Source organism: Actinacidiphila glaucinigra (genome assembly GCF_035918135.1).
Taxonomy (GTDB): domain Bacteria; phylum Actinomycetota; class Actinomycetes; order Streptomycetales; family Streptomycetaceae; genus Actinacidiphila; species Actinacidiphila glaucinigra.
The window spans coordinates 2,393,215-2,449,605 of the sequence record NZ_CP109144.1 but is presented as its reverse complement, the minus strand read 5'-3'; the positions used below and the strand labels follow the sequence as shown (position 1 = coordinate 2,449,605).

The window sequence follows — 56,391 nt, the reverse complement described above, 5'->3', positions numbered from 1 at the left end:
TGGTCGCGCTCCATGGACGAGCTGATCGCCTTCCGCGCCATCCAGGGCGTCGGCGGCGGCGGGCTGATGATCGGCGTCCAGGCGATCATCGCCGACATCGTCCCGCCCCGGGAACGCGGCCGCTACATGGGCCTGATCGGCGCCTCGTTCGGCCTGGCCTCCGTGGCCGGCCCGCTGCTCGGCGGCTTCTTCACCGACCACGCCTCGTGGCGCTGGTGCTTCTACATCAACGTGCCCTTCGGTCTGCTGACCCTGGCCGTCATCGCCGTCGTGTTGAAACTGCCGCGGCCGGCCGTACGCCCCCGGCTGGACGTGCTGGGCGCGCTGCTGCTGACGGCCGGCTCCACCTGCGTGGTGCTGCTGACCAGTTGGGGCGGGACGACCTACGCCTGGCGCTCGGACGTGATCATCGGGCTGGGCGCGGCAACGCTCGTCTGCGCCGTGCTGTTCGTCGTGGTGGAACGGTTCGCCGTCGAACCGCTCATCCCGCTGCGGCTCTTCCGCGACGGCGTCTTCACCGTCTCCGCCCTCATCGGTGCCGTCGTCGGCGTCGGCCTGTTCGGCGCCGCCAGCTACCTCCCCACCTTCTTGCAGATGGTGAACGGCGTCAGCGCGACCGAGTCCGGGCTGCTGATGCTGCCCATGATGCTCGGCGTCGTCCTGGCCTCCGTGGTCTCCGGCCACATGATCAGCCGTACCGGACGCTACCGGGTGTTCCCGCTGGCCGGCGGGGCGCTCTCGGTGGCCGGCATGTGGCTGCTGTCGCTGCTGGAGAGGGACACCCCGCGCGTCGAGTACAGCGTCTACATGGGCGTGCTGGGGCTGGGCATCGGCCTCGTGCTGCCGGTGCTGATCCTCGCCGTGCAGAACTCCGTGCGGCCCGCCGACCTCGGCACCGCCACCAGCGCCAACAACTACTTCCGGCAGATCGGCGGCTCGGTCGGGGCGGCCGTCTTCGGCACCCTGTTCGCCAACCGGCTCGCGGACGGGCTCGCCGACCGGCTGCCGGGCGGCGTCGACCTGCCGGACCCGCAGTCGATCACCCCGCACATGGTGCACGCGATGCCGGCGCCGCTGCGCGACGCCTATGTGCAGGCGTACGCCGAGGCCATGCCGCGCATCTTCCTCTACCTGGTGCCGGTGCTCGCCCTCGGCTTCCTGCTCGCCTTCCTGCTCAAGGAGAAACCCCTGGTGACCCAGCACGTCCCCACCGCCCGCAAGGCCGAGACCGTCGGCGTCCCGGTGTGCGGCACCGTCCAGCACGCCGACGGCAGCACCGTGGGCCGGGCGGCGCTCACCCTCATCGATGTGACCGGCCGTCAGATCGGGCGCGGCGCCACGGGCGAGGACGGACGCTACGCGCTGAGCACCCCGGGCAGCGGCAGCTATGTCCTGATCGCCGCCGCCGGAGGGCACCAGCCGCAGGCCGTCAGCGTGACCGTCGGGGAACGCCCGGTCGAGCTCGACGTGGTGCTCGGCGGCGCCGGGCGGCTCGCGGGCACGGTGCGCACCGCCGACGGCACGCCCGTACGGGAGGCCACCGTCACCCTCACCGACTCCCGTGGCGACGTGGTCGCCACCACCCGCACGGGGAGGGACGGCGACTACGTCCTGAGCGACCTCGTCGCGGGGGAGTACACGCTCGCCGCCAACGCCCCCGCCTACCGGCCCGCGGCGCTGCCCGTGTCGGTGCACGCGGCCAGGGAGACCCGGCAGGACGTCGAACTCGCCGGTGGCGCGCTGCTGCGCGGCACCGTGCGCGGCCCGGGCGGCAGTGCGGTGGAGGACGCCCGGGTCACCCTGCTGGACGCCGCGGGCAACGTCCTGGACACGGTGACGACCGGCCCGGACGGCGTCTTCCGCTTCGTCGACCTGGCCGCGGGCGAGTACACCGTCGTGGCCTCGGGGTATCCGCCGGTGGCCACCGTGCTGCGGCTCAGCGGCGGCGAGCGCACCGAGCGCGACGTCCACCTCGGTCACGAGGACTGACCGGCCCCTGACCGTCCCTGACGGCCACTCGGAGTGAGGGTGTGCGCCCGCGCATGCCCTGGCGCGTTCACGTCCCTGCGCGGTCGCACACCGGATTCGTCCAATGCGCTACGCGGCACCCGGTGTCGGTCGTACCGTGGTTGCGGAGCCGCAGATCTTGCGCCGGGGGCCGACCACCTCCGGTCTCGGTCGGGATCCGGGCGCCGCAGGGGAAGGAGCCGGACGCGTCATGCAACGTCGCACTCCGCCGGGGGAGGGGAGCCGCGCCGCGCTGCCGGAGCAGCGGACCGCACTCTCCGGACGCATCCCGCTCGCCGTGATCGTGGTCGACGGCGACGGGCTCGTCTCGCACTGGAGCACGGGCGCCCGCAAGCTCTTGGGGCGCGCCCGGGAGGAGGCCGTGGGCCGTCCTGCCGTCGACCTGCTGCCGGTCTCCGGCGCGCTCGGCGAGGATCCCGGGCAGGACGGCACCGAGGCACCGGCCGGAGCCGACCTCGACGTCACGCTCAGCGGCGCGATCTCCTACCCGACCGCCGGACGCGCCCGGCTCAACCAGGGGCCCGACCCCGACCCCGGAGGCCTCCCGGCCGACGTCCTGTGGTGGGCCTACCCGCTGGTCGGCCCGGGCCCCGAGCGCCTGCTCGTACTGGCCGCCGACGCGGCCCTGGTGCACGGCGAGGACGAGGCCCCGCCCGGGGAGTCCGAGCGGATCGCACCCGGCTTCGCCCTGCACACCGAGTTCCCCGGCGCCGACGGGCTCGCCAAGCGGCTCCCCGAGATCCTGCCCAGCATGAGCGTCGCCGAGAGCGGGCGCATCGTCTCCCAGGTGCTGGAACTCGGCTACCCGGTCCTGGAGATCAGCCGTCACGACCGGGTCCCCGTCACCCCCGACTGGGGCGTGCCGCGGCGGGAGGAGCGCAGGGCCCTCAGGCGGCGCGCCGCCCGTGATGCCGCCGACGAGCCGCGCGGTACCGCGCCGGAGGAACTCGAACCCGACCTGGAGTACGCCGCCGTCCGCGAGCGTCTGGAGTTCCTCAACGAGGTCAGCGGGCGCATCGGCACCTCCCTGGACCTGACCCGCACGATCCGGGAGGTGTGCTCCGCCGTCGTCCCTCGCTTCACCGACGTCGCGGGCACCTACCTGCGCGAGCAGGTGCTCGCGGGCGAGGGCTTCCCCGACGGCCCGCCCGACGTCACCACCATGTGGTACCGGGCCGCCCTGGAGCACACCGACGAGCCCGGCCGCTGGGACGACGTCGTACCGGTCGGCGAGTCCATGCCGTTTCCCGAGCACACGCCGTTCTTCCAGTGCATGACGAGCGGTCAGCCGGTGCTGGTGCCCAGGATCACCGAACCCATGGGTGAGGCGATCGCCTCGCAGTTCGAGAAGCGCGACATCCGTCCGCTGATCACCGGGCGGTCGATGCTGGTCGTGCCGCTGAAGGCGCGCAACGTCGTCCTCGGCTTCATGATCCTGCTGCGGCACGGGGAGCGCCCGCCGTTCAACGACATGGACCGCGTGACGGGCGCGGAACTGGCCGCCCGCGCCGGGCTCGTCCTGGACAACGCCCGCATGTACACGTACCAGGAGAACGTCGCCGACACGCTGCAGGACAGCATGCTGCCGCAGATCACCCCGCGGATGCCGGGGTGCGACGTGGCGACCCGCTACCTGCCCGGCACCCGGCTGGGCCGCGTCGGCGGCGACTGGTTCGACACCATCAAGCTGCCCGGCTCCCGGCTCGCCCTGGTCGTGGGCGACGTCATGGGCCACGGTCTCAACGCGGCGGCCATGATGGGCCAGCTGCGCACCGCCGTGCAGACCATGGCGGCGCTGGACATGCCGCCGGCGCAACTGCTGCGCAATCTGGACGACCTGGCGCAGCGCCTCGGCGAGCACTACCTCGCCACCTGCCTGTACGCCGTGTACGACCCGATCCGGTCCGAGCTGCACATCGCCAACGCGGGCCACATCCCGCCCGTGGTGGTGCGGGCCGAGGACGGCCGCAGCGAGCTGCTCGACGTGCCGACGGGCGCGCCGATCGGCATCGGCGGGGTGCCCTTCGAGACGGTCAGGGTCGCCGTCGGCCCCGGCGACCGGCTCGTGCTGTGCACGGACGGGCTGGTCGAGGTGCGCGGGCAGGACATCGGAGCCGGTCTCGCCGCGCTGTGCGAGAGCGCCGCGCACCCCGCGGCCTCCATGGACGACGCCTGCGACACGATCATTCGCGCGCTCAACCCGCCGGGCGGCCGCAAGGACGACGTGGCCCTGCTGATGGCCCGGCTCAACGGCATCCCCCGCGAGGACGTCGTCAGCTGGCAGCTCGCCCTCGACCCCCGCGAGGTGGGCAGGGCCCGCATCCTGACCCGGGGTGCCCTGGAGCGCTGGGGGCTGGACGAGGCAGCGGAGGCGGCCGAGCTGATGGTCGGAGAGGTGGTCACCAACGCCGTCCGGCACGCGCACTCCCGGCACGTCGAGCTGCGCCTGGTCCGCACCGACGCGCTGCTGTGCGAGGTCTCGGACGACGACCACGCCGTGCCCGTCCTGGTGGGGGCCGGGCCCGAGGACGAGTCCGGGCGGGGACTGCGGATCGTGAGCCGGCTGGCCCGCGAGTGGGGCGCCAGCCGTACGGCGCAGGGCAAGACGGTCTGGTTCGAGCAGGCGCTGCCGTGGCGGCGGACCGCGGGGCGCGGCGGCGGGTCCCCGGTGGGTGCTCGAACGTAGCGAACACGGGGTCACGGCTTTCCCCTGACGCTTGCCCGCGCCGGTCGCCGCCTGTAGCACAGAGCTGACGGGGCTTCGGCCGCGCGGCCGGTCCCGGTCCGCGGCGACGGACACGTGGACCTGGGGAGATCGCATGGACGTCACCGGCACGAACCTGCAGGCGTGGGAGGGCTTCTGGCGCGGCGCCCCCGGAGGGCCGGGGGCGGTGCTCTGGGACGCGGGGGCGGAGGTCACCGCGGCGGCGCACCTCCCCTTCTTCGAGGCCCACTTCGACCCGTCGCTGCCGGTCGTGGACCTCGGCTGCGGCAACGGCACCCAGACCCGCTTCCTGGCCAAGCGGTACGGCCGGGCCGTCGGGGTGGACCTCTCGGCGGCCGCGATCGGCCACGCGCGGCACCAGGACCCGGGAGGCGTCGCCGAGTACCGGCAGCTCGACGCGGCCGATCCCGAGGCGGTCCGGCGGCTGGGCGAGGAGCTGGGCGAGGTGAACGTGTACATGCGTGGAGTGCTCCACCAGTGCCGGCCCGAGGAACGCGCACCGCTGGTCGAGGGCATCGCCGTACTGACCGGCGGGCGCGGCCGGGTGTTCGCGGACGAACTCGCGGCGTCCGCGAAGGACGCGCTGATGGGGCTGGCGCAGGGGCCGGACGGGCCGCCCGCCAAGCTCGCGGCGATCTTCGCGCACGGGATCGCGCCGGCCGAGATGCCCGACGCGGCCGTCCCGGAGCTCTTCCGCGCGGCGGGGATGGAGGTGCTCGCACGCGGTGAGGTCGCGCTCGTGACGACGGAGCGGCGGGCGGACGGTTCGTGGTTCGAGGTGCCGACGAACTGGCTGGTGGCAGGGGGCGCCGGCTGACCGCCACCGGTCTGGGCCACTGAAGTTTTCCACAGGCGGGGCGGGGGCCTGGTGCGGGGCGGTGACTTTGCGTAACGTTCCGTGCCATGAAGATCCTGATCAGCGCGGACATGGAGGGCGCCACCGGGGTGACCTGGCCCGGTGACGTCCTGCCCGGCACGGAGGGCTGGCAGCGGTTCCGGCATCTGTTCACCTCCGACGTGAACGCCGCGATCGCCGGCTTCTTCGACGGCGGCGCCGACGAGGTCCTGGTCAACGAGGCCCACTGGTCGATGCGGAACCTGCTGCTGGAGCAGCTGGACGAGCGGGCCGAGATGGTCACCGGGCGGCACAAGGACCTTTCCATGGTCGAGGGCGTGCAGCACGGCGACGTGGACGGCATCGCCTTCGTCGGCTTCCACACGGGCGCGGGGACGGAGGGGGTGCTCGCCCATACCTACCTCCCCAACTCGATCACCGGTGTGTGGGTCGACGGCAGCCCGCCGGCGAGCGAGGGCCGGCTGAACGCGCTGGTGGCCGCCGAGTACGGGGTGCCCGTCGTGCTGGTCACGGGCGACGACCGGACCGGAATCGACGCCCGGGACTACGCGCCGGCGGCGCGCACGGTCGCGGTCAAGGACTACGTCTCGCGGTACGCGGCCGTGTGCCGGCCGCCGGCCCGCACGGCGGCGGACATCCGCGCCGCCGCCAAGGACGCGACGTCACTCGCGGTGCGGCACGAGCCGGTGCGGGGCGGGCCGTTCACGATCGAGGTCGAGTTCGACGCGGCCCACCTGGCGGGAGCGGCCGCGATCGTGCCCGGTGTGGAGCGCACGGGCGAGCGCCGCGTCACCTACACCTCACCGACCATGTACGAGGGGATCCGCTGCTACAAGGCCGTGACCACCCTCGTCTCGGCAGCTGTGGAGGAGCAGTATGGCTGACACCCTGGCACTGGACGAGGCGGTCCGCTTCACCTCGGAGCTGATCCGGATCGACACCACCAACCGCGGCGGCGGGGACGGAAACGAGCGTCCCGCGGCGGAGTACGCCGCGCGGCTGCTGGACGAGGCCGGGATCGAGGCGCGCGTCCTGGAGTCCGCGCCGGGGCGGGCCAACGTCGTGGCGCGGATCGAGGGCGCCCCGCGCGCCGGGAACGGACCGGGCGCTCTGCTCGTCCACGGCCACCTGGACGTCGTGCCCGCCCAGGCCGAGGACTGGAGCGTGCACCCCTTCTCGGGCGAGGTGCGGGACGGGGTGGTCTGGGGGCGCGGCGCGGTCGACATGAAGGGCACGGTGGCGATGGTGCTCGCCACCGTGCGCTCCTGGGCCCGCAGGGGCCTGCGCCCCGAGCGGGACATCGTGCTCGCGCTGACCGCCGACGAGGAGGACAGCGCCACCTACGGGGCGACCTACCTCGTCGAGCAGCACGCGGAGCTGTTCCGCGACTGCACCGAGGGCATCAGCGAGTCCGGGGGCTTCACCTTCCACGCCGGCCCCGGGCTCAGGCTGTACCCGGTGGCGGCCGGGGAGCGCGGGACCGCCTGGCTGAAGCTCACGGCGCACGGCAGGGCGGGTCACGGCTCCAAGGTCAACCGCACCAACGCCGTGACCCGGCTCGCCGCGGCCGTCTCCCGCATCGGCGAGCACCGCTGGCCGGTGCGGATCATCCCCACGGTCCGGGCGGCGCTGACCGAACTGGCCGCGCTGCACGAGGTCGAGCCCGATTTCGACGACGTCGACACCCTGCTCACCAAGCTGGGCACGGCAGCCGCTCTGGTGGAGCCGGTGATCCGCAACAGCGCCAACCCGACGGTGCTCGAGGCCGGCTACAAGGTCAACGTCATCCCCGGTACCGCGGTCGCCTACGTCGACGGCCGGGTCCTGCCCGGCGGCGACGGGGAGTTCGCGGCCACCATGGACGAACTCACCGGCCCCGACGTGGAGTGGGAGTTCCACCACCGCGAGATCCCGCTGGAAGCACCTGTCGACGCGCCGGTCTACGCCGCGATGCGGGAGGCCCTGATCCACTTCGACCCGGACGCCCACGTCGTGCCCTATGTGATGGGCGGCGGCACCGACGCCAAGCAGTTCTCGCGGCTCGGCATCCAGGGGTACGGCTTCTCCCCGCTGAAGCTGCCCGAGGGCTACGACTACGCGGGGATGTACCACGGCGTCGACGAGCGGGTCCCGGTGGAGGGGCTGCACTTCGGCGTCCGCGTACTCGACCGGTTCATGCTGGGCCGGCAGGACACGACCGACGGAGTTGCCCGATGACGCGCGCCCCGATCATCGCCCCCTACGGTGCCTGGGAGTCGCCCGTCGACGCCCGCACCGCCGCCTCCCACGACGGACGCCCCGAGTTCCCCGCGTTCGTCGGTGACGAGGTGTGGTGGACCGAACCCCGGCCGGCGGAGGGCGGCCGCCGCGCCCTCGTGCGCCGCCGCGCGGACGGCACGGCCGGCAGCCCGCTGCCCACGCCGTGGAACGTCCGCACCCGTGTCATCGAGTACGGGGGCCGGGCCTGGACGGGCGCGGCACGCCCCGGGGCAGGACCGCTGATCGTCTTCTCCCATTTCCCGGACCAGCGGCTCTACGCGTACGAACCCGACGTGGCGGGCGCCGTGCCGCGGCCGCTGACCCCGCTCTCGCCGGTCGGCGACGGGCTGCGCTGGGCCGATCCGCAGATCCACCCGGACCGCGGTGAGGTGTGGTGCGTGCTGGAGGAGTTCACCGGGGAGGGCCCGAGCGACGTACGGCGGGTGGTCGCCGCCGTCCCGCTCGACGGCTCGGCCGCCGAGGACCGTGCCGCGGTGCGTGAACTCTCCGACGACTCGCACGACTTCGTGACCTCGCCACGTCTCTCGCCGGACGGCCGGCAGGCCGTGTGGATCGCCTGGGACCACCCCCGGATGCCTTGGGACGGCACGGAGCTCAAGCTCGCCGCCGTCGGACCGGACGGCACCTTCGGCGCCGCCCGGACGATCCTCGGCGGCCCCGCCGAGTCCGTCGCCCAGGCGGAGTGGACACCGGACGGCACCCTGATCGCCGCCACCGACCGCGACGGCTGGTGGAACCTGCACCGTGTCGACCCCGCCGCCGGCGAGGCGGTCAACCTGCTACCGGCACAGGAGGAGTTCGCCGGGCCGGGCTGGCAGATGGGGGCGCGCTGGTTCGCCCCGCTCGCCTCCGGGACACTGGCGGTGCTGCACGGCAAGGGCGCCCAGCGGCTGGGGATACTCGACCCGGCGACCGGCGAGCTGGTCGACGCGCCGGGGCCGTGGAGCGAGTGGACGGCCGCGCTGTCCACGCAGGGCACCCGGGTGGTCGCCGTGGCCGCCTCGGCCCGCAGTTCGTTCGAGGTTCTCGAACTCGACACCTGCACCGGCCGTACCCGAGTCATCGGCGCCGCCCACCACGACATCGTGCCCCCGGAGTTCCTGCCCGCTCCCGTGGAGCGGATCTTCACCGGGCCCGGCGGACGGGAGATCCACGCCCAGCTCTACCCGCCGGAGAACCCCTACTTCGCCGCGCCCGAGGGAGAGGTGCCGCCTTATGTCGTGTGGGTGCACGGCGGCCCCACCAGCCGGGCACCGCTCGTGCTCGACCTGGAGATCGCCTACTTCACCTCGCGGGGGATCGGGGTCGTCGAGGTCAACCACGGCGGCTCCACCGGCTACGGGCGCGCCTACCGCGAACGGCTGCGCGAGCAGTGGGGCGTCGTCGACGTCGAGGACTGCGCCGCCGTCGCACGGGCGCTGGCCGAGGAGGGAACCGCCGACGGGCGGCGCCTCGCGATCCGCGGCGGCAGCGCCGGCGGCTGGACGAGCGCGGCCTCCCTCACCGGCACCGACGTCTACGCCTGCGGCGTGATCAAGTACCCGCTGCTCGACCTCACCGGCTGGGCCGAGGGCGGTGAGACCCATGACTTCGAGTCCCGCTACCTCGACTCGCTCATCGGGCCCCATACCGAGGTCCCGGAGCGCTACCGGGACCGCTCGCCGGTGACCCGGGCCGACCGGCTCACCGTGCCCTTCCTGCTGCTGCAGGGCCTGGAGGACGTGATCTGCCGGCCCGTGCAGTGCGAGCGGTTCCTGGAGCGGATCAAGGGACGCGGCGTCACCCACGCCTACCTCACCTTCGAGGGCGAGGGCCACGGCTTCCGCCGCGAGGACACGATGATCACCTGTCTCGAGGCCGAACTCTCCCTCTACGGGCAGGTCTTCGGCTTCACCCCGCCCGCCGTACCAGCTCTGGAGCTCACCAAGTGACACCGCTCGTCCCGCTCACCCGTCCCCGCCGCCTCGTCCCCGGGGACCGGGTCGCCGTCGTCGCCCCCAGCGGACCCGTGCCCCGGGAACGGCTGGACGCGGGGCTCGACATCCTCCGCGGCTGGGACCTCGACCCGGTGGTGGCGCCACACGTCCTGGACCGGCACCCCACCTTCGGCTATCTGGCCGGAACGGACGCGGCGCGCGCCCGCGACTTCCAGGAGGCGTGGTGCGACCCGTCGGTCGCCGCCGTGCTCTGCGCCCGCGGCGGCTACGGCGTCCAGCGCATGACCGACCTCCTGGACTGGGAGGCGCTGCGGGCGGCCGGGCCCAAGACGCTCCTCGGCTTCAGCGACATCACCGCGCTGCACGAGGCGTTCGCGGTCCGGCTGGGCCTGTCCACCCTGCACGGCACCATGATCGCGGCGCACGGCTTCCTCAAGGACGAGCCGACCCGTGCCCAGCTGCGGGACACCCTGTTCGGGCCCGAGCGGACGCGCGTCCTCGGTGCCCCGACCGCCCGGGCCCTCGTCCCCGGCACGGCACGCGGTGTCACCGTGGGCGGCTGCCTGGCACTGCTCGCCTCCGGCCTCGGCACACCGGACGGGCGGCCCGGGGTGCCCGGCGGCATCCTCCTGCTGGAGGACATCGGCGAGGAGCCCTACCGGATCGACCGGATGCTGACCCACTTGCTGCGGGCCGGCTGGCTGGACGGCGTGGCGGGCATCGCACTCGGCTCCTGGCGGGAGTGCGGGCCCTACGAGGAGGTGCGGGCGGTGCTCCTGGACCGGCTGGGCGGACTGGGCGTCCCGGTCGTCGAGGAACTGGGCTTCGGTCACTGCGAGACGAGCCTGACCGTGCCGCTCGGCGTCCCCGCGGTGCTGGACGCGGACGCAGGCACCCTCACGGTGGAGGTGGCCGCGACGGGGGACTGACCGGGCGGCACGATCGTGCGATGGGCGTCTGTCATGGGCGAGCCCGGTGTACCGCCCGTCGCCGCGGGGCCGGCACGGGGCGGGAGCCCCGTGCCGAGTCCTCAGGACGGTTCGGCCGCCGAGAGCGCGGTGACGGCGACGACACCGTCGCACTCGGCGAACACCCCGTCGTCCAGGGCGACCTGGTGCCTGCCCGCACCGCCGGGCAGGCCCAGCACCATCGTCGGGTACTGGACCGGGGCTTCGCCCGAGGCGCAGGTGCCGTCGCCCTCGCCCTGCACCTGGTGGAACGTCAGCTTCACCCAGGCGCGGTCGCCCGGTGCCAGCGCGACCGGCGCGGCCGTACCGGTGTGCCGCACCGTCAACGGCACGTTCATCTCCGGCGAGCCGTTGGCCGCCCCGGCCACCGTCGGGAAGCCCTCGACAACGCAGGGCGCACCCGAGGTGTTGGTGAACCCGACCGCCGCCGCCCCGGTGCCGGTGCCCTGGAGGCGTACGGCGGCCTGGTGTGCCGCGGTCGCCTCCAGGTCCTCCGCGCCGCAGCGGCCCGCCGGCTCCCCCGAACTCCCGGACCCCGCCGAGGCGCCGGAACCGGCGGAGTCCCCCGAACCCCCGGGCGCCGGTGACGTGCTGGAGGCCGGGACCGTGTCCCCCGGCGTCCGCGACGGCGCGGCCGTCGGCGGAGCGGTCGGTGCGGGCGCGCCGCCGTCCGCGGCACCGTCGTCCCCCTGGCACCCCGTCAGCAGCACCGCCGCCGTCGCCGCCAGTGCCACCGCGATCGCGGCCCGCCTCGTGTTCCTGCGCTCCATGACGTCCCCCCGGGTCTTTCGGTTGCCTTGCTGCCGCGGAACACGAGGCCGTTCCGCTCCCGGGTTCCGTGCGTACACGCCTGGTACGGAACGGTGACGCCACGGAGTCGTCCGCACCGCGCAGTTGCGGCCGCCGGGATGTGGTGACCGCCGCGGGACCGGGCAGGAGCAGAGGTACGACTCGACAGGGGAGGAGAGCCGTCACATGACCAACGACCGGACCCGGAAGCGCAGGACGACCCTGCGCGCCGGCGCCGCGACGCTCGCCCTGGCCGTCGTCGCGACGCTGCCGGCGTGCAGCGGCTCCGGCGGCGGAGGGCCCCACGCCGCGGAGCCGCGGCCCGCGATCGCCGTCGCCCCGGCCTCCGGCGGGCGGGCCGTGCCCGTCGACCGCAAGGTGACCGTGCGGACCACCGCCGCGCGGATCGACTCCGTACGCGTCACCGCCCCGGGCCCCGGGCCGTTGCGCGGCACGCTCGCGTCCTCCAAGGAGAGCTGGACCTCGGCGGGCCGGCTGGCCCCCGGCGTGACCTACGACGTCCTCGTCCGCGCCACCGCATCCGGCGGCAAGCGGCTGACGGAGCACACCACCTTCACCACCGCCGAGCCGAAGCACACCTTCGTGGGGGAGTACCACCCCGACAAGGGCACCACGGTCGGCGTGGGGATGCCGGTGTCGATCGTCTTCAACAAGCCGATACGCGACCGGGCGTCCGTCGAGCGCAAGCTCGGCGTCACCGCGAGCCCGGCCGTCGAGGGCGCCTGGAGCTGGATGAAGGACTGGAGTGGCCGCGACCGCGTCGACTTCCGTCCGCGCTCCTACTGGAAGCCCGGCACCGACGTGACGCTCCGCATGGACCTGGACGGGGTCGACGGGGGCGGCGGCCTCTACGGCACACAGAACCGGGTCGTCCGCTTCCGGATAGGGGAGTCGGTCGTGACCACGGTCGACACCGCGCGCAAGACCCTCACCCTGCGCAGGGGCGGTGAGGTCCTGCGCACCGTCCCCGTCTCCACCGGCAAGCCCGGTTTCGAGACGTGGAACGGGACCATGGTCGTCCTGGAGAAGACGCCCAGCATCACCATGAACTCCCGCACCGTGCGCATCTTCGGCCCCGAGGCGTACAACCTGAAGGACGTGAAGTGGGACGTCCGGCTCACCACGTCGGGCACCTTCGCGCACGCCGCGCCCTGGAACGAGGGCAAGTTCGGCCGCGTCAACGGCAGTCACGGCTGCATAGGGCTGAGTACGGCCGACGCCAAGTGGTTCTACGACCACGTCTCACCGGGCGACCCGGTGACCGTCGTCCACTCCACCGACACCGTGCAGGTCAACAACGGCTACGGCGCCTGGAACGCCGGGTGGGCGGACTGGCGGGCGGGAAGCGCCCTGTGACCGCCGCCAGGTGAGGTCAGGGCGTCACCCACCCCGCCACGAGGACCGCGGGGAAGAGCCGGTGGACGGCGAGGAAGCCGAACGGGCGCAGGAACTCCACACGCACGCGCCTGGCTTGCCGGGCCTGCCCGGGAGCGCTGCCGGCGATCAGGGAGACGGCGGTGACGGCGGCGGCCCGGAAGCCCTTCGCGCTGAAGGTCGCCGTGGCCGCCTGCTTCGCCGCGCCGACGGCCAGTGGCTGCGCGCTGATGCCGGGGAAGTGGCCGGCGCCGGTGTCCCGGGCCCTGGCCAGCCCGAACAGCTCGGCGCGGTCGAGGAGGTCGTGCTCGGCGCCGACGGTGAACGGCACCGTGGTCAGGTCGAGTGCGGGCGCGGGGTCGAAGCTCGTGACGTCCTCGACCACGATCCCCGGCCCGGGCCGGCCGTACGGCAGCAGGTTGCCGGGCAGCACCTGGTACGTCCCGCCGAGGGCGGCCACCCCGGCGGCGAGCACCTCGCCGGGGGCGATGTGGTCGGGGCCGCGCAGCAGGTGGACCTCGATCCCGTTGGTGCCGTTCACCTTCGCCATGGTCAGCGGGCCGAAGGGGGTGGACGCGACCCCGGCCATGTCCAGATGGCGCGAACTGCGGAAGAGCGTCCCGGTGTGGTGGTCCTGGAAGGGCTCGGCCCAGTCGGTGCGCAGCGCCAGCGCGTTCGCGAGCAGCAGGAGGGTGTTCCGGTCGACGGCGACCGGCATCCTGGGGACCATGCCGTGGGTGCGGTCCGCGGCCCAGGCGTCCAGGGTCTTGCGGTCGGTCTCGATGTCGCCGGTGAAGTGCCCGTGGGCGCCGGCCGGGAGCAGCGAGAGCCAGCCGGGTGCGAGCGGCAGGGAGGCGCGGGTCCACAGGCCGACGGCGGTGTCGACGCCGTCCATGGCGTCCAGCCGGGCGAGCAGCCGTCCCGAGCCGCCGGCAGCCGTCGCGGCGTCCATGGCGACGGCCTGCTCCAGTTCACCGCGGGCGGGGCCGGCGGCGCCCGCGGCGAGCAGGGCCAGCAGCGGCCAGACTCCCGCGGCGGAGAAGACCGTCTCCCCCGCGCCGCCGCCGGCCAGGGTCTCGCGGGCCCATCGCGCCGTCAGTCCGTTGACCGCGCTCACCAGCGTGCGGTCGTCCATGTCCCCCACCGTCCCCCCGCCCCGTCGGCGTCGTCCGCGCCATCCGCGCCATCCGCGTCGGAGGATCATCCCAGCGTCCGGGCGGAGCGGCCAAGGGGGCCGCGGCGCAGCCGCGGCACCCACCGCAGCGCAACAGGACCCGCGCTCGCCGCGCGGGCCCTGTTGTACTGCGGTTCAAACGACCTACGAGGTGGGACTCCCTTCGCCGGCATGGTCCGGATCAGGTGCTAGGGGTCGCTCTCCGGTCTCAAAACCTCTTCCCGGACCTTCGAGCCTCTCAGCCCGGCCGTTGGACCCGGTTCCGGTGGAAGCCGCTGCTTCCCGCTCCGCAACCAGTGCTACCGAACTCCCTCGCTCGCCCCGTAGGCCACTTTCCAATCTACTCAGCACAGGATCGGACGACTAGGGGTAAATCATGTCAGACCATGATTTTCCGTACTTAATTCCGCCTCTTGCGCCTCCTGCGCCCCTGCTCTCCCGTCCGCGACACAACTGTCATCGACGAGCCGTTGTGCGATCCGTTGACGCCGCCGCGCGGCACCCCTACCGTCACTTGGCGCGCCACCCAATGAACGACAGTTCACTGTGCGAACGGAACTGATCAGATCAGGGAGTGCCCATGCGTCGCACCTTTCCCCTGCTCCTGACGGCGGCAGCGCTCCTCGCCGCCGGAGTCACCGCCTGCGGCGACTCCGGCGAGCCCGCCGGCAAGGGCGCCTCGTCCGGTTCCGGCGGAGGCACGCGGAGCGTCACGATCGGCGCCATCGCCATCGTCGACACCGCTCCCGTGTACCTCGCCCAGAGCCAGGGCTTCTTCAAGAAGCACGGCATCGACGCGAAGATCACCTCGGTGCAGGGCGGCGCCGCCAGCATCACCGGTGTGATGGGCGGTCAGTTCGCCTTCGGCTTCGCCAACACCACCTCCCTGCTCACGGCACAGCAGCAGGGACTGCCGCTCAAGGTCGTCGCCAACGGCGTCGCCTCCACCGGCGAGCGGGACACCGACTACAGCGCCGTACTCGTCCCGGAAGGCAGCCCGGTCAAGTCCGCGAAGGACCTCGCGGGCAGGACCGTCGCGGTCAACCAGCTGAAGAACATCGGCGACACGACCGTGCGCGCCGCCGTGCGCAAGGACGGCGGCGACGCCTCCAAGGTGGAGTTCGTCGAGATGCCCTTCCCCGACATGCCGGCCGCCCTGGCCAAGGGGCGGGTCGACGCGGTCTGGGAGGTCGAGCCCTTCGTCACCCAGGCCACCGGCCAGGGGGCCCGCGCCGTCGCCTGGCCCTACGCCGACGCCGCGCCGGACCTCACCGTGGCCATGTACTTCACCACGCAGCCCACGCTCCAGAAGGACCCGGAGCTGGTGAAGGACTTCACCGCCGCCATGAACGAGGCCCTCGCCTACGCCGACGCCCACCCCGACGCCGTGCGCGAGATCCTCAAGTCCTACACCTCGATCCCCGCCGAGGCGATCGCGAAGATCAAGCTCCCCAAGTGGCCGACGGAGGTCAACCGGGAGTCCGTGCAGACCGTCGCCGACGACGCCCGCCAGGACGGCACGCTCACCAAGGACGCCGACCTGGCGGCCCTCCTGCCATGACCGGACGCGACGCCGCGTACGGAGCGGCCGGCCTCGCGGTGCTGTTCGGCATCGCCGAGGCCGTTCCGCGGCTCGGCTGGGTCTCCCGGGACTTCCTGCCCCCGGCGAGCGAGATCCTGCGCACCCTCGGCCACGAACTGACCACCCGCCAACTCTGGTCGGCGCTCGGCGAGACCATGAGTGCCTGGGCCCTGGGCCTGGCCATCGCGTTCGTCCTCGCGGTCGCGCTCGGCACCCTCATCGACGCCGTCCCGGGCGCCCGCGCCGCCACCGCCTCCACCGTCGAGTTCCTCCGCCCGATCCCCTCCGTGGCGCTCATCCCGCTCGCCACCCTCCTCTTCGGCGCCGACCTCGGCTCAAGCCTCCTGCTGGTCGTCTACGCCGCCTTCTGGCAGGTCCTCATCCAGGTGCTGTACGGCGTCGCCGACGTCGACCCCGTCGCCCGCGAGACCGCCCGCTCCTACCGCCTCGGCCACTGGACGACGCTGCGCCGGCTCGTCTGGCCCACCGCGCTCCCGTACGTCATGACCGGACTCCGGCTCGCCGCCTCCGTCGCCTTCATCCTCGCCGTCACCGCCGAACTGGTCATCGGCAGCCCCGGACTCGGGCTGCGCATCCAGCTCGCCCAGTCCGGCGGCGCCGTGGCCACCGTCTACGCCCTGATCACCCTCGCCGGGATCATCGGGGTCGTCGTCAACCTCGCCGTACGCCGCCTGGAGCGCCGGCTGCTGGCCTGGCACCCCTCCGTCCGCGGGGAGGCCGCCGGATGAGCCGCGCCGTGCGTCTCCTGCTCGGCGCGCTGCGGGTGCTGGGGCTACCCGTCCTCCTCGTCCTCGGCTGGTGGGCGTGGAGTGCGTGGCGGCCCAGCTTCTACGTGCCCTCGCCGCAGCGGATCGCGGCCGTCTTCGGCGACGTGTGGCTCACCGCCCGCCTCGGCGACGACGTGCTGCCCAGCCTCGTCCGGCTCCTCGCCGGGTACGTGCTCGCCGCGCTGCTCGGTGTCGCCCTCGGCACCGCCATCGGCCTGTCGGGCAGGCTGCGCGCCGCCACCGAACCCGCCCTGGAGTTCTTCCGCGCGATCCCGCCGCCCGTGCTCGTGCCGCTGATCATGCTCGTCGCCGGGCTCGACACCGCCATGAAGGTCCTCGTCATCGTCTCGGGCGCGATCTGGCCCGTGCTGCTCAACACCATCGAGGGCGTGCGCGCCGTGGACGAGGTGCTCTCCGACACCGCGCGCGTCTACGGACTGCGCGGCCCCGCCCGGCTGCGGCGCCTCGTCCTGCCCGCCGCGAGCCCGCAGATCATGGCGGGACTGCGGCAGGCGCTGTCCATCGCCATCATCCTCATGGTCATCGCGGAGATGTTCGCCAGCACCTCGGGCATCGGCCACACCGTCGTGCTGTTCCAGCGGCAGTTCCAGATCCCGGAGATGTGGAGCGGCATCGTGCTGCTCGGCCTGGTCGGCTTCCTGCTCTCGCTCGCCTTCCGCGCCCTCGAGCGCCGGGTCCTGCACTGGCACCAACGGGAGACACATGCTTGAGATCACCGGACTGCGCAAGGTGTACGAGGGCCGCGGCCGCGTCGTCGAGGCGCTGCGCGGCATCGACCTCACCGTCGAACGCGGCGAACTCGTCTGCGTCGTCGGCCCGTCGGGCTGCGGCAAGACAACTCTGCTCAAGTGCGTCGCCGGGCTCCTCGCACCCACCGCGGGACAGGTCCGGCTCGCCGGACGCGTCGTCGACGGGCCGCCGCCCGGCATGGCGGTGGTGTTCCAGGAGTACGGCCGCAGCCTCTTCCCGTGGCTGACGGTCAGCCAGAACGTCGAACTCCCGCTCCGCGAGAAGCGGGTGCCGGGCCCGCGCCGCACCGCCCTCGTGCAGCAGGCGCTCGCCGCCGTCGGCCTGGCCGACGCGGGCTCCGCCCACCCCTGGCAGCTGTCCGGGGGCATGCAGCAGCGCGTCGCCATCGCCCGCGCCGTCGCCTACGAGCCCCAGGTCCTGCTCATGGACGAGCCGTTCGCCGCCGTGGACGCCCAGACCCGTGCCGACCTCGAGGACCTCCTCCTCGGGCTCTGGCACCGTCTCGGCATCACCACGATGCTCGTCACCCACGACATCGACGAGGCCGTCTACCTCGCCCGCCGGGTCGTCGTCCTGTCCGGCGCGCCCACCGTCGTCCAGGAGGACCTGCACGTCGACCTGCCGCACGACCGCGACCAGATCATCACCCGCTCCGACCCCCGCTTCGCGGAACTGCGGGCCCACGTCTACGGGCACATCCGCGCCGCCAAGACGGATCCGGGACGACCGCCGACGGGCACCCTGAAGGCATGAGACGGTCCACGGCCGCGTTCGGCAGCGCGGTCTTCCTCCTCGCGGCGCCCGGCGTCGTGGCGGGACTCGTGCCCTGGTGGCTCACCCGGTACGCCTCCGGCGACGGCCCCTGGCCGGTACGGGTGGCCGGCGGTCTGCTCGCCCTCGCCGGGGCGGCGGTGCTCCTGCACGGCTTCGCCCGCTTCGTACGCGAGGGGCGCGGCACGCCCGCGCCCGTCGCCCCCACCGAACGCCTCGTCACCGGTGGCGCGTACGCCCGGGTCCGCAACCCCATGTACCTGGCCGTCGTGGCGCTGGTCGCCGGGCAGGGACTGCTGCTCCTGCGGCCCGTCCTGCTCCTCTACGCGGCCGCCGTGTGGCTGACCGTCGCCGCGTTCGTGCGCTGGTACGAGGAGCCGACGCTGCGCGCCGCCCACGGCGAGGAGTACGAGGCGTACCGCCGGGCGGTGCCCGCGTGGCTGCCGCGGCGCGCTCAGACCCGGTCGAAGGGCTCCGCGTAGCGGAACGCCCCGCTCACCGACGGGGTGTAGCCGGACAGCGGGCGCACCTGGAAGTACGGCCCCCAGGCCGGGTCCGGCGGCGTGATCCGGTAGTCCGTGCTCGCCCGGAAGCCGTACCGGCCGTAGTAGTCCGGGCTGCCCAGCAGTGCCACGAGCGGTTCCCCGAGGGCGTCCGCGGCGCCCAGCGCGGTGTGCACCAGGGCCAGGCCGACGCCCTTGCGCTGGTGCTCCGGCGCGACGCTCAGCGGGCCGAGACCCACCACGGGCGTGCCTCCGGCGTGCGCCCGCGTGCAGACGACGTGCCCGATGACGCTCTCCCCGTCGGAGTCCACGGCGACCAGGGACAGCTCCGGCAGCCACGCGTCGCTCTTCCGCAGCTCGGCCAGCAGCGTGACCTCGACGGGAACGGGACGGTCCGCCGATGCGAAGGCCTCCCCGGTGAGTGCCTGCACGGCGGGGACGTCGTCGGGGGTCTCACGTCGAATCAGCATCCGGGCAGTCTGAACGCCCCACTCCCGCCCGGCAAGCGCATTTCACCCCCGGCCGTCCCGGCCACCCCCTCGGCCGCCATCGCCACCGCGCCGTGCCGCAGTGTCAGACCGGTTCGGTGTCGGCCGGGGCCGACACCCGAGGGCCACGGAGAGTGTCCGGGAAGGGACCGCGCAGCAGGGAGACGAGCCCGTGGGCGAGTTCCTCGCGCCAGCACAGGTAGTCGTGGCCGCCGTTGTACTCGTGGTGCGCCACTTCGTAGCCCTGGGCCAGCAGGGCGTCCCGCAGCCGGCGGACCGCGGCCGTCAGACCCCACTCCTGCAGGCCCGCCGACAGGTGGAAGCGGACCGGTCTTCGGGCGAGCGACGCCACGCGTCCGGTGAGCCACTCCTCGGGCAGCGCCTCCGCGCGGTGCCCGGCCGGCCACCAGAAGGCGCCGGACTGCGCGAGCACGTTCCCGAAGCGCTCCGGCCGCCGCAGCGCGGCGTACGCCGCGGCCAGTCCGCCGAGGCCCTGGCCGGCGACGACCGTGCGCGCCGGGTCGCCGCTGACCGGCCACCGACGGGCCGCCCAGGGCAGCAGTTCGCGGGTCAGGAAGGCCACGAAGCGGTCGTCGCAGGTGAGTTCGCGGCGCCGGGTGTCGCTGTCCAGCGCGTCCGGCATCAGCGCGACCAGCGGCGGCAGCGCACCGGCCGCCACGAGCCCGTCGAGCAGCGACGAGACGTCGAGGTGCTGCTGCCACACGTCCCCGTCGAGCAGCACCACCACCGGCAGCCCGGCCAGGTCCTCGTAGCCGGACGGCGTGTAGGCCCACACCCGGCGCCAGTTGCGCAGGTGCGCGCTGCGCATGGTGTGGACGGAGACCTCGCCCGCCGGCGGCCCCGGCCGGTCCCGCCACGCGCCGAGCGGCGCCGGGGCCGCGGGGAGGGCGACCACCGAGAGCGGCTCGGTGCCCCAACGGGTGGGGAACACGGTCCGGTTGAGGGGGTCGCGCCGCGGGTGTCGGCGCAGCCCGCGCAGGTAGGCCTGCCCCTTGGGCCCGGAGGGAGCCGCGGCGGCGCCCTCGCCCTCGTCCACGCACAGCGCGTACGTGGCGCGCCAGTCGGCGCGCATCCTTATCGTCCAGTGCCACACGTCCGTGCCCGGCACGCGCGACATCAGGTTGCCGGCCAGGTCGTCAGGGTCGAGTACCTGGTTGGGCAGGGCCAGCACGGCGCGCGTCGCGGCCGTTCCGCGCCAGAGGAAGGTGACCGCGGCGTGCCCGGGGTCGCCGTCCAGGCGCTCCACCAGGGGTGTCCCCTCGGCCTCCACGGCCCGCCAGAACTCCGCCTCGCGCCCGGGGCGGGCGGCCAGCGCCGCGAGCCGCGGACTGTGCGCGCGTTCGACGGGCGCGGGGCGCGGGACGCGGGGCGCGCGCGAGGGCGTGCCGTTCGGCGGGCTCCAGAGCGTGGACAGCATGATCGGCAAACCCTCCCGGACCCGTCCGACGGCAAAAGAAGGACAAAATGACGTTCACCATATATTGAAGTCCGCACGCGGCCCGGTCCATGAGGTCCAAATCCCTGACGGCGCGGGCCGATACGGGGTTCCATGTCCTCACCCGACCAGCGGGGACAGAGAGAGGGACCTCTTGGCCACCACCGTGCGACGCACCACCCTCACCCTCCCGGCCAGCCCGCTCGGCCCGGAGAACCCCCTGCCCGCGCTCAGGGCGCCCGGGGAGCCACACCTCCTCGACCCGGCCGAGAGCGCCGCGTTGCCGCCCGGCATGGCCGGGCGCATCGGCTACGGGCGACTGCGCACCCTGCTTCCCGTTCCGCGCCTCGACGGCTACACCCGCGAGCGCGTGCCCACCGCACTGGACGCGGTCGTCCTGGAGAACGACCGGCTGCGCGCCACGGTCCTGCCGGGGCTCGGCGGCCGCCTGTACGCGCTGCACCACAAGCCCTCGGGCCGCGAACTGCTGCACACCGACCCCGTCCTGCAGTACGCCGACTTCGGCCTCGCCGGTGCCTGGTTCTCCGGCGGCGTCGAATGGAATCCGGGCGCCACCGGGCACACCGCGCTCAGCTGCGCCCCGCTCCACGCCGCCCGTGTCCCGGCCCCCGACGGCGGGGAGATGCTCCGCCTCTGGGAGTGGGAGCGGCTGCGCGACCTGCCCTTCCAGATCGACCTGTGGCTCCCCGAGGGCTCCGACTTCCTCTACGCGGGGGTACGCGTCCGCAATCCTCACCACCGGACCGTTCCCCTCTACTGGTGGTCCAACACCGCCGTACCCCAGACACCTGGCACCCGCGTCGTCGCACCCGCCACCCACGCCTGGCACTTCGGCGCGTCGCGCACCCTCCAGCGGGTGCCCGTCCCCGAGGCGCCCACCGCCTCCGAGCACCCGGCCGACTGGTTCTACGACCTGCCCGACGGCACCCGCCCCTGGATCGCGGCCCTCGACGCCGACGGCCGCGGCCTCGTGCAGACATCCACCGACGCCCTCCGCGGCCGCAAGCTCTTCGTCTGGGGCCGGGGTTCCGGCGGACGCCGCTGGCAGCGCTGGCTCGCCGGGGACGAGGGCGACGGCCCCGGCTACCTGGAGATCCAGGCCGGACTCGCCCCCACCCAGCTCGAACACCTCCCCCTGGCCGCGGGCGCCGCCGTGAGCTGGCTGGAGGCGTACGGCCCGCTGGAGGCCGCCCCCGGCGCGGATTCGGGCGCCGTGGCGGAACGCCTGGAGGCGGTCCTGCCGCGCGAGCACCTGCGCGCCGCCCACGAGGCGTGGCTGCCCGCCGCCGACACCGAGCCCAAGGACGTCCTCGCCACCGGCTCCGGCTGGGGCGCGCTGGAGGTCACCCGCGGCCGGTTCGACCTGCCCGGTACGCCCTTCGCGCCCGACACCCTGGGCGAGCGCCAGAAGCCGTGGCTGGAACTCCTGCTCGCCGGGGTCTTCCCGAGACTCGGTGAGGACACCGTCCCCGGCCCGGTGCTCGTCTCCCCGGAGTGGCGGGAACTCCTGGAGACCGCGGGCACGTACGAGGGCAACGCATGGGCCCTGGACTACCATCTGGGCCTTGCCCAGTGGCACGCGGGCGACCGCGCGCAGGCCGTCCGCAGCTGGGAGCGGGCCGCCGCGGAATCGGGGTCGTGCCTTCCGCTGCGCTGCCTCGCCGTCGCCGACCAGAGCGACGGCAACCCCGAACGCGCAGCGCAGCGCTACCTCGACGCCTTCCGGGCCGTCCCCGGAGGGGAGGCCTGGGCCACCGCCGCAGCGGCCCTGGCCCGCGAGGCCGTGCCGGCGCTCCTGGCCGCCCGCCGACCCGGCGACGCCGCCGCCGTCCTCGACGCCCTGCCCGGGACCACCCGCGAGCGCGGGCGCTTCCGGCTGCTGCACGCCCAAGTCCTGCTGGCCGCAGGGGACACCGCGGGCGCGCGGGCCGTCTTCGAGGAGGGCTTCACCGTCGACGACCTGCGGGAGGGCGAGGAGTCGCTGCACACGACCTGGCGCGCCCTCACCGACGAGCCACTGCCCAAGGGCTACGACTTCCGCATGGCGCCGACGCCCTGAAAAACCGTTCGCCCGCGGCGCGGGGCATCCCGGCACAGTGGTGCGATCCACGCACCACCACGAGGGGGAACCCGATGTCGACGCTGCGCGTCACGGCCGAACGGCGCACCGTCCACGACCCCCCGAACGCGGACGCCCTCTAGGCCCGCCGCCGGTCCGCGCCCGTTCTTCGGCGCGGTACGGCATCCTTCGGATGCGAGCCGTGTCCAGAGGCGTCGCCTGTTCGGGCGGACGTTTTCTAGTTGCTCGTTGCCGCCAAAGCCTCCACTCCCGCGCGCAGGAAGGTCATGGCGGCGACGATGTCGTCGCGTGTGGGTGCGGCGCCGAGGGACGAACAGAGCGCGGCTGCGGCAGCGGCCGTCATACGGGCGTCCCGTTCGTCGGGCGGCGAGTCCGCGGGCGCACGCCAGTACTCCCACAACACCGCGTACGGCGTGGGCAAGGCCGCTCTCGACAAGATGACGGCCGATATGGCGGTGGAGTTGCGCCCGCGGGGCGTGTCCGTGGTGTCGGTGTGGCCCGGACTCGTCAGGACCGAGTTGGTCGACGCCGCCGTACGCAGAGCGGGCAACGACCGTTCCGAGATCGAGCTGCCCGGAGAGGGCAGGTTCGACGTCAGCGGGGCGGAGTCGCCCCGCTTCGTCGGGCGTGCCGTGACAGCGCTGGCCACCGACCCGGCAGTTCGCGACCGCTCGGGATCCGCGGTCTCCACGAGCGACCTCGCGCACCGCTACGGCTTCACCGACGTGAACGGCGCGTTGCCGGCCGGCGCGTAGAGCGCCGGTGATGCGAGGTGCTTCGCGTCCGCCCGCCGACTCGACATCCACCGTGCCGAGTCGGTGGTTGACGGCAAGTCGTCGCAGTCGGCCCTCAGTCCAGGGCGAGGAACTCGAGTTGGAGGTTGTCGGGGTCGCGGAACACCACGGTCGAGTAGGCGAAGGGTTCCGTCTCGTCCCGGACGGGTGTGTGCGCGATGCCCAGCTCGTCGAGCCAGGACATCCAGGACTCGAGGTCGGCTCGGGAGCCGACCTGGAACGAGATGTGGTCCAGCCCGGTCCGGGATTCGAGGAAGCCCTCGTGCTGGTTGCCCGTGTTCTTGTGCAACCCGATCACGAGGCCGGAATCGGGGGTGATCAGCAGGACCCCGTACCCGGTCGATTCGCGGTAGAGGTGGTTGAACTTGTAGTCGACGCGTTCGGCGCTGAACAGCCGTTGGTACCAGTCCAGGCTGTCCTCCAGGTTGGACACGGTGAAGGAGAGGTGGTGGACCCCGGTGATCCTGGGGCCGGCGATGACCTGGGCCATGACGTACCTCCGGTGGTGAGTGGTTGGCGCCCGCCGGCGTGCCACCGGTCAGGTGAGGGCCTTGAGGAGCTCTTGGGTGAGGGGGCCCCGACCCGGGCCTCTCGCCCGGCGAGCACGGTGACCGGCCGAGGCCGGACGTCCGGCCTGCTCACCGCTCGAAGGTGCCGTACATGGTCGCCCGGGCGATCGCGTGCGTGAACAGCTGGAACTCCATGAGGGCGGGGGCCGTCGTCCCGGACACGTCCAGCTTCTCCACGTCGACGGCGTGCACCACGAGGAAGTAGCGGTCCGGACCGTTGCCCGGGGGCGTCGCCGGACCGAGGTACCTTCTGTAGCCGGCGTCGTTGGGCAGCGTCACCGCTCCGCCCGGCAGCTCGCTTCCGTCTCCGGCCCCGGCCGGCAGGTCGGTCACGGAGGCGGGGAGGTTGGCCACGGCCCAGTGCCAGAAGCCGGAGGCGGTGGGCACGTCGGGGTCGAACATGGCGACCGTGAAGCTGCGGGTCCCTTCGGGGAAGCCGGACCAGCTCAGCTGCGGTGAGACGTCCGATCCGCCCGCTCCCAGGATGCCGCTCACGTGCTCGCGCGCCAGTTGTTCGCCGCCGGCCAGGGACTGCGAGGTCAGCGAGAAACCCGGGATCGTCGGCATGAAGTCGTAGGGACCATAGGGCTTGATCACGGCGGTACCTCGCTTTGGGCTACGACGTGCCGTCCGCGTTCTCGCCGATCCAGACGGTCTTGGCGTTCATGAACTCGCGCATGCCCAGGTCCGACAGTTCGCGTCCGTACCCGCTGCGCTTCACGCCGCCGAAGGGGATCTCCGGGTAGCTGGTCGTGTTGCCGTTGATGAAGGCCATGCCCGACTGCACGTCCCGTACGAACAGCGCCCGCTCCGCCTCGTCCTCGCTCCACAGGTTGGAACCCAGCCCGTACGGGTGGCCGTTGGCGATCCGGAGCGCCTCCTCCAGCGAGGACACCGTCCAGACCTGTGCCACCGGGCCGAAGACCTCCTCGTGGAACATGTTCATGTCGGGAGAGATGTCCGTCAGCACCGTGGGAGGGTAGAACCAGCCGGGCCGGTCCGGCCGTTCCCCGCCCACCAGCACCGTCGCCCCCTTGCTCACGGCATCCTCCACGTAGGCCTCCACGTCACGGCGGCCGGACTCGGTGGCCAGCGGCCCGACGTCCGTCCCGTCGTCCATCGGGTCCCCCACGACCAGCGCGCCCATCTTCGCCACGAACATCCCGATGAAGGCCTCCGCGACGTCGGCGTGGACGAAGAACCGCTTGCCGTTGATGCACGACTGCCCGTTGTTGAGGCATCGTGCCCCGACCGCGGCGTCGGTGGCCCGCTCCAGGTCCGTGGACGGCATCACGATGAAGGGGTCGGAACCGCCGAGTTCGAGGACCACCTTCTTGATCTCGTCCCCGGCGATGGCGGCCACCGACCGTCCCGCGGGTTCGCTGCCGGTGAGCGTCGCGGCCGCCAGGCGCTCGTCCCGCAGCACCTGCTCGACCCGTCCGGAGGAGATCAGCAGGGTCTGGAACACGTCGTCCGGGAAGCCCGCGTCACGGAACAACTGCTCCATGTACAGGGCGGTCCGCGGCACGTTGGAGGCGTGCTTGAGCAGGCCCACGTTGCCCGCCATCAGCGCGGGGGCGGCGAACCGCATGGCCTGCCACAGCGGGAAGTTCCACGGCATCACGGCGAGGACGACACCGAGCGGCTGGTAGGTGACGTACGTCTGGCGCGCGCCGACGCCGGGGCCGTCACCGGGCCGGTCCCGCAGGAACGCGGGAGCCTCGGCGGCATAGAAGCGCAGCCCGCGGACGCACTTGACCACTTCCTCCCTGGCTGCCCGGAGCGTCTTTCCCATCTCCGTGGTGAGCAGCCGGGCGACGGAGTCGGTCTCCTTCTCCAGGTGGGCGGCGGCCTGTTCGACCCATCCCGCCCGCTGCTCCGGGGTCGTCAGGCGGTACGACGCGGCCGCGGCGGCCGCCCGGGCCAGTTTGTCCTCGAGTTCCTCGGGGGTGAGCTCGTCGAACCGCTCGAGGACCTCGCCGGTCACGGGGCTGATCGTTGCGATGGCCATGCCTTCACGCTATGACCGGCGATTCCGACCGGCAATTCAGGCCGCGCCTCAGGGCAGCCGACGTCGAAGGCGTCAACGCCCGCTGCCGTGGCGTCCCCGGCACGGACGGCAACCCGCCCGCTGCGACGGCACGGAAGAGGGGACCGCAGCCACTCCGTCCGGCGCCGCACTCGCACCGGTCAACCGTAGGTCCCGGTGGGGCGCCGGGCCACGGCGCTTCCGCTCCCGCCCGGAGGGCGCGAAGTAATACGCACATTCAACCGAGTTACGAAAAGTGACGGGACGGCGACGGCTCGCGCTGTCCCGCCCGCGGCTCCGGATGCGCGGCACCGGCAAGCGCAGGACCCTGGAAATGTCCGATGCGGCGGCCACGTCGCCGGTGCGGCATCCGAACTCGTCACGCCGCACCGGCGCACAGTGCTGTTCGCCAACTAGAGCGAGGCACCCCCATGCAGATGCAAGCAGCTCGGATGCACGGATACAAAGAGCCCCTGCGAATCGAGGAGGTTCCCGTTCCCGCTCCAGCGCCGGACGAGATCCTGCTGAAGGTCGCAGCGACGGGCATGTGCCGCAGCGACTACCAGCTCCTCAACGGCTACTTCGAGGTTCCGTTCCCCGTGGACCTGCCCTACATTCCCGGCCACGAGGTGACCGGCCGGGTGGCCGGCCTGGGCAGCGCCGTACCGAAGACGGTGGGCTACGCCGAGGGCGACATGGTCGTGGTCAACCCCAGTTGGGGCGACGGCACCTGCCGTCAGTGCCGGGAGGGCAACGAACAGTTGTGCAGCGGCAACGGCAGGTGGGTGGGCTTCGGTCCTCCCGGAGGCTTCGCCGAGTACATGGCCGTGGAATGCCGCCATGCGATCCCCGTATCGGAGAACGCGGCGAAGGCGCCTGAGCTCCTCGCCCCGATGACGGACGCGGGCATGACCCCGTACCGCGGGATGCGCAAGCTCCGGGACACCGGCAAGCTCGGCCCCGGCCGTACCGTCGCCGTCACCGGCATCGGAGGCCTGGGCAGCTACGCGGTCCAGTACGCGAAGCTCCTCGGAGGCGGAGCGACCGTGGTGGCGCTCGCCCGTAAGGACGGCAAGCTGGACGTGGCGAAGGAGAACGGTGCCGACTACGGGATCAACGTGCGCGACAAGTCCACCGAGGCCATCCAGGACGAGCTGGAACAGCTCACCGGCCGCAGGACGGTCGACGCCATCCTGGACTGCGTGGGCAGCAACGCGTCCATCTCGATGGGGTTCGACCTGCTGGGACCCGAGGGTGTGCTGGCGGCCGTCGGCCTCATGAGCCACCACGTGGAGCACAAGCAGTTCCCCTTCGTGGGGACGGAGCTGACCTACATGGGTTCCTTCTGGGGCAACCACCTGGACCTGGTCGAGGTGCTCTCCCTCGCCGAAGCCGGCCTCGTCAAGCACAACGTCACCAAGGTCGGGCTCGAGGACATCAACGACAACCTCGATGCCCTCGGCCGCGGCGACGTGGTCGGGCGCCAGGTCGTCGTCTTCGACTGACGAACGCAAGATCTTCGGCGTCCTTGCCGACCAGGGGTGCGGTTCTCCGGCCAGTCGTCGACACCCGACACCCCCTTCCGGAAGTCGGCCCCACCACCCCGGATCCGGCACCCGCACGACACGCCACTCGTCCACGTGGGCCCCGCAAGGGCGGCACCGAGTACGAGTGACTCCCGCCGAACGCGCATGACCGTTCCCTCGCTGGGTACGCGCGGCCCCGAGCCACCCCGTACGCAAGCAACGGAAAGGGAACGGCCATGACCGATTTCACCACTCCGAACGGTGCGCAGCCCCCGGCGCAGCGAGCCCTGCACGAGATCGCCACCGGTGGTGACAACGCGGCCGCGCTGAGCACCCTGGCGGCCAGCGACATCCTGCTGCCGGTGCCTGCGCCGCCGGAGGAGCCCGCGGGGGACGGGGCGGAGCAGGAGACGATCAGCCTGCCGGTCTTCGAGCAGGAGGACGGGACGAAGCTGGTCCCGGTCTTCACGTCGGAGGTGCGCCTGGCGCACGCCCTGCCCAACGCACGGGGCTACCGCATCCTGCCCCTCGCGGCGCTGAGCAGCGGCTGGCCGTCGGACGACCTCACGCTCGCGATAGACGCGGGGTCGCCGGACACCCTCACCATCAAGGGCGAGGGCGTCCGGGCGCTGGCGGGACTGTCGGGCTGACGGCGGTCCGCCCGCCCGCACGTGCGAAGCGGGCCGCGCCCCTGGGGAGCGCGGCCCGCTTCGTGTGTCCGGGTCAGAGCGGCCGGTAGACGGTCAGGGCCTCGTTGGCCTTGTCGATGACCAGCTCCCGCGGCGCGGGCGCCACCTCGCCGTCGAAGGCCAGGCGGATGCCGGGGTCCACACCGCCGATCCGCAGCCGCCGCAGCAGCGCCGTCGTCGAGCCCGTGAGGGCGGCCGCGAGCAGGCGGGTGCGGGCGTACGGGCTGCCGGGGACGATGCGGACGTCGAGCTGCCCGTCGGACAGGGCCCGGCGCCGCAGCGGCGCCGGGCCGATGCTGCGGTAGGCGCCGTTGCCGGCGAACAGCATCCACACCGAGTGCCGCCGCCCGTTGATCTCGAGGTCGATCGGGGCGGAGGTGCGCAGCACGTGCAGGGCGGCCAGCACCCCCGCGGGCCAGCTGCCCACGCGCCGCGACCAGCGTTCGCGGTAGCGGACGAGGTCGGGGTAGACGCCGATGCTGAAGGTGTTGAGGAAGACCGTGGACTCCGCGGACCCGGCCTCCTTGCCCGCGGCGTCGCCGGTCGGGGTGACCCGTGCGACGTCGACGGCGATGGCGGTGCCCTCCCGGACCGCCCGCGCGGCGTCGTCGATGCTCTCGATCGACAGGTCGAGCGCGAAGTGGTTGTACGTGCCGCCGGGGGAGACGAGCAGCGGCACGCCGTGCCGCAGCGCGATCGACGCGGCCAGGCTGACGCTGCCGTCCCCGCCGTGGATGCCGAGCGCGCCGCCGGCCTCCGCTGCCTGCTGGGCGGCCTTCTCCAGCATCTCGGCGAGGTCGTCGTCCTCGGAGCACTCCTCGACCACGGCCTCCGGCAGCGCGCCGCGCAGCCGTTCTGCCGGCTGGCCGAGCAGCGGCGGCGGGCCGGAGACCTCGTTGACCACCGCGAACAGTCCGCGGCCGTCCGGCAGGGCCGGTGCGTCGGCCCGGGGGGTCGGGGGCACCGCCAGCTGCCGTCCGGTCGGCACGAGGCCGCGTACGGCCAGGGCCGCACCCGCGCCGAGGGCCATCCCGGCGGCGACGTCGCTGGGGTAGTGCACGCCCGTGTAGATCCGGGAGAACGCCACCGACCAGGCGACCGGCAGCACCGCGGCGCCCCAGCGGGGCGATTCCAGGGCGACGCCCGCGGCGAACGCGGCGGCCGACGCGGCATGGCCGGACGGGAAGGACGTCGTGCCGGGCTGCCGCGACAGACGGCGTATCACGGGCACGGAGTCGAGGACCGGGCGGTTGCGGCGCACCGCGCCCTTGCCGATGGTGTTGACCACTGCCGACGCCACCGCCAGCGACCCGGCGCCGCGCAGGGCGGCGCGGCGGCCGGTGCGGCCGCCGACGGCCGCGATGCCGGCCGCGACCCCGAACCAGAGCAGCCCGTGGTTCGCGGCCCTGCTGAGCCGGGGCAGCACCGGCTCGGCGGCCGGCCACGAACGGGTCGCCACGTTCAGGAACAGTTCCTTGTCCCATGCGCTCAGGATCCGGCGCACAACGACTACCTCCATGATCGATCGATTCCCGGGCGGTGCGGGCGGTGCGGTGCGGTCCGGGGCCGCGGTCGGGTGCGGCCGCGCGGGGCCGGAGGACCGGCCCCGCGGCCCGTCAGGCCTCCGGGCGCATGCCCAGGGTCCGGACGACTTCCTGGACGTTGGCGTACCGCCGGTTGTCGCCGGGGAGTCCGTCCACCAGGTCGGTCAGGGGGTCCGGCGCGTGCCGGTCGCGCAGGGCGCGCAGCAGGTCGCCGCGCCGCGCGGGGAACGGCTGCCGGGTCAGGTGCCGGGCGAGCTCGAACCGCACCGCCGTGCCCTCGGGGGCACCGGCCCAGGCCGGTCCCGTGCCGACCTCGGGGTCGTCGTCGGCGGCGGGTTCGGGGTCGTGCCACTCCTCGACCCGGGTGGAGTGCCCGGAGCGCAGCATCTCGCGCAGCTCGTGCTTCATCTCGTCGTCACGGTGGACGCTCAGACGGTCGCTTCCTCGTTGCACGGTGGCTCCTTTCCTCAGGGGTCAGGTCTCTCCATCGTCTACCCGGACCAGGGGTCCGATGCCTGTCGAATGCCCGCAGAAGTGGATGAATCCCCGCACCGGGGGTACCAAACGGGCGAGGTGACCGGGAGGCGAAAGGAAGGTGCGCGCCCCATGAGCCGCTACCCCGGCGGGGTCGACCCCGCAGACCTGGACGAACGACAACTGGTGCAGGAACTGGAGTCGGTCCACCGGACCCGCCACGAGACGCTGCTCTACGGCTCCGGCGCGGCCCTCGACGCCCACAACTCGCGGATGGCGGCCCTGGAGGGCGAGTACCTGCGCCGTCATCCCCAGCGGATGGTCTCCTCCGGCCGTACCCGGGCCGGGGCGAGGGCCCGGACGCTGCGGATGCCGGTCCAGGCCCAGCAATAGCGAACCGGGCGGCGAACACCCGCGCATGCGGGCCGCGCGGCCGCCCGACGGCCGCCGCACGCCCCGCGTTCCGCTCGCGGTTCCGTGCACTACCACCGGTACCAGCGCGAGCCGCCGGAACCGCTTCGTGCGACGAATCCGAGCAGCCACAGCACCAGGACGACCAGGGCGACCCACCAGAGGATCTTGACGGCGAAACCCGCGCCGAAAAGGACGAGGGCGAGCAGCAGAACGAGTAGCAACGGGACCATGGGAACACCTCCTCGATTCCGGTTGCCCCGGAATCCCGGCGGCACGCAGAGGAAATGCGCGCGCCCCGGCGGCGGGGGTGCGGAGCGCGTGCCAGGGTGGCGTGGGCCGGGTCCGCGGGCCCGGTCACCGACCCCGCCGGTCACCCGATCCCACCGGAGGCACGGATGCAGCGGACCTCACCGTCGGCCCCGGCCGGGCGACTCGCGCGCAGCGGCGGCAGGCCGGACCCCGGGTTGCCGGTACCCCGGTACTGGGCGGAGGGCCTGTCGGCCGGGATGCCGGGCGGTGCCGCACCGGAGCCGCCCGGGGGCGGCGAGGCGGTGCGTAGGGCCGCGGCGGGCTACTGGGAACGCCGCGGGCTCGCCACGTCCGCCGCCGGCGCCGTTGCCGCGCCGGGCGCGGAGCCCCTGCTGCTGGCGCTGCTCGCGGCGGTGGACGGTGACGTCGTGCTCGCCAGGCCCGCCGCCGCCTGGCAGGCGCCGCTGGTGCGGACCCTCGGCCGCCGCATCACGACGGTGCAGACCCCCGCGGTCGGTGGCGGCGCCCCCGACCCCTTCGCCCTGCTGGAAGCGGTCCGCCGGGCCCGCGCGGAGGGCGCCGACCCGCGGGTCCTGCTCATGGCGGCCGCCGACGACCCCAGCGGGACGGTGACGCCCCCGGAACTGCTGCACGAGGTGTGCGAGGCGACCGAGCAGTGCGGGCTCCTCCTGGTCTCCGACGAGACGTACGCCGACACCGTGCACCGTCCGCACGAGACCGTGCTGCTCACCCCCGCCGAGACGCTGCCGGGCCGGACGGTCGTGCTCACCGACCTGTGCGCGGCCCTGGTGCCGCCGTCCTGGCCAGTGGCGATCGCCCGCTTCCCGGCCACCGCGGAGGGTGCGCGACTGCGCGCCGCCGTGGCGGACCACTGCGCGGGGCTGCGCGCGGTGCTCCCGGAGCCGGTGGCCGCCGCGGCCGCCCTCGCGCTCGCCGAGGGCGACGAGGTCAGGGCCCACCTCGACGCGGCGAGCCGTCTGCACGCCGCCCTCGGCGCCGCCACGTACCGAGCGGTCACCCGGGCCGGCGCCCTGAGCCGCCCGCCCGAGGCGGGCTTCCACCTCTACGCCGACCTCGGCCCCCTGCGGCACGCCCTGGCAGCCGCAGGCGTCACGGACGCCCCGACCCTGGAGACCGCGCTGTCCACCCTGCTCGGCCGCCCCGCCCCCGGCGGCCACCGCTTCGGCGACGACCCCTCCGCGCTCCACGTCCGCATCGACACCGGGCCCCTCCATGGCGCGGACGACGCCATGCGCCGTGCCGCCCTCGAGGCCCGGGATCCGATCGAACTGCCCCATGTCGCCGCGGCGTTGTCCGGCCTGGAGGCCGCGATCGCCGGCCTGGCCACGGGCGCCGCCTGACCCGGGGTCTTCGCCGGCGGACACGGCCCGCCGGCCTGACGACGAGCGGCGTCCGAGCCGTGTGCGGGTGCTGCTGTCGGTGGGTGGGACGAGGCGCCTGCCGGCGCAGGTTGCGGGGGCCGCACGGGCGTCGTGCCTTGCCCGGCGCCGGGCGTCCGCTCGTCCGGGCGCGCCCGTGTCCGTGCCGTACCCGGGCGTGTTGCCGTCGGCGTCGGACAGCCCCGCGGCAGAACCACGGCGGCCTCAGTGCCGCCGGGCTGTCCGACCTGACGGCGGCGAGGGCCCGCCGCGTGTGCCCTCGGTGGGGTTCAGTGAAGTGGGTCCCCTGGTGGCTGGGGGCGGGGTGAGGCGCTTCCGCGTACCCGCGATGAGTGGTCGCCACCGTGCCGGTGCCTGCGCTCACTTGGCCGTCGGCGATGGTGCGCGCGCAGATGGCGCGGCCGGTGGCTGACCGGGTGCCCGTGCGCCGGGCGTTGTCCTGCGTCGGATCCACGCGGGTTCGGCGCTCGTGGCCGTCGTCGCGAAGGCATGGGCGCCGCCACTGGGCCGCACCGGGTCCGCGGGCGGGGGCAGGCCCGGCTCGGAGCGCCCCCGCCGCGAGGCGCTCAGTGGCCGGGGTGTTCCGCCGCGGTGTCGTCGGGGGTGGTGGGGCCGGAGGCGGAGCCGCGGAGGCGGCGCCGCAGATGGGGCGCGGAGGCGATGAGCAGGGTGAGGGCGACGGCGAGCAGGACGCCCTGCCACGGCTCGGGGAAGAGGGTGCCGCCGAGGATGCCGATGAGCTGGTAGGCCGCCGCCCAGGCCAGGCAGGCCGGGACGTCGCCACGCGCGAAGCGGCGGACCGGCATCTCGGCGAGCAGGCAGGCGACCATCACCGGGATGCGGCCGGCGGGTATGAGGCGGGACAGGACCAGGACGGTCACGCCGTGCTCGTCGAGCCGGCGTTGCGCGTCGGCGAGGTGCGCGGGGTCGGCGCGCTCCTGCAACCGCCGCATCCAGCGCGAGCCGTTGCGCGAGCGTACGCCGCGGTGGCCGAGCAGGTAGAGGCCCATGTCGCCGAGGAAGGCGGCGCAGGAGGCGATGACGAAGACCAGGGCCAGGGAGAAGGGGGCGGTCTGGTGGAAGGCGACGACGGCGGCGCTGCTGACGAGCGCGCCGGTGGGCACGACCGGTACGAGCGAACCGAGCACGACCAGCAGGAAGAGCGAGGGGTAGCCGACCGCCTGGCCGGTGGACTGGGAGGAGGTCTGCTCCGCGAGCAGGGTGAGTCCGCTCATCTGGCGGCCTCCAGCAGCATGCTCTCCCCGTGCTCCAGCCGGTGCACCGCCACCGCGGGTGCCAGCTGCCCGGCGAGCCGGACGAACTCCTCGCCCGGGGAGTGGAATTCGTGCGGGCGGACGGCGTCCATGCCGATCGGCCAGTACGTGCCGTAGTGGATGGGCACGGCGGCGCGCGGGGCGAGCCGCTCCAGGGCCTGGGCGGCGCGCGCCGCGTCGAGGTGGCCGGTGCCGAGGAACGGTCCCCAGCCGCCGACCGGCAGCAGCGCGGCGTCGCAGGGGCCGACCTCGTCCGCCATCCCGTCGAACAGCCCGGTGTCCCCGGCGAAGTACGTTCGTTCCTCGCCCACCAGCACGTAGCCCAGCGCGGGGGAGCGGCGCGGCCCGTACGGCAGCCGCCGTCCGTCGTGCGCGGCGCTCACCACGCGTACCGTCAGCGCGTCCACCTTCACCTCGTCACCGGGGGCGACCTCGGTCAGGTCCAGTCGCCGGTCGGCGGCGAGCCGCCGCAGCCGGGGCACCGCGGCGGGGGCACCGCGCGGCACCAGTACCCGGGTACCCCGGGAGAGCCGGGCCAGCGAGCCGGTGTGCAGATGGTCGGCGTGCAGGTGGGAGACGACGGCGACGTCCGCCAGCGCGGCGCCCGGCGGCGGTACCGCGCCGCGCCGCCTGCGCAGGTGGGCCAGGCGCGGGGCGAACAGCGGATCGGTGAGCACCCGCACCCCCGAGTCCCGCACGGTCACCGTCGCGTGTCCCCACCAGGTGATCTCGACCGCCACTCGTGCCTCCTCGTCTCGCCCCGAGCCTATGCTCCGGCGTGCCCGACGTGTGCCCCCGGTGCGCCGCGGAGCGCAGGGGAGACTGTGACAGTCTGGGGGTATTCGTGTTCAGGGCCGTGGACGGACATGGGTCGCGGACGGACCTGGCGGACGGCGGCAGGCGTGAGGAGACGTGAGGAGAGGGTGGGCGTGCTGCGTCGGTGGCGGGCCGCCGGGGGCGCGATCGTCCGCGTGCTGGTCGTGTGGGCGGTGTCGACGGCGACGATGGCCGTGCTCGCCGGGATCCTGCCCGACTTCCGCATCCAGTCGCCCACCGGCGACAGCCCCACCCGCATCGCGGTGACGGCGGCGGCCGCCGCCGGTGCCTTCGGTCTGCTGAGCGCGCTGGTCTGGCCGGTGCTGGTGCGGGCCGTGCTGCTGGTGCCCGCGCTGGTGCTGGGCCTGCTGGTGTTCTTCCTCAACGGCTCGCTGCTGCTGCTCGCGCTCCGCTTCACCCCCGACTGGCAGGGCGACATCGCACCCGCCACGGCCGTGGTGATCGCCGCCGTGATGTCGGCGGCCTCGTCCGCGACGAGCACGACGCTCGCCATGCGCGACGACGCGGCGTACGGCCGCCGCCTGGCGCGCCTGGCGGGCCGGCGCAGGGGTGCGGGGAACGACACGGACCGCGCGGACGGCACGCGCGAGCCGGGCTTCGTCTTCGTCCAGCTGGACGGTGTCGGGCACGACGTGCTGCGCGAGGCCGTACGTCCGGGCACGCGCAAGGGACGTCTGCGCCGGCCCGCGATGGAGACCGTCGCCGAATGGCTCGACGGCAGCCACCGCCTGGTGCCGTGGACGACCGACTGGAGCAGCCAGACCGGCGCCAGCCAGCTGGCCATCCTCCACGGCAGCAACGAGGACGTGCCGGCGTTCCGCTGGTACGAGAAGGAGACCGGGCAGGTCATGGTCTGCAACCGGCCTTCCTGCGCCGCCGAGCTGGAGCGCCGCGCGGTCGCCCGCACCGGGCGGGCCGGGCTGCTGGCTCCGGACGGCGCGAGCCGGGGCAACCTGTTCAGCGGCGGCGCCGGGCAACTGGCGCTGGTGATGTCCGTGTCGACCCGCCGCCGGCGCTTCTCCGCGGACCGGCTGGCGATGGCCCGGCTGCGGTCCCGGGCGGTCGGCGCCCCGGAGGGCGGCGATCCCGCGGCCGTGCTCGCCCGGGTCAGCGCCACGCGCTCCCGGACCGGCTACTTCGCGTACTTCTCCGACCCGGCGAACGCCGTGCGCACCGCCGCATCCTTCTTCGCGGAGGTCGTCCGCGAGGTCACCGAGTCCGTCTCCGCGCGGCTGCGCCACGAGCGTCCGCGGGTGCGGCGCGGCGGGCTCTACCCCTTTCTGCGGGCCTTCGCCACCGTCGTCGAGCGCGACGTCGCGGTGGCGGCCGTCGTCGGCGACATGCTCGCCGGACGCGGCGCCGTCTACGCCGACCTGGTCGCGTACGACGAGGTCGCGCACCATTCCGGGCCGCGCAGCCGGGACGCGATGCGGGTGCTGCGGCGCCTGGACCGCGCCATCCGGCTGATCGCCGACGCTTCCCGGTACGCGCCGCGGCCCTACCGGATCGTGCTGCTCTCCGACCACGGCCAGAGCCACGGCGAGACCTTCGAGACCGCGTACGGGCTGACCCTGAGGGACCTGGTGCGGGCGGGCTGCGGGCTGCCGGTGCGCCGCCGCGCCCGGGGCACGGCCAGCGGCGCCGAGGCGCGCGCGGCGGCCCGTGCGGCACTGCACCGCCCGGAGCACGGGGGCCGCGCGGGCGAGGAGCAGGAGACGGCCGGGCCGTCCTCGGAACCGGTGGTGCTGGCCTCGGGGAACCTGGCGCTGATCTCCTTTCCGGACCTCCCGGGGCGCGCGGACCGGCAGGGCGTCGAGGCCCGCCACCCGGCCCTGCTGCGGACGCTGGCCGAGCACCCGGGCATCGGCTTCGTGCTGGTCCTGGACCGGGAGCGTGGCCCGCTCGTGCTGGGCGGGGACGGCGGCGAGCACGAGCTGGAGACGGGCCGGGTCACCGGCCGCGACCCGCTGGCGCCGTTCGGGCCGGGCGCGGCGGCCGCCGTACTGCGCACCGCCCGCTTCCCGCACGCCGCCGACATCATGGTCAACTCCGCGTACGACCCGGTCACCCGGGCCGTGCACGCCTTCGAGGAGCAGGTGGGCTCGCACGGCGGCCTGGGCGGCGACCAGAGCCGCGCCTTCCTGCTGCACCCCTTCGACCTGGACGGGCCGGACCCGCTGGAACGGCTGGTCGGCGCGGGGGCCGTGCACGAGCTGCTGGCCGGCTGGCTCGGCCGCAAGCCCGTGGCCGAGGCGCCCCCGGTCGAGGACGGGAAGGACGAGCAGCCGGTCGCCGGCTGACGGCGCCGCGTACGGGACTGGTGTCCGGCGCCGGTCCCCTTCGGGTGGGTTCACCGTCCGCCGGGGGCGCGCCGCCGGGTTCCCGCCACGTACGGGTGATTGACCTACGGGCCCCGCTGCTGGACGCTTGCCCGCGATTGATCGAACGGTGCGCGCGGGCGGGTCCGCGGGCGGGAGAGGCTGCGATGCCGTACTACGAGGACCTGAGTCCGTACGCGTACTTCACAGAAACGATTCCGCCGGATGTCTCCGCCCATGCGGTCGGCTGGCTGGACCCCGCCCACCCCTTCCCGCAGGCCGAGCCCTCCGCCGAGTTCGCCGACCGCCTCTTCGCCCTGTGCCGCGACCACCTGTGCGCCATCACCCACGGCTGGTACGGCTGCATGCTGTGCCGCCGCAGGCTGATCGGCGGCGGCCGCTTCAACCCGGTGAGCGTGTCCCGCGGCGGCGAGCGGATCCTCGTGGGCCACGGCGAGGTACGGGTGGAGGGCGGCGCCGGCACCTGGCTGATCGCGCCCGACCTGGTCGTCCACTACGTGCTGGCCCACCGCTACGCCCCGCCGGAGCCCTTCGTCGAGGCCGTCCTGGCCGGTCGCGTCGTCGCCGGCTGCCGGTAGTCCCCCGTCCCCTCACGGGCTGATCGCGAGCACCACGTACGCCGCCAGCAGCGACAGGTGCACCGCGCCCTGCAGGGGGGTGGCGCGTCCCGGTATCACCGTCAGGGTGCCGACGGCGACGGTGATCGCCAGCAGCACCATGTGCGTCGAGCCCAGCCCCAGCAGCAGCGGGCCGGACATCCAGAGCGACGCCACCGCGACCGCCGGGATGGTCAGCCCGATGCTCGCCATCGCCGAGCCGAGCGCCAGGTTGAGGCTGGTCTGCACACGGTCGCGGGCGGCCGCGCGGACCGCGGCGATGGTCTCGGGCAGCAGCACCAGCAGGGCGATGACGACGCCGACGAAGGAGGACGGCAGACCGGCGGACTGCACGCCCTGCTCGATCGTCGGCGACTCCACCTTGGCCAGCCCCACGACCGCGATCAGCGCCACCGCCAGCAGCGCCAGACTGAACAGCGCGGCGCGGGAGGTCGGCGGGACGGAGTCGTCCTCCGAGACGTCGATCACCTCGCCGCCCGGCTTGACCGGCAGGAAGTACGCCCGGTGCCGCACCGTCTGCGTCGCCACGAACAGGCCGTACAGCACCAGCGACGCCAGGGCGGCGAAGGTGAGCTGGGCGGTGGAGAACCGCGGGCCCGGGGTGCTGGTGGTGAACGTCGGCAGCACCAGGCTCAGGGTGGCCAGCGTCGCCACCGTCGCCAGGGAGGCACCCGTCCCCTCCGGGTTGAAGACCGCCACCCGCCGGCGCAGCGCCCCCACCAGCAGGCAGAGCCCCATGATGCCGTTGCAGGTGATCATGACCGCCGCGAAGACGGTGTCGCGGGCCAGGCCGGCGCTCTTCGGGCCGCCGTCCGCCGTCAGGGTGAGGATCAGGGCCACCTCGATCACGGTCACCGCCACCGCGAGCACGAGCGCGCCGTAGGGCTCGCCCACCCGGTGCGCCACCACCTCCGCGTGGTGGACGGCGGCGAGCACCGCGACGGCCAGGAAGACCGCGACGACCACGACCACCGGCACCGGCAGCACGCGCCCCCACGTCAGGGCCAGCAGGACCACCGAGAACACCGGGACGAGGACCGTCCAGTGCAGGGCGGCCACGGGGAAGCGAGCGGTCATGCATCCGAGACTGACAGCTCGTCAGGGTCGGCGCGACGCGGGGAACCCGGACGTGCCGCCGCTCATCGCCCGGCCGGGGGAAACGCCTGTTCGGCCCAGATGGTCTTGCCCGCGGAGGTCTGCCGGGTGCCCCAGGCCTGACTCAACTGCGCGACCAGCAGCAGGCCGCGGCCGCCCTCGTCGTCGGACAGGGCACGGCGCAGGTGCGGGGCGGTGCTGCTGCCGTCGGAGACCTCGCAGATCAGGGTGCGGTCGCGGATGAGCCGCAGCTGGATCGGCGGGGTGCCGTACCGGATCGCGTTGGTGACCAGCTCGCTCACCACCAGCTCGGTGACGAACACCGCCTCCTCCATGCCCCAGGCGAGCAGCCGTTCCGCCACCGCCTGCCGGGCGTCCGCGACGTGCGCGGGGTCGTCGGGCACGTCCCACATCGCGACCTGGCCGTCGTCGAGCGCCCGGGTACGGGCGAGCAGCAGCGCGACGTCGTCGACCGGGCGGTCCGACGGGAGGGTCTTCAGGACGGTGTCGCAGGCCGCCTCGATCGTCGGGGCGGGGGCGCTCAGCGCGGAGCGCAGCCGCGCCAGGCCGGCGTCCAGGTCGAAGTCCCGGCTCTTGATCAGGCCGTCGGTGTAGAGCGCCAGCAGGCTGCCCTCCGGCAGCTCCAGCTCGACCGCCTCGAACGGCAGCCCCCCGACGCCCAGCGGCGGTCCCGCGGACACCGGGACCATCTCGACCCGGCCGTCGGGGAAGCGCACGGCGGGCGCCGGATGCCCGGCGCTGGCGAGGGTGCAGCGCCGCGCGATGGGGTCGTACACGGCGACCAGGCAGGTCGCCCCCAGCTCGCCGCTGGTCTCGGCGGGTGTCACCTCCCGGCCCCGGCCGTCCTCGGGATCGAGGTGCGTGACGAGGTCGTCGAGATGGGTGAGCAGCTCGTCCGGTGCCAGGTCCACGTCCGCGAGGGTGCGCACCGCCGTCCGCAGCCGTCCCATCGTCGCCGAGGCGTGGATGCCGTGGCCCACGACGTCGCCCACGACCAGGCCCACCCTCGTGCCGGACAGCGGGATGACGTCGAACCAGTCGCCGCCGACCCCCGCCCGGGCCCCGGCCGGCAGGTAGCGCGAGGCCACCTCCACCGCGGCCTGCTCGCGCAGCCGCAGTGGCAGCAGACTGCGCTGGAGGGTCAGCGCCGTGGAGTGCTCCCGTGTGTAGCGGCGCGCGTTGTCGACGCACACCGCGGCCCGTCCGGCGAGCTCCTCGGTCAGCGTCAGGTCGTCCTCGGTGAACTGCTCCGGACGCGCCCAGCGGATGAACACCGCCACGCCGAGTGTGATGCCGCGCGCCCGCAACGGGACCGCCAGCACCGAATGGATGCCGTACTCCTGGACCTTGGCGTCCCGCAGGCTGTTCTGCGCCAGCCACAGCGTGAAGTCCGGGTGCCCCAGCCGGCTGAGCACGGGCCGGCCGGTGGCCAGGGCCCGGGACGGCGGGGAGAACTCCGGGTAGACGTCGAGTTCGCCGAGGTCGACGGCCGCGTCCGGGGCGCGGCCCGACGCGGTGCGGTGGGCGACCCGGCGCAGCTCCACCCCGCGGCCGGGCGGACCCGGCGGGGGCTCCTCGCCGTGCAGCACGGAGTCCAGCAGGTCCACGCTGGCGAAGTCGGCGAAGCGCGGCACGGCCAGCTCCGCGAGCTCGTCGGCGGTGTGCACCACGTCCAGCGTGGTGCCGAGCCGCGCGCCGGCCTCGTTCAGCAGGGCCAGCCGCCGGCGCCCCCGGAACTGCTCCGTGCTGTCGAACGCCGCGCTCGCCACGCCGTGGATCCGGCCCTCCGGGTCCCGCACCGGCCACATTTCGGTGCTCCACGCCCGCTCGCCTCCCGCGGCACCCTCGGCGGACGGGGTCTCGTAGTGCGCCGCCCGGCCGGTCTCCGCGACCCGCCGCAGGTGCTCGTTGAAACCACGCCGCCCCTCGTCGTCCAGGAGCGGCCCGGAGAAGGGCCGGCCGCTCAGGTCCGCCGCGGGGACGCCGATCATCCCTGCCGCGGTGTCGTTGACCCGGCGGTAGCGCAGACCGGTGTCGTAGGTGGCCATGGCGACGGACGACTGCTGGAAGGCCCACAGCAGGAGCGCCGTGTCCGAGTCGACGGGCGCGGCGGTGACGACGCAGCCGGCGGGCCGGCCGTCGGCGTCCATCGCGGGGGAGACGCGTACGTCGAGTTCGAGTTCCCGCCCGTCCCGCCGGCGCGCCCGCACCCGGCCGCGCCACTCGCGGTCCACCGGGACCGCCCCCTCGTCCGCACCGAGCGCCTCGGCGACCGGACGTCCCACCGCTTCCGCCGCCGACCGCCCGAGCAGCCATCCCGCCCCCGCGCTCCATCCCGTGACCACCCCCCGCACGCTGACGGTGACCACGGCCGTGGCAGCCGGGTCATCGGGGTCACTCGTGTTCATCGTCGGCGATCACACACCCGTCGCAGTCCCTACCTCCCCAGGGTGCGCGCTCCGCCGGACACCATCAAATCGGCCGCGGCCGCCCCACGCCCCGCCCCGAGGCCACTGTCGGTGGCGGCGGCGATACTGGCCGCCATGCGCGCGAGCCGGCTGGTCTCCCTCCTCCTGCTCCTCCAGTCACGCGGCCGGATGACCGCCGCGGAGCTGGCGGAGGAGCTGGAGGTGTCCGTACGCACCGTCTACCGGGACGTCCAGTCGCTGCACGAGGCGGGCATCCCGCTGTACGGCGACGCCGGGCACGAGGGCGGCTACCGGCTCCTCGACGGGTACCGCACCCGGCTGACGGGCCTGACCGCCGACGAGACGCAGGCCTGGTTCCTGGCCGCGCTCCCCGATCCGGCCGCGCAGCTGGGGCTCGGCGAGGCCGCGGCGGCGGCCCGGCTGAAGATCAGCGCCGCGTTGCCGCCGGCGCTGCGGGAGCGGGCGGAGCGGGTGCGCGAGCGGTTCCTGCTGGACGCGCCCGGCTGGTACGGCTCCGACGAGCAGGTGCCGCATCTGCCCGTCGTCGCCGACGCCGTGTGGAACCGGCAGGCGGTCCGGGTGCGCTACCGCCGGTGGCGGGAGCCCGCCGAGACCGATCGCAGACTGGAGCCGTACGGCCTGGTGCTCAAGGCGGGCCGCTGGTACGTGGTGGCCCACGACGGCCGCGAGCGGCGCACGTACCGTGTGGACCAGATGCTCGAGGTGTGCGTCCTCGACGAGACGTTCGCGGCCCCGCCCGGCTTCGACCTCGCCGCGTACTGGCGGGAGTACCTCGCCGGATTCCACGCTCGGCTCCACCGGGAGCAGGCGCTGATCCGGCTGTCGCCGCGCGGTGTCGAGCGGCTGCCCGCCCTGCTGTCGCGCGCCGTGGCGCGGGCGGTGGCCGAGGACGGCGAGCGGGAGCCGGACGGCTGGGTCCGCGCCCGCGTGCCCATCGAGTCGGTCGCGCACGCGCACGGCGAGTTCCTCAGGCTCGGCGCGGACCTGGAAGTCCTGGCGCCGGGTCCGCTGCGGGAGTTGCTGACGGAGTCGGCGCGGGCGCTGGCCGCGCTCTACGCGCCGCCGCGAGCCACACCGCCGCCCCCGCGGACGCCACCGCGCTGAGACCGGCTACCACCGCGAAGCCGGTCGGCACCCCGGCGCGGGTCGTCACCGCCGAGGTCCCGAGCATCACGGCCACGGTCGCGGCCAGCCCGTAGGCGTTCGCCGTCCCGAAGGCCCGCCCCACGCGGCCCTCGTCGACCGCCGTCATCAGCAGCGTCCGCGAGGCGATGCGCGCCTGCCCGAAGACGAACGCCCCGGCCGGTACGAGCAGCAGCAGCCCCGTCACCCCGAACCGGGGCTGCAGCGCGAACAGCACGGCGCAGACCGTGAAGCCGGCGAGCGCGAGCCGCAGGTCCCCCAGCCGGGCGCCCGTCCGCCGGTACGCGGCCGCCGCCAGCAGGAAACCGGCGCCTCCGAGCGCGTCCACCGCGCCGACGACGGCGGGCCCCCGGTGCAGCTCGGCGATGACCAGCACCGGCATCAGGGCGTTGAAGACGGTCACCACCACACTGCCCTGGGCGTACAGCACGACCAGCGGCCCGTGCGGCCTCCGCGAGGGGACCGGCCGCGCCGTGGGTACCGCCGCGGCGGAGCCCACGACGACGGAGCGCCCCGGCCCGCGCCCGGTCGCCAGGACGAGGACGGCGGAGGCCACGAAGGTCGCCGCGTTGAATACGAACAGCGGGGCGGGCCCGGCGTACTGCAGGGCGAGACCGCCCACCGCCGCAGACAGCAGCATGCCGCTCTGCAATGCCATCTCGTACCGGGCGTTGAACCGCCGCAGCCGGCCCTCGGGCACCCGTTCCCTGACCAGGGCCGCGCTCACCGGCACGAAGAGCGCGGACGCCACCGCCAGCGCGAGGTTGCTGCCGTAGACGACCGCCCCGAGCGGCCAGCCCAGTGCCGTCCCGAGCGCCGGTACCAGGGCCACGGCGGCGCTGAGCAGGTCGCAGCCCGCCCACAGCGCCCGCCGGTCGAAGCGGTCGGCCAGCAGGCCTGCCAACGGCGACAGCACGGCCTGGGGGACGGCCACGGCGATGAAGAGCCAGCCCACGTCGAGCACCGAGCCCTGGGCGCGCACGATCAGCAGGGCCGCGGCGATCAGCTGGATGTTGTTGCCCAGAGAGGTGATGAACACGGCGGGCAGGAGGAGTCGTTGAGTGCGTCCGGTGGTGGTCACGGGGACCGATGGTGCCGCTCTCCGCTGACATCTACTGTCAGGGGACTCCGCGGGGCTCCCCCGGTTAATCGGTGGACGTGCCGCCCTCGTTCCCGACAGCATTCCGGCGATGACGAGAACCGACACACCCACCGCCTGGGACGAGCGCTCCGCGCTGACGACCCTCCTCGACTACGCCCGTGACACCGCCCGCGCAAAGTGCGAGGGCGTCACGCCCGAGCACGCCCGCTCCGCCCCGCTCCCGGGTTCCCCGCTGATGACGCTCAGCGGACTGATCAACCACCTCCGCTGGGTGGAGTACTACTGGTTCGAGGTGGTGTTCCTCGGCGGCGAGGACGAGGGCCCCTGGACGGACGAGGACCCGGACCGCGAGATGCGGATCGCCGTGGACATCCCCCTCGCCGACCTGCTGGCCGACTACGAGGCACACACGGCCCGCTACCGCGAACTCGCCGCCGCGCACGACCTGGACACCCCCGCCAAGCGCCCCAACCGCGACGGCCGTCACCCCAACCTGCGGTGGATCCTGCTGCACCTCGTCGAGGAGACCTCCCGCCACAACGGCCACCTCGACGTCCTGCGGGAACTGGTCGACGGCACGACCGGCGTGTAGGTGTCGTCGGCCCGGATGCGGGTCAGGCGCCGGCGCCTACGGTCGCCGCGCCGCGGCGAGCCCGGCCAGCCGTGCCGCCGCCGCGTCCCAGGCCCGGCCGTCCGCGGCCGGCTCGTACGTGCGCAGCGGCTGGGTGGCCGCGACCAGGGCGCGCATCGCCGCCAGGCCGTCGGGACCGTCGCCGACCGCGCCGTGGGCGCGGGCCTGGACGAGGATGTTGCCCAGGGCCGTGGCCTCGGTGGGGCCCGCGACGACCGGGAGGCCGGTGGCGTCGGCCGTGAACCGGCACAGCAGTTCGTTGCGGGAGCCGCCGCCCACGAGGTGGACGCGGTGGATGTCCCGGCCGGCGAGTTCGGCTGCCTCGCGCAGGGTGCGGCGGTGGGCCAGGGCGAGGCTCTCCAGGATGCAGCGGACGACCGCCCCGTGCGACTCCGGGGGCTTCTGGCCGGTCCGGAGGCAGAAGGCGCGGATCCGCGCGGGCATGTCGCCGGGCGCCAGGAACACGGGGTCGTCCGGGTCGATGAGGGCCGCGAAGGGCTCCGCGGCGGCGGCCGCGGCGAGCAGTTCCTGCAGGGGCAGGCCCTCCCCCCGCTGCTCCCAGGCGCGGCGGCACTCCTCCAGCAGCCACATGCCCATGATGTTGCGGAGGTAGCGGATGGTGCCGTCGATGCCGCGCTCGTTGGTGAAGTTGGCGAGCCGCGAGGCCTCCGTGAGCACCGGGGCGTCCAGCTCCAGACCCGCCAGCGACCAGGTGCCGCAGGAGATGTACGCGAAGTGCGGCCCGGTGGCCGGGACCGCCGCCACCGCGGAGGCGGTGTCGTGCGAGGCGACGGTGACGACGGCGGTGTCCGCCGGCAGTCCGGTGTACGCGGCCACGTGGGGCAGGAGCGTGCCGGCGTGGGTGCCCGGGCGGCGCAGCGGCGGCAGCAGGCGCGGCTCGATGCCGAGCCGGCCGAGGAGTTCCTCCGCCCAGGTCGCGGTGCGCGCGTCGAAGAGGCCGGTGGTGGAGGCGTTGGTCTCCTCGGCGCCGATGTCCCCGGTGAGCCAGTGGGTGAGCAGGTCGGGGATCATCAGCAGCGTCCGCGCGGCGGCGAACTGCGCGCCGTCGCGGGCCGCCGCCAGCTGGAAGACGGTGTTGAAGGGCAGGTGCTGCAACCCGGTGATCCCGTACAGCTCCTGAGGGCCGATGTCGTCCCGGACCCGGTCGGCGACGTGCTCCGTCCGGCTGTCGCGGTAGTGGTGGGGGATCCCGAGCAGGGCGCCGTCCGCGTCGAGCAGTCCGTAGTCGACGGCCCAGCTGTCGATGCCGACCGACGTCACGCCGTCCCCGGTCCGGGCCGCCAGGCGCAGGCCGTCCAGGCTCTCCCGGAACAGGGCGAGGACGTCCCAGTGCAGTCCGGTGGGCAGCCGGACAGGGGTGTTGGCGAAGCGGTGCACCTCGTCGAGGACGAGGTGGTCCGGGCCCACCCGGCCGAGGATGACGCGGCCGCTGGTGGCGCCGAGGTCGATGGCGGCGAATGGCACGTGGGCCCCTCGTGTTCTGGTCGTTCGGGTCGGAGCGACGGTGCGGTCGGTGCGGCGCGGCGCGCCGCGGGGGGCGGTGGGTGGTACGGGTGCGGGGGAGCCGGCCGGCCGGCTCCCCCCGCGTGGTGCGGACGGCGTCAGCGCAGGAACGCCGCGGCCACCCCGGCGTCGACCGGGACGTGCAGACCCGTGGTGTGCGTCAGTTCGCCGCCGGTCAGGGCGAAGACCGCGTTGGCGACGTGCTCGGGGAGCACCTCGCGCTTGAGGATGGTGCGCTGGGCGTAGAACTCGCCGAGCTTCTCCTCCGGCACCCCGTACGTCGCGGCGCGCTGGGCGCCCCAGCCCGAGGAGAAGATGCCCGAGCCGCGGACGACCCCGTCGGGGTTGACGCCGTTGACGCGGATGCCGTGCTCGCCGAGTTCGGCCGCCAGCAGCCGGACCTGGTGCGCCTGGTCGGCCTTGGTGGCGGAGTAGGCGATGTTGTTGGGGCCGGCGAAGACCGCGTTCTTGGAGGCGATGTAGACGATGTCGCCGCCGAGCTTCTGCGCGATGAGTACGCGGGCCGCCTCGCGGGAGACGAGGAAGGAGCCGCGGGCCATGATGTCGTGCTGGAGGTCCCAGTCGCGGGCGGTGGTCTCCAACAGCGGCTTGGAGATGGAGATGCCCGCGTTGTTGACCACCAGGTCCACCCCGCCGAAGGCCAGCAGGGCCTCGTCGAAGGCGGCCCGGATGGCCTCCTCGCTGGTGACGTCCACGGTGACCGCGACCGCGCGGTCCGGGCCGCCCAGCTCCTCCGCGACGGCCCGGGCGTTCTCCTCGTCGAGGTCGGCGACGACCACGCAGGCGCCTTCCCCCACGAGGCGGTGGGCGATGGCCTTCCCGATGCCCGAACCGGCCCCGGTGACCAGGGCGATGCGGGTGGCCAGCGGCTTGGGCTTCGGCATCCGCTGGAGCTTGGCCTCCTCCAGCGCCCAGTACTCGATGCGGAACTTCTCCGCCTCGTCGATGGGGGCGTAGGTGGAGACGGCCTCGGCGCCGCGCATCACGTTGATCGCGTTGACGTAGAACTCGCCCGCGACGCGCGCGGTCTGCTTGTCCTTGCCGTAGCTGAACATGCCGACGCCGGGAACGAGGACGATCGCCGGGTCCGCGCCGCGGATGGCGGGGGAGTCCTCGGTGGCGTGCCGGTCGTAGTAGGCCTGGTAGTCGGCGCGGTAGGCGGCGTGCAGCTCCTCCAGGCGGGCCACCGCGTCCTCGAGCGGGGCCGTCGGGGGCAGGTCGAGGACGAGCGGGCGGACCTTGGTGCGCAGGAAGTGGTCCGGGCAGGAGGTGCCGAGCGCGGCCAGCCGGGGGTGCTCGGCGTGTGCGAGGAAGTCCAGGACGGGCGCGGAGTCGGTGAAGTGGCCGACCTGCGGACGGTCCTGGGAGGAGATCGCGCGCAGGACCGGGGCGAGGGCGGCGGCCCGGGCCCGGCGCTCGGCCTCCGGCAGCGGCTCCCAGCCGGCCAGCGGCGCGCCGAACGGGTCCTGCCTGCCGTGGCGCTCCAGGAACTCCTCGGCGGTGCGGATGATCCACAGGGCGTTGCGCTCGCACTCCTCGGAGCTCTCGCCCCAGGCCGTGATGCCGTGACCGCCGAGGATCACCCCGACGGCCTGCGGGTTGGCCTCCTTGATGGCGGCGATGTCGAGGCCCAGCTGGAAGCCGGGACGGCGCCACGGCACCCAGGCGACCTTGTCGCCGAAGCACTCCTGGGTGAGCTTCTCGCCGTCCGCGGCGCAGGCCAGCGCGATGCCCGAGTCGGGGTGCAGGTGGTCGACGTGGGCGGCGTCGACGAGGCCGTGCATGGCCGTGTCGATGGACGGGGCGGCGCCGCCCTTGCCGTGCAGGCAGTAGTCGAACGCCGCGACCATCTCGTCCTCGCGCTCGGGGCCCGGGTAGACGGCGGTCAGGGCGCGCAGCCGGTCCAGGCGCAGCACGGCGAGGCCGGCCTCGGTGAGCGTGCCCAGGTCGCCGCCCGAGCCCTTGACCCACATCAGGTCCACGGCGCCGCCGGTGACGGGATCGGTGGCGGTGGCCTTGGCGGAGGCGTTGCCCCCGGCGTAGTTGGTGTTGCGCGGGTCGGCGCCCAGGCGGTGGGCGCGCTCCAGCAGTGCGGCGACTTCCGGATGGGTGGCGGGTGCCATGGGGGTGTCCTTCGGGAGGGGAGGAACGAGGAGGGGCGGGACGGCGGTGCCTACGCGCCCCAGCCGGCCTGGGTGCCGCCCACGCGGTCGGCGACGATGTGCTCCTGCCAGCCGGAGGCCTGGTAGGCGGCGACGGGGTCCGGGGCCAGGCCCCGCTCCTCGCGCACCTCTCGCAGCAGCGGGCGCACGTCGGTGTTGTACGCGTCCATCAAGGCGGCGTTGGCGGCGAGGACGTCACCGGAGCGCTGCGCCTCGCCGAGGGCGTCGAGGTCCACCAGGAGTGCCTTGGCGGTGGCCTCCTGGACGTTCATCACCGAGCGGATGACCGCGGGGATCTTGGCCTCGATGTTGTGGCACTGGTCGAGCATGAAGGCCACGCCGGTCTCCGCCTCGAGGCCGCGGTTCTTGGCGACCTCGTGCAGGATCCGGAAGAGCTGGAAGGGGTCGGCGGCGCCGACCATCAGATCGTCGTCCGCGTAGAAGCGGGAGTTGAAGTCGAACCCGCCGAGCTTCCCCTGGCTCAGCAGGAAGGCGACGATGAACTCGATGTTCGTGCCCGGCGCGTGGTGGCCGGTGTCGACGACGACCTGCGCCTTGGGACCGAGCTTGAGGCAGTGCGCGTAGGCGGTGCCCCAGTCCGGGACGTCGGTGGTGTAGAACGCCGGCTCGAAGAGCTTGTACTCCAGCAGCATCCGCTGGTCGTCGCCGAGACGCTCGTAGACCTCGGCCAGGGCCTCGGCGAGACGCTCCTGACGGCCCACGATGTCGTCCTGGCCGGGGTAGTTGGTGCCGTCGGAGAACCAGAGCTTGAGGTCGCTGGAGCCGGTGGCGTCCATGATGTCGACGCACTCCAGCAGGTGGTCCGTGGCCTTGCGGCGGACCCGCGGGTCGGGGTGGCAGACGCTGCCGAGCTTGTAGTCGTCGTCCTGGAAGACGTTGGAGTTGATCGCGCCGAGCTCCAGGCCGCGTTCGTTGGCGTGGGCGCCGAGCGCGGTGTAGTCGTCCACCCGGTCCCAGGGGATGTGCAGGGCCACCATGGGGGCGACGCCGGTGAACTCGTGCACCTTGGCCGCGTCGTCGAGCTTCTCGTACGGGTCACGGGGCACCCCGGCCTGGGCGAAGACCTTGAAACGGGTGCCGGAATTGCCGTAACCCCAGGACGGCGTCTCGATCCGCTGGGCTGTGAGTGCGGCCTTGACGGCTGCGATGTCAGGCATGTCCACCTCGGATGGCTCGGTGAATCGGCTCAGTGAACCGGCTTCCAGTGAATCGATTCATTCGGCTGTGAAGCTATCCACGTCCACCGGTTGTCGTCAAGGGGTCTGCCGGTCCGGATCCCCGTTATTGAATCGTGTCATCCGTCCTGCGAAAGCGCGTTGTTGCTGTTCGTGCGGCATTGTCAGGCCTGTTACCTGCGGGTTTCGCGAGGGTGCAGGTCAGGAGGGGGAGGCGGCAGCCCTTGACGCCTTCGCGGGGCGGGGCTAGCTTCCCGGCAACTCCGTTGAAACATTTCATAGCAGGAGGGCGCAATGACGCACCCCGAACCGGAGACCACTCCGGTGCTCGCGCTCGAGGGGGTGAGCAAGTCCTTCGGTGCCGTTCGCGCTCTGCGCGGTGTATCGCTCCGGCTCCACGCCGGCGAGGCCCATGCCCTGGCGGGCGAGAACGGCGCCGGCAAGTCGACACTGATCAAGACCCTCGCGGGTGTGCACCGCCCGGACACCGGCACGGTGCTGCTCGACGGCCGGCCCGTGGAGTTCCACGGCCCGGGGGACGCCCGTGACGCGGGGGTCGCCGTCATCTACCAGGAGCCCACGCTCTTCCCCGACCTGTCGGTGGCCGAGAACATCTTCGTCGGCCGGCAGCCGCGCCGTTCGCTCGGCAGGGTCGACCACAAGGCCGTGCGCGAGGCCGCGGCCGAGCTCTTCCGCCGCCTCGGCGTGGACCTCGACCCGGAGCAGCCGGCCCGCGGACTGTCCATCGCCGACCAGCAGTTGGTGGAGATCGCCAAGGCGCTCTCCTTCGACGCCCGCGTCCTGATCATGGACGAGCCGACCGCCGCCCTCACCGGCAGCGAGGTCGCCCGGCTCTTCGGCGTCGTCAAGTCCCTGCGCGAGCAGGGCGCCGCGGTCCTCTTCATCTCCCACCGCCTCGAGGAGATCTTCGCCCTCTGCCAGCGGGTCACCACCCTGCGGGACGGCGCGTGGATCGCCAGTGAGCCCCTCGACGGGCTCACCGAGGACGACCTGGTGCGCCGCATGGTCGGCCGCGACCTGGACGAGCTCTACCCCAAGCAGGACGCCGAGATCGGCGAGGTCGCACTCAGCGTGCGCCGGCTCACCCGCGAAGGCGTCTTCACCGACGTCTCCTTCGAGGTGCGCCGCGGCGAGATCGTGGGCCTGGCGGGCCTCGTCGGCGCCGGGCGCAGCGAAGTCGCCCGGGCCATCTTCGGCGTGGACCGCCGGGACGCCGGCGAGGTCGTCGTCGACGGCAAGCCGCTGCGCGGCGGCGCGCCCAGCCTGGCCATGGCCGCGGGGATCGCACTGGTCCCCGAGGACCGCCGGGCCCAGGGCCTGGTGATGGACATGTCCATCGAGCGCAACATCGGCCTGACCGGCTTCGCCACCACCACCAAGGGCGGCCTCATGAGCCGTGGCGCCGAGCGCAGCCGCGCCCTGGACTGGGCCGTGCGGCTCCAGGTGAAGTACGCCCGGCTGGCCGACGTCGTCGGCACCCTCTCGGGCGGCAACCAGCAGAAGGTCGTCCTCGCCAAGTGGCTCGCCACCGCGCCCGAGGTGCTGATCGTCGACGAGCCCACGCGCGGCATCGACGTCGGCACCAAGGCCGAGGTGCACCGGCTGCTGTCGCGGCTCGCGTCCGAGGGCGTGGCCGTACTGATGATCTCCTCCGACCTGCCGGAGATCCTCGGCATGGCGGACCGCGTCCTGGTGATGCACGAGGGACGACTGACAGCCGAGATCCCCCGGTCGGAGGCGACCGAGGAATCCGTGATGGCGGCGGCGACCGGCCGCGTGAGGAGGGCGGCGTGACCGTGACCGCCGACACCCCGCAGCAGATCGCCGCGGACGAACCGACCGCGTCCCGCCGCTTCCTGGACCGGGTGCTGAAACTGCGGGCGCTCGCCGTGCTCGCCGTGCTCCTGGTCATGCTGGCCGCGACGCAGATCTACAACAGCGAGTTCCTCTCCCAGCAGGGCGTCAAGGACCTCCTGCTGAACGCCACCATCCTCGTGCTGGTCGCCGTCGGCCAGGCCATGGTCGTCATCACCCGCAACGTCGACCTGTCGGTCGGCTCGGTGCTCGGCATCTCGGCCTTCGCGGCAGGCACCTACCTGCACGGCGGCGGCAACCCGCTCCTCGCCGTGCTCATCGCGGTCGGACTCGGCGTGCTCTTCGGCCTGCTGAACGGCCTGCTGGTGAGTCTCGGTCAGGTCCCCGCGCTCGTGGTGACCCTGGGCACGCTCTACATCATCCGCGGCATCGACTCCATCTGGGTCGGCTCCCGCCAGATCACCGCGAACGACCTGCCGGCGAGCTTCGTCGACTTCGGCCACGACGGCCTGTCGGTGATCCCCTACCTCGCGCTGCTGACGCTCGCGGTGCTGGTCGCGGCCGGCTACTACCTGCGCAGCTACCGCGGCGGCCGCGACCTGTACGCGCTGGGCTCCAGCCCCGAGGCCGCCAGGCTGGCCGGTGTGCCGGTCCGCAAGCGGATCCTCACCGCGTACGTCGCGTGCGGGGCGCTCGCCGGACTCGCCGGCGCGCTCTACCTCGCCCGGTTCGGCAACGTCGACTCCGGCACCGGCAACGGCTACGAACTGACCGTGGTCAGCGCCGTGGTGGTCGGCGGCGTCGCCTTCACCGGCGGCTCCGGCACCGTGTACGGCGCCGCGCTCGGCGCCCTGCTGCTGACCTCGATCAACAGCGTCCTGCCCTCCATCGGCGTCAGCTCGGTGTGGGTGCTGGCCATCGACGGAGTCCTGCTCCTGCTCGCCATCGCCGTCGACCGGATCGTGGCGCTGCGGGTGGCCGGCGTCCTCCGCAAGCGGGCCGCACAGATGAGGAGTGCCCACCATGCCTGAGACCACCAAGGCCCCCGCCCCGCTCGCCCGCCTCGGCGGCGCGGTGCGCTGGGACACCGCGGTCGGCGCCCTGCTCGTCGTCCTGCTGATCTGCTCCTTCTCCTTCGTGGAGAACTTCGGCAACGCCCTGAACGTGTCCTTCCTGATCGGCAACACCCTGCCGATCGCGCTCATCGCGCTGCCGATGACCATGCTCGTGGTCTCCGGCGAGATCGACCTGTCCGTCGGCTCGACCGCGGGCCTGTCCGGCGCCGTGATGGGCGCGCTGTGGAACGGGGGCATGGCGATCGAGACGATCATCCCGATCTGCCTGCTCCTCGGCGCCCTGTGCGGCCTGGTCAACGGCCTGCTCGTGACCCGGCTCGGCCTGCCCTCGCTCGCCGTCACCATCGGCACGCTCGCCGCCTACCGTGGCATCGCGCAGATCGTGCTGGGCGCCGACTCCGTCACCGACTTCCCGCAGCAGTACCTCGACTTCGGCGCCGGCCGGATCGACGGCACCTTCATCCCGTACGCGGCGATCCCCTTCGCCGTGCTGCTGCTGATCGCCGTCCTGGTGCTGCACGCGACCCCCGTCGGGCGCTCCCTGTTCGCCGTCGGCGCCTCGGAGGAGGCGGCCCGGTTCGCGGGAGTGCGCGTGCGGCGGCTGAAGCTGGCGATGTTCGTGACGACCGGCCTGGTCTCCTCCCTCACCGGGGTCTTCTGGGCGCTGCACTACGCCAGCGCCCGCTACGACAACGCCACCGGCCTGGAGTTGTCCGTCATCGCGGGCGTCCTGCTCGGCGGCATCGACTTCGACGGCGGCAAGGGCACCCTGGGCGGCGCGATCGCCGGTGTGTTCCTGCTCGGCGCGGGCCAGAACGTGATGAGCCTGCTCAACGTCTCGGCCCAGTCCCAGATCGTCGTCACCGGCGTGCTCCTGGTGATCTCCGTCCTCGCCCCGAGGGTCGGCCGCCAGGTCGCGCAGGCCAGGGCGCGCAGGAGGTCGGCCGACAAGGCCCCGGCCGCGCTCGCCGCCTCGTGAACCCCCACCTCCCCCCGCACACGTCACACGGCACCACCACCCCCCGCACCACCTCCCGTCCTCACTCCGGCGCCCGCACCGGCAGCGAAAGGATCACCATGTCCAGAACCCTCACCCGTCGAGCCACCGTCGTCGTCGCCGTGACCGCGGCCGTCGCGCTCGGCGCCACGGCCTGCGGCGGCACCACCAAGAACTCCTCCAAGGACAGCGGCGGCGGCGGCGCCAAGGCGACCGCGTCGGCCGACCCCAACGCGGCGACCAAGAAGGGCCTGACCGTCGCCTTCCTGCCCAAGCAGGTCAACAACCCGTACTTCACCATCGCCGACGGCGGCGGCAAGCAGGCCCTGGACGCGCTGGGCTCCTCCTACAAGGAGGTCGGCACCAGCAGCGGCACCGACACCGCCGGCCAGGTGAGCTACGTCAACACCCTGACCCAGCAGCAGGTCGACGCGATCGCCGTCTCCGCGCAGGACCCGGGCGCGCTGTGCACCTCGCTGAACCAGGCCCGCAAGAACGGCATCAAGGTCGTCACCTACGACTCGGACACCAAGCCCGAGTGCCGCGACCTGTTCGTCTCGCAGGCCAGCGCCGAGGACCTGGGCCGCACCGAGGTGCAGCTGCTCGCCGAGCAGATCGGCTACAAGGGCGAGATCGCGATCCTCTCGGCGGCGCAGACCGCCACGAACCAGAACACCTGGATCGACTTCATGAAGGACGAGCTCAAGGACCCCAAGTACAAGGACGTCAAGCTGGTCAAGGTCGCCTACGGCAACGACGACGCCCAGCAGTCCTTCCAGCAGACCCAGGGCCTGCTCCAGCAGTACCCCAACCTGAAGGGCATCATCTCCCCGACCACGGTCGGCATCAAGGCGGCCGCCCAGTACCTGGCGGGCTCCAAGTACAAGGGCAAGGTCAAGCTGACCGGCCTCGGCACGCCCAACGACATGCGCGCCTACGTCAAGAACGGCACCGTCGACGCCTTCGAGCTGTGGGACCCGGCCAAGCTCGGCTCGCTCGCCTCGTACGCCGCGGTCGCCCTGGCCTCCGGCCAGATCTCCGGCGCCGAGGGCCAGAGCTTCAAGGCCGGTGACATGGGCAGCTACACCATCGGCAAGGACGGCGTCGTGGTGCTCGGCAAGCCGACCGTGTTCACCAAGGACAACATCGACCAGTTCAAGTTCTGAGAGCCCGGGCGTGGCGGAGAAGGGCCGCACGGTGGGGATCAAGGACGTCGCCCGTGAGGCGGGGGTGTCCGTGGGCACGGTCTCCAATGTGATCAACCGGCCGGACGCGGTCCCCGAGGCGACCCGGGTCCGTGTACAGCGCGCCATCGCCCGGCTGGGGTACGTACGCAGCGAGTCCGCCCGGCAGTTGCGGGCGGGCCGCAGCAGGATCATGGCCCTGCTCGTGCTCGACATGGGCAACCCGTTCTTCGTCGACGTCGCACGAGGCGCGGAACGGGCGGCCCGGGCGGCCGGGCTCGGCGTGATGGTCTGCAACAGCGCGCAGAACCCGCAGGAGGAGGCCGCGTACCTGTCGCTCTTCGCGGAGCAGCGGGTGCGCGGGGTGCTGGTGACGCCGGCCGACGCCGACGGCGGCAACCTCGCCGCGTTCCGGCGGCACCGCATCCCCTTCGTCCTCGTCGACCGGGTCGCGGCGGGCACCTCCGAGTGCTCGGTGTCCGTGGACGACGTGGCCGGCGGCCGGATGGCCGTCGGCCACCTGGCGGCCGCCGGGCACCGGAGGATCGCGTACGTCTCCGGCCCCGGCCACCTGCAGCAGGTCCGGGACCGGCGCGTGGGCGCCCTCGCGGCCCTGGAGGAGGCCGGCCTGCCGCCGGAGACCCTGCGCGAACTGCCCACGGAGCGGCTGGACGTCGCCGCCGGACGGGACGCCGGCCACCGGCTGCTCGGCCTCCCGGAGCGGCCGACCGCCGTGTTCTGCGCCAACGACCTGCTCGCCCTCGGGGTGCTGCAGGCGCTGTACGCGGCGGGGGTGGACGTCCCCGGCGAGATGGCCATCGTCGGCTACGACGACATCGAGTTCGCGGCCGCGGCGGCCGTGCCGCTCACCTCCGTGCGGCAGCCCGCCGCGAACATGGGCGCGCTGGCCGCGGGGATGCTGCTGGAGGAGACCGGGCCGCAGGCCCGGGAGCACCGGCACCGGCGGGTCGTGCTCCAGCCGGAACTGGTGGTCCGCGACTCCAGCCTGATCAGGCGCTGAGCCCGTTCGGGGTACCGGGGTGCCGCGGCACCGGCCCGATCAGGCGCCGGGCCGGTGCGGGCGGCCGGCGGCCGTGCGGCCCATGGTCAGCGCGAGTTTGCGCAGCCGCCGCCAGTCCGTGCGGACACCCGTCGCCGGCACCCCGGGGCGGCTGCGCGGCACCCGGACGCGCAGCGCGCCGGGGCGGACGCGGCAGCGCACGGGGGTGGGCAGCACGAGGGCCTCGCCGTCCACGCCCGCGTCGATCTCGGCGGCGTCGGCGCTGGTCACCACCTCCCGGGCCGTCGCCACGGTCAGACCGGAGGCGACCCGGGGGCCCATCAGCAGTCCGGCGGCCTGGGCCGCGTTGTCGACCTTGACGCCCAGCACCCCCAGCAGACCGGTGTCGAGACGGTCCCGGCGGCCGAGCCCGGCCGGGTCGTCGGTCCGGTACGGGTTGTTGCTCACCAGCACGGCCTGCGGCTCGTCGATGACGGTGTCCCCGGCCGTCGCCGTCAGCCGGGGCCCGGCGCGGTGCGTGAGCAGGTCGGGCAGGAGCTCCAGGATGGTGCCGACCTTGTCGTCCCGGTACGCCGGGCTCTGCACGACGGCCGCGTAGGCACCGAACGAGACGTTGTTGACGAAGGGCCGGTCGCCCACGTAGCCGAGGTCGACCCGGAGCTCCACGCCGTCCCTGAGCGCGTCCAGGCAGGCCGCGGGGTCGGCGCGGTCCAGACCCAGGTCCATCGCGAAGTGGTTGCGGGTGCCCGCGCAGATCACCAGGAACGGCAGTCCCCGCTCGGCCGCCACCCCGGCCACCAGTGCCTGCGTGCCGTCCCCGCCGGCCACCCCGAGCAGGTCGGCGCCCTCGTCGGCCGCCTGCCGGGCCAGCTCCGCGACGTCCTGCGGGTGGTCGGGGTCGAGCAGCACGACCCGGGCGCCGAGCGCCTCCGCCTTCTCCTTCAGCCCGAATTCGCCGACCTTGCCGCCGCCGGAGCGCGGGTTCATGATCAGGAACGGCCGCCGTGGCCGGGCCGCGATCCGCTCCCTCAGCCGCGCCTCGTGGGCCCGGGTGGCGCGCACCGCGCTGCGCCCGGCGGCGACGGCCAGCGCCCACAGGCCGAGCGAGGTGACCACGACCCAGAGCAGATTGGCCCGGTCGTAGTATGCGAGGACGGCCAGCGGGGTCGCGGCGGTCAGCAGTACGGCCAGCGCCCGCACCACACCGCGGCGGGTCAGCACCCACCACGCCCCGGCCGCCGTCAGCGCGGTGCCGCCCAGCGCGGCGCCCACCAGCGCGATGCTGCGCAGCCCGGCGACCACCAGCGGCAGCGCCACGGCCGCCCCCGCCGCGGTCAGGGCCAGGCGGGCCAGCCAGCGCTGCGCGACGTGCCTGCGGGAGAGCTGCTCCATGCCTCAGACAGTGCCACCGCACGGGCCCCGACCGCCATCCCGGCCGTTCCCCCGGGTGGCGATCCGGCCCCCGTTCCCCGGTGCTACGGTTCCGGACCTCCGGCGGCGGACCTCACACACCGTCACCGTCCCCTCCCGAAGGAGTCCGGGCC

General features: G+C 73.7%; 46 protein-coding genes and 1 pseudogene (1 of these 47 only partly in view). 28 read left to right on the top strand and 19 right to left on the bottom strand.

Annotated features, from left to right (window positions below):
* From OIE69_RS10695 to OIE69_RS10665, 7 genes are all read left to right on the top strand, one after another.
* Positions 1 to 1,989, top strand: the 3' portion of a protein-coding gene (locus tag OIE69_RS10695) for an MFS transporter (RefSeq protein WP_326571730.1). Its footprint begins 399 nt before the window's first position; the window shows 1,989 of its 2,388 coding nt (coding positions 400–2,388); its start codon lies beyond the left edge, outside the window; its stop codon occupies positions 1,987 to 1,989.
* A 229-nt stretch (positions 1,990 to 2,218) separates the two neighbouring features.
* Positions 2,219 to 4,714 (top strand): SpoIIE family protein phosphatase, encoded by a 2,496-nt coding sequence (locus OIE69_RS10690; protein ID WP_326571728.1) that lies wholly within the window; start codon positions 2,219 to 2,221, stop codon positions 4,712 to 4,714.
* 133 nt (positions 4,715 to 4,847) lie between these two features.
* Positions 4,848 to 5,570 (top strand): class I SAM-dependent methyltransferase, encoded by a 723-nt coding sequence (locus OIE69_RS10685; RefSeq protein ID WP_326571727.1) that lies wholly within the window; start codon positions 4,848 to 4,850, stop codon positions 5,568 to 5,570.
* 86 nt (positions 5,571 to 5,656) lie between these two features.
* Positions 5,657 to 6,493 carry a M55 family metallopeptidase gene (locus OIE69_RS10680; RefSeq protein WP_326571726.1) on the top strand — a complete coding sequence of 279 codons (837 nt, stop codon included), beginning with the start codon at positions 5,657 to 5,659 and terminating at the stop codon, positions 6,491 to 6,493.
* The gene (locus tag OIE69_RS10675) at positions 6,486 to 7,826 is read left to right on the top strand and encodes a M20/M25/M40 family metallo-hydrolase (protein WP_326571725.1); all 1,341 of its coding nucleotides are present in this window, start codon (positions 6,486 to 6,488) and stop codon (positions 7,824 to 7,826) included. The genes OIE69_RS10680 and OIE69_RS10675 overlap by 8 nt, the downstream gene beginning before the upstream one ends.
* Positions 7,823 to 9,820 (top strand): dipeptidyl-peptidase 5, encoded by a 1,998-nt coding sequence (locus OIE69_RS10670; protein ID WP_326571724.1) that lies wholly within the window; start codon positions 7,823 to 7,825, stop codon positions 9,818 to 9,820. Before OIE69_RS10675 ends, OIE69_RS10670 begins: the two co-directional genes overlap by 4 nt.
* Positions 9,817 to 10,755 carry a S66 peptidase family protein gene (locus OIE69_RS10665; RefSeq protein WP_326571723.1) on the top strand — a complete coding sequence of 313 codons (939 nt, stop codon included), beginning with the start codon at positions 9,817 to 9,819 and terminating at the stop codon, positions 10,753 to 10,755. The genes OIE69_RS10670 and OIE69_RS10665 overlap by 4 nt, the downstream gene beginning before the upstream one ends.
* A gap of 101 nt (positions 10,756 to 10,856) precedes the next feature.
* Here OIE69_RS10665 and OIE69_RS10660 read toward each other — a convergent pair whose 3' ends face one another.
* Positions 10,857 to 11,564, bottom strand: a complete 708-nt coding sequence (locus OIE69_RS10660) for a DUF4232 domain-containing protein (RefSeq protein WP_326571722.1) — start codon at positions 11,562 to 11,564, stop codon at positions 10,857 to 10,859.
* Between the two features lie 205 nt (positions 11,565 to 11,769).
* On the opposite strand from OIE69_RS10660, the gene OIE69_RS10655 reads away from it, so the two are divergent.
* Positions 11,770 to 12,960, top strand: a complete 1,191-nt coding sequence (locus OIE69_RS10655) for a L,D-transpeptidase (protein ID WP_326571721.1) — start codon at positions 11,770 to 11,772, stop codon at positions 12,958 to 12,960.
* A 16-nt stretch (positions 12,961 to 12,976) separates the two neighbouring features.
* On the opposite strand, the gene OIE69_RS10650 is transcribed toward OIE69_RS10655, so the two are convergent.
* Positions 12,977 to 14,113 carry a serpin family protein gene (locus tag OIE69_RS10650; RefSeq protein ID WP_326571720.1) on the bottom strand — a complete coding sequence of 379 codons (1,137 nt, stop codon included), beginning with the start codon at positions 14,111 to 14,113 and terminating at the stop codon, positions 12,977 to 12,979.
* A gap of 619 nt (positions 14,114 to 14,732) precedes the next feature.
* Here OIE69_RS10650 and OIE69_RS10645 point away from each other — a divergent pair.
* From OIE69_RS10645 to OIE69_RS10625, 5 genes are read left to right on the top strand one after another with little or no spacing between them, the layout of a single operon-like run.
* Positions 14,733 to 15,713, top strand: coding sequence for an ABC transporter substrate-binding protein (locus OIE69_RS10645; protein WP_326571719.1), 981 nt, complete (start codon positions 14,733 to 14,735; stop codon positions 15,711 to 15,713).
* Positions 15,710 to 16,483 (top strand): ABC transporter permease, encoded by a 774-nt coding sequence (locus OIE69_RS10640; protein WP_326571718.1) that lies wholly within the window; start codon positions 15,710 to 15,712, stop codon positions 16,481 to 16,483. Before OIE69_RS10645 ends, OIE69_RS10640 begins: the two co-directional genes overlap by 4 nt.
* Positions 16,480 to 17,253, top strand: a complete 774-nt coding sequence (locus tag OIE69_RS10635) for an ABC transporter permease (protein ID WP_326571717.1) — start codon at positions 16,480 to 16,482, stop codon at positions 17,251 to 17,253. Before OIE69_RS10640 ends, OIE69_RS10635 begins: the two co-directional genes overlap by 4 nt.
* Positions 17,246 to 18,046 carry an ABC transporter ATP-binding protein gene (locus tag OIE69_RS10630; RefSeq protein WP_326571716.1) on the top strand — a complete coding sequence of 267 codons (801 nt, stop codon included), beginning with the start codon at positions 17,246 to 17,248 and terminating at the stop codon, positions 18,044 to 18,046. The genes OIE69_RS10635 and OIE69_RS10630 overlap by 8 nt, the downstream gene beginning before the upstream one ends.
* Positions 18,043 to 18,546 (top strand): methyltransferase family protein, encoded by a 504-nt coding sequence (locus OIE69_RS10625; RefSeq protein WP_326571715.1) that lies wholly within the window; start codon positions 18,043 to 18,045, stop codon positions 18,544 to 18,546. The genes OIE69_RS10630 and OIE69_RS10625 overlap by 4 nt, the downstream gene beginning before the upstream one ends.
* Here OIE69_RS10625 and OIE69_RS10620 read toward each other — a convergent pair.
* Both OIE69_RS10620 and fes read right to left on the bottom strand, forming a co-directional pair.
* On the bottom strand, positions 18,519 to 19,037 hold the full coding sequence (locus OIE69_RS10620; protein ID WP_326571714.1) for a GNAT family N-acetyltransferase: 519 nt from the start codon (positions 19,035 to 19,037) through the stop codon (positions 18,519 to 18,521). The genes OIE69_RS10625 and OIE69_RS10620 overlap by 28 nt on opposite strands.
* A 103-nt stretch (positions 19,038 to 19,140) precedes the next feature.
* A complete protein-coding gene (fes, locus tag OIE69_RS10615) occupies positions 19,141 to 20,493 on the bottom strand; it encodes an enterochelin esterase (RefSeq protein WP_326571713.1) in 1,353 nt (450 codons plus the stop codon).
* Between the two features lie 172 nt (positions 20,494 to 20,665).
* Between fes and OIE69_RS10610 the strand changes: the two genes are divergently transcribed.
* Entirely contained in the window at positions 20,666 to 22,591 is a 1,926-nt protein-coding gene (locus OIE69_RS10610; protein ID WP_326571712.1) for a DUF5107 domain-containing protein, read from the top strand.
* A 299-nt stretch (positions 22,592 to 22,890) separates the two neighbouring features.
* Positions 22,891 to 23,367, top strand: coding sequence for an SDR family NAD(P)-dependent oxidoreductase (locus OIE69_RS10605; RefSeq protein WP_326571711.1), 477 nt, complete (start codon positions 22,891 to 22,893; stop codon positions 23,365 to 23,367).
* Between the two features lie 94 nt (positions 23,368 to 23,461).
* Here OIE69_RS10605 and OIE69_RS10600 read toward each other — a convergent pair whose 3' ends face one another.
* The 3 genes from OIE69_RS10600 to OIE69_RS10590 all read right to left on the bottom strand — a co-directional run bounded on the left by OIE69_RS10600 (position 23,462) and on the right by OIE69_RS10590 (position 25,986).
* Positions 23,462 to 23,896, bottom strand: a complete 435-nt coding sequence (locus tag OIE69_RS10600) for a VOC family protein (protein WP_326571710.1) — start codon at positions 23,894 to 23,896, stop codon at positions 23,462 to 23,464.
* A 148-nt stretch (positions 23,897 to 24,044) separates the two neighbouring features.
* Positions 24,045 to 24,572 (bottom strand): YbhB/YbcL family Raf kinase inhibitor-like protein, encoded by a 528-nt coding sequence (locus tag OIE69_RS10595; RefSeq protein ID WP_326571709.1) that lies wholly within the window; start codon positions 24,570 to 24,572, stop codon positions 24,045 to 24,047.
* Positions 24,573 to 24,591: 19 nt separating this feature from the next.
* On the bottom strand, positions 24,592 to 25,986 hold the full coding sequence (locus tag OIE69_RS10590) for an NADP-dependent succinic semialdehyde dehydrogenase (RefSeq protein WP_326571708.1): 1,395 nt from the start codon (positions 25,984 to 25,986) through the stop codon (positions 24,592 to 24,594).
* Between the two features lie 470 nt (positions 25,987 to 26,456).
* Here OIE69_RS10590 and OIE69_RS10585 point away from each other — a divergent pair, with 470 nt between their 5' ends.
* Together OIE69_RS10585 and OIE69_RS10580 are read left to right on the top strand one after the other, a co-directional pair.
* A complete protein-coding gene (locus OIE69_RS10585) occupies positions 26,457 to 27,509 on the top strand; it encodes an NAD(P)-dependent alcohol dehydrogenase (protein ID WP_326571707.1) in 1,053 nt (350 codons plus the stop codon).
* 257 nt (positions 27,510 to 27,766) lie between these two features.
* Positions 27,767 to 28,180 carry an SseB family protein gene (locus tag OIE69_RS10580; protein ID WP_089222759.1) on the top strand — a complete coding sequence of 138 codons (414 nt, stop codon included), beginning with the start codon at positions 27,767 to 27,769 and terminating at the stop codon, positions 28,178 to 28,180.
* 73 nt (positions 28,181 to 28,253) lie between these two features.
* On the opposite strand, the gene OIE69_RS10575 is transcribed toward OIE69_RS10580, so the two are convergent.
* Positions 28,254 to 29,738 (bottom strand): bifunctional phosphatase PAP2/diacylglycerol kinase family protein, encoded by a 1,485-nt coding sequence (locus OIE69_RS10575; RefSeq protein WP_326571706.1) that lies wholly within the window; start codon positions 29,736 to 29,738, stop codon positions 28,254 to 28,256.
* 97 nt (positions 29,739 to 29,835) lie between these two features.
* Positions 29,836 to 30,216, bottom strand: a complete 381-nt coding sequence (locus OIE69_RS10570) for a DUF2795 domain-containing protein (protein ID WP_089222757.1) — start codon at positions 30,214 to 30,216, stop codon at positions 29,836 to 29,838.
* Positions 30,217 to 30,369: 153 nt separating this feature from the next.
* Between OIE69_RS10570 and OIE69_RS10565 the strand changes: the two genes are divergently transcribed.
* Positions 30,370 to 30,630 carry a DUF6158 family protein gene (locus OIE69_RS10565; protein WP_089222756.1) on the top strand — a complete coding sequence of 87 codons (261 nt, stop codon included), beginning with the start codon at positions 30,370 to 30,372 and terminating at the stop codon, positions 30,628 to 30,630.
* 89 nt (positions 30,631 to 30,719) lie between these two features.
* Here the strand turns inward: OIE69_RS10565 and OIE69_RS10560 are convergent, their stop codons facing one another.
* Positions 30,720 to 30,881, bottom strand: coding sequence for a hypothetical protein (locus OIE69_RS10560; RefSeq protein WP_018560968.1), 162 nt, complete (start codon positions 30,879 to 30,881; stop codon positions 30,720 to 30,722).
* A gap of 165 nt (positions 30,882 to 31,046) precedes the next feature.
* Between OIE69_RS10560 and OIE69_RS10555 the strand changes: the two genes are divergently transcribed.
* On the top strand, positions 31,047 to 32,282 hold the full coding sequence (locus OIE69_RS10555; protein ID WP_326571705.1) for an aminotransferase class I/II-fold pyridoxal phosphate-dependent enzyme: 1,236 nt from the start codon (positions 31,047 to 31,049) through the stop codon (positions 32,280 to 32,282).
* Positions 32,283 to 32,887: 605 nt separating this feature from the next.
* On the opposite strand, the gene OIE69_RS10550 is transcribed toward OIE69_RS10555, so the two are convergent.
* Positions 32,888 to 33,556: a DedA family protein gene (locus tag OIE69_RS10550; RefSeq protein WP_326571704.1), complete on the bottom strand. Its 669-nt coding sequence runs from the start codon at positions 33,554 to 33,556 to the stop codon at positions 32,888 to 32,890.
* Positions 33,553 to 34,335 (bottom strand): MBL fold metallo-hydrolase, encoded by a 783-nt coding sequence (locus tag OIE69_RS10545; protein ID WP_326571703.1) that lies wholly within the window; start codon positions 34,333 to 34,335, stop codon positions 33,553 to 33,555. The genes OIE69_RS10550 and OIE69_RS10545 overlap by 4 nt, the downstream gene beginning before the upstream one ends.
* 183 nt (positions 34,336 to 34,518) lie before the next feature.
* On the opposite strand from OIE69_RS10545, the gene OIE69_RS10540 reads away from it, so the two are divergent.
* Both OIE69_RS10540 and OIE69_RS10535 read left to right on the top strand, forming a co-directional pair.
* Positions 34,519 to 36,732 (top strand): phage holin family protein, encoded by a 2,214-nt coding sequence (locus OIE69_RS10540; protein ID WP_326571702.1) that lies wholly within the window; start codon positions 34,519 to 34,521, stop codon positions 36,730 to 36,732.
* A gap of 185 nt (positions 36,733 to 36,917) precedes the next feature.
* On the top strand, positions 36,918 to 37,349 hold the full coding sequence (locus tag OIE69_RS10535; protein ID WP_326571701.1) for a DUF7919 family protein: 432 nt from the start codon (positions 36,918 to 36,920) through the stop codon (positions 37,347 to 37,349).
* A gap of 12 nt (positions 37,350 to 37,361) precedes the next feature.
* Here the strand turns inward: OIE69_RS10535 and OIE69_RS10530 are convergent, their stop codons facing one another.
* Together OIE69_RS10530 and OIE69_RS10525 are read right to left on the bottom strand one after the other, a co-directional pair.
* Entirely contained in the window at positions 37,362 to 38,465 is a 1,104-nt protein-coding gene (locus OIE69_RS10530; RefSeq protein ID WP_326571700.1) for a calcium:proton antiporter, read from the bottom strand.
* A gap of 62 nt (positions 38,466 to 38,527) precedes the next feature.
* Positions 38,528 to 40,912, bottom strand: coding sequence for a SpoIIE family protein phosphatase (locus OIE69_RS10525; protein WP_326571699.1), 2,385 nt, complete (start codon positions 40,910 to 40,912; stop codon positions 38,528 to 38,530).
* A 135-nt stretch (positions 40,913 to 41,047) separates the two neighbouring features.
* Here OIE69_RS10525 and OIE69_RS10520 point away from each other — a divergent pair, with 135 nt between their 5' ends.
* Complete coding sequence (locus tag OIE69_RS10520; RefSeq protein WP_326571698.1) at positions 41,048 to 42,058, top strand: helix-turn-helix transcriptional regulator; 1,011 nt, start codon at positions 41,048 to 41,050, stop codon at positions 42,056 to 42,058.
* A 169-nt stretch (positions 42,059 to 42,227) separates the two neighbouring features.
* On the opposite strand, the pseudogene OIE69_RS10515 reads toward OIE69_RS10520, so the two are convergent.
* A pseudogene (locus OIE69_RS10515) lies at positions 42,228 to 43,280 on the bottom strand (MFS transporter); the annotation flags it as partial.
* A 7-nt stretch (positions 43,281 to 43,287) separates the two neighbouring features.
* Between OIE69_RS10515 and OIE69_RS10510 the strand changes: the two are divergent.
* Positions 43,288 to 43,791 carry a DinB family protein gene (locus tag OIE69_RS10510; protein WP_326571697.1) on the top strand — a complete coding sequence of 168 codons (504 nt, stop codon included), beginning with the start codon at positions 43,288 to 43,290 and terminating at the stop codon, positions 43,789 to 43,791.
* Positions 43,792 to 43,827: 36 nt separating this feature from the next.
* Here OIE69_RS10510 and OIE69_RS10505 read toward each other — a convergent pair whose 3' ends face one another.
* From OIE69_RS10505 to rhaI, 3 genes are all read right to left on the bottom strand, one after another.
* Positions 43,828 to 45,315 (bottom strand): rhamnulokinase, encoded by a 1,488-nt coding sequence (locus OIE69_RS10505; RefSeq protein WP_326571696.1) that lies wholly within the window; start codon positions 45,313 to 45,315, stop codon positions 43,828 to 43,830.
* Between the two features lie 137 nt (positions 45,316 to 45,452).
* On the bottom strand, positions 45,453 to 47,498 hold the full coding sequence (locus OIE69_RS10500) for a bifunctional aldolase/short-chain dehydrogenase (protein ID WP_326571695.1): 2,046 nt from the start codon (positions 47,496 to 47,498) through the stop codon (positions 45,453 to 45,455).
* Between the two features lie 50 nt (positions 47,499 to 47,548).
* A complete protein-coding gene (rhaI, locus tag OIE69_RS10495) occupies positions 47,549 to 48,715 on the bottom strand; it encodes an L-rhamnose isomerase (RefSeq protein ID WP_326571694.1) in 1,167 nt (388 codons plus the stop codon).
* Positions 48,716 to 49,027: 312 nt separating this feature from the next.
* Between rhaI and OIE69_RS10490 the strand changes: the two genes are divergently transcribed.
* The 5 genes from OIE69_RS10490 to OIE69_RS10470 all read left to right on the top strand — a co-directional run bounded on the left by OIE69_RS10490 (position 49,028) and on the right by OIE69_RS10470 (position 54,847).
* Entirely contained in the window at positions 49,028 to 50,548 is a 1,521-nt protein-coding gene (locus tag OIE69_RS10490) for a sugar ABC transporter ATP-binding protein (RefSeq protein WP_326571693.1), read from the top strand.
* Positions 50,545 to 51,600: an ABC transporter permease gene (locus OIE69_RS10485; RefSeq protein ID WP_326571692.1), complete on the top strand. Its 1,056-nt coding sequence runs from the start codon at positions 50,545 to 50,547 to the stop codon at positions 51,598 to 51,600. Before OIE69_RS10490 ends, OIE69_RS10485 begins: the two co-directional genes overlap by 4 nt.
* Positions 51,593 to 52,624, top strand: a complete 1,032-nt coding sequence (locus OIE69_RS10480; RefSeq protein ID WP_326571691.1) for an ABC transporter permease — start codon at positions 51,593 to 51,595, stop codon at positions 52,622 to 52,624. Before OIE69_RS10485 ends, OIE69_RS10480 begins: the two co-directional genes overlap by 8 nt.
* Before the next feature lie 98 nt (positions 52,625 to 52,722).
* Positions 52,723 to 53,808, top strand: a complete 1,086-nt coding sequence (rhaS, locus tag OIE69_RS10475) for a rhamnose ABC transporter substrate-binding protein (RefSeq protein WP_326571690.1) — start codon at positions 52,723 to 52,725, stop codon at positions 53,806 to 53,808.
* Between the two features lie 10 nt (positions 53,809 to 53,818).
* Positions 53,819 to 54,847, top strand: a complete 1,029-nt coding sequence (locus OIE69_RS10470; RefSeq protein WP_326571689.1) for a LacI family DNA-binding transcriptional regulator — start codon at positions 53,819 to 53,821, stop codon at positions 54,845 to 54,847.
* A gap of 39 nt (positions 54,848 to 54,886) precedes the next feature.
* Here the strand turns inward: OIE69_RS10470 and OIE69_RS10465 are convergent, their stop codons facing one another.
* The gene (locus OIE69_RS10465; protein WP_326571688.1) at positions 54,887 to 56,239 is read right to left on the bottom strand and encodes a diacylglycerol kinase family protein; all 1,353 of its coding nucleotides are present in this window, start codon (positions 56,237 to 56,239) and stop codon (positions 54,887 to 54,889) included.
* Between the last annotated feature and the right edge of the window lie 152 nt (positions 56,240 to 56,391).

Excerpts from the sequence above, each read along its gene's own strand:
- OIE69_RS10690 (WP_326571728.1), top strand. The coding sequence starts at position 2,219 with ATGCAACGTCGCACTCCGCCGGGGGAGGGGAGCCGCGCCGCGCTGCCG.
- OIE69_RS10685 (WP_326571727.1), top strand. The coding sequence starts at position 4,848 with ATGGACGTCACCGGCACGAACCTGCAGGCGTGGGAGGGCTTCTGGCGC.
- OIE69_RS10680 (WP_326571726.1), top strand. The coding sequence starts at position 5,657 with ATGAAGATCCTGATCAGCGCGGACATGGAGGGCGCCACCGGGGTGACC.
- OIE69_RS10675 (WP_326571725.1), top strand. The coding sequence starts at position 6,486 with ATGGCTGACACCCTGGCACTGGACGAGGCGGTCCGCTTCACCTCGGAG.
- OIE69_RS10670 (WP_326571724.1), top strand. The coding sequence starts at position 7,823 with ATGACGCGCGCCCCGATCATCGCCCCCTACGGTGCCTGGGAGTCGCCC.
- OIE69_RS10660 (WP_326571722.1), bottom strand. The coding sequence starts at position 11,564 with ATGGAGCGCAGGAACACGAGGCGGGCCGCGATCGCGGTGGCACTGGCG.
- OIE69_RS10655 (WP_326571721.1), top strand. The coding sequence starts at position 11,770 with ATGACCAACGACCGGACCCGGAAGCGCAGGACGACCCTGCGCGCCGGC.
- OIE69_RS10650 (WP_326571720.1), bottom strand. The coding sequence starts at position 14,113 with ATGGACGACCGCACGCTGGTGAGCGCGGTCAACGGACTGACGGCGCGA.
- OIE69_RS10645 (WP_326571719.1), top strand. The coding sequence starts at position 14,733 with ATGCGTCGCACCTTTCCCCTGCTCCTGACGGCGGCAGCGCTCCTCGCC.
- OIE69_RS10640 (WP_326571718.1), top strand. The coding sequence starts at position 15,710 with ATGACCGGACGCGACGCCGCGTACGGAGCGGCCGGCCTCGCGGTGCTG.
- OIE69_RS10635 (WP_326571717.1), top strand. The coding sequence starts at position 16,480 with ATGAGCCGCGCCGTGCGTCTCCTGCTCGGCGCGCTGCGGGTGCTGGGG.
- OIE69_RS10630 (WP_326571716.1), top strand. The coding sequence starts at position 17,246 with ATGCTTGAGATCACCGGACTGCGCAAGGTGTACGAGGGCCGCGGCCGC.
- OIE69_RS10625 (WP_326571715.1), top strand. The coding sequence starts at position 18,043 with ATGAGACGGTCCACGGCCGCGTTCGGCAGCGCGGTCTTCCTCCTCGCG.
- OIE69_RS10620 (WP_326571714.1), bottom strand. The coding sequence starts at position 19,037 with ATGCTGATTCGACGTGAGACCCCCGACGACGTCCCCGCCGTGCAGGCA.
- fes (WP_326571713.1), bottom strand. The coding sequence starts at position 20,493 with ATGCTGTCCACGCTCTGGAGCCCGCCGAACGGCACGCCCTCGCGCGCG.
- OIE69_RS10605 (WP_326571711.1), top strand. The coding sequence starts at position 22,891 with ATGTCGTCGCGTGTGGGTGCGGCGCCGAGGGACGAACAGAGCGCGGCT.
- OIE69_RS10600 (WP_326571710.1), bottom strand. The coding sequence starts at position 23,896 with ATGGCCCAGGTCATCGCCGGCCCCAGGATCACCGGGGTCCACCACCTC.
- OIE69_RS10590 (WP_326571708.1), bottom strand. The coding sequence starts at position 25,986 with ATGGCCATCGCAACGATCAGCCCCGTGACCGGCGAGGTCCTCGAGCGG.
- OIE69_RS10585 (WP_326571707.1), top strand. The coding sequence starts at position 26,457 with ATGCACGGATACAAAGAGCCCCTGCGAATCGAGGAGGTTCCCGTTCCC.
- OIE69_RS10580 (WP_089222759.1), top strand. The coding sequence starts at position 27,767 with ATGACCGATTTCACCACTCCGAACGGTGCGCAGCCCCCGGCGCAGCGA.
- OIE69_RS10575 (WP_326571706.1), bottom strand. The coding sequence starts at position 29,738 with ATGGAGGTAGTCGTTGTGCGCCGGATCCTGAGCGCATGGGACAAGGAA.
- OIE69_RS10565 (WP_089222756.1), top strand. The coding sequence starts at position 30,370 with ATGAGCCGCTACCCCGGCGGGGTCGACCCCGCAGACCTGGACGAACGA.
- OIE69_RS10560 (WP_018560968.1), bottom strand. The coding sequence starts at position 30,881 with ATGGTCCCGTTGCTACTCGTTCTGCTGCTCGCCCTCGTCCTTTTCGGC.
- OIE69_RS10555 (WP_326571705.1), top strand. The coding sequence starts at position 31,047 with ATGCAGCGGACCTCACCGTCGGCCCCGGCCGGGCGACTCGCGCGCAGC.
- OIE69_RS10550 (WP_326571704.1), bottom strand. The coding sequence starts at position 33,556 with ATGAGCGGACTCACCCTGCTCGCGGAGCAGACCTCCTCCCAGTCCACC.
- OIE69_RS10535 (WP_326571701.1), top strand. The coding sequence starts at position 36,918 with ATGCCGTACTACGAGGACCTGAGTCCGTACGCGTACTTCACAGAAACG.
- OIE69_RS10530 (WP_326571700.1), bottom strand. The coding sequence starts at position 38,465 with ATGACCGCTCGCTTCCCCGTGGCCGCCCTGCACTGGACGGTCCTCGTC.
- OIE69_RS10525 (WP_326571699.1), bottom strand. The coding sequence starts at position 40,912 with ATGAACACGAGTGACCCCGATGACCCGGCTGCCACGGCCGTGGTCACC.
- OIE69_RS10520 (WP_326571698.1), top strand. The coding sequence starts at position 41,048 with ATGCGCGCGAGCCGGCTGGTCTCCCTCCTCCTGCTCCTCCAGTCACGC.
- OIE69_RS10510 (WP_326571697.1), top strand. The coding sequence starts at position 43,288 with ATGACGAGAACCGACACACCCACCGCCTGGGACGAGCGCTCCGCGCTG.
- OIE69_RS10500 (WP_326571695.1), bottom strand. The coding sequence starts at position 47,498 with ATGGCACCCGCCACCCATCCGGAAGTCGCCGCACTGCTGGAGCGCGCC.
- rhaI (WP_326571694.1), bottom strand. The coding sequence starts at position 48,715 with ATGCCTGACATCGCAGCCGTCAAGGCCGCACTCACAGCCCAGCGGATC.
- OIE69_RS10490 (WP_326571693.1), top strand. The coding sequence starts at position 49,028 with ATGACGCACCCCGAACCGGAGACCACTCCGGTGCTCGCGCTCGAGGGG.
- OIE69_RS10480 (WP_326571691.1), top strand. The coding sequence starts at position 51,593 with ATGCCTGAGACCACCAAGGCCCCCGCCCCGCTCGCCCGCCTCGGCGGC.
- rhaS (WP_326571690.1), top strand. The coding sequence starts at position 52,723 with ATGTCCAGAACCCTCACCCGTCGAGCCACCGTCGTCGTCGCCGTGACC.
- OIE69_RS10465 (WP_326571688.1), bottom strand. The coding sequence starts at position 56,239 with ATGGAGCAGCTCTCCCGCAGGCACGTCGCGCAGCGCTGGCTGGCCCGC.